Annotated in this window: 47 protein-coding genes and 1 tRNA gene (1 of these 48 running past the window's edge); 32 read left to right on the top strand and 16 right to left on the bottom strand. The window is 43.5% G+C overall.

Annotated elements, in window-relative coordinates:
* The 14 genes from fusA2 to HMPREF0650_RS09710 form a co-directional block, all read left to right on the top strand.
* Positions 1 to 1,743 carry the 3' portion of an elongation factor G2 gene (fusA2, locus tag HMPREF0650_RS09775; protein WP_004350472.1) on the top strand. It extends 420 nt beyond the left edge of the window, so the window shows 1,743 of its 2,163 coding nt (coding positions 421-2,163); the start codon falls outside the window, past its left edge; it ends in the stop codon at positions 1,741 to 1,743.
* A gap of 217 nt (positions 1,744 to 1,960) precedes the next feature.
* A complete protein-coding gene (locus HMPREF0650_RS09770) occupies positions 1,961 to 3,520 on the top strand; it encodes a sensor histidine kinase (protein WP_040563118.1) in 1,560 nt (519 codons plus the stop codon).
* A gap of 27 nt (positions 3,521 to 3,547) precedes the next feature.
* Positions 3,548 to 4,246: a response regulator transcription factor RprY gene (gene rprY, locus HMPREF0650_RS09765; RefSeq protein ID WP_004350468.1), complete on the top strand. Its 699-nt coding sequence runs from the start codon at positions 3,548 to 3,550 to the stop codon at positions 4,244 to 4,246.
* 345 nt (positions 4,247 to 4,591) lie between these two features.
* A complete protein-coding gene (locus tag HMPREF0650_RS09760; protein WP_004350467.1) occupies positions 4,592 to 5,971 on the top strand; it encodes an SLC13 family permease in 1,380 nt (459 codons plus the stop codon).
* A 16-nt stretch (positions 5,972 to 5,987) separates the two neighbouring features.
* A complete protein-coding gene (gene pfkA / locus HMPREF0650_RS09755) occupies positions 5,988 to 6,965 on the top strand; it encodes a 6-phosphofructokinase (RefSeq protein WP_004350466.1) in 978 nt (325 codons plus the stop codon).
* 150 nt (positions 6,966 to 7,115) lie between these two features.
* Entirely contained in the window at positions 7,116 to 8,645 is a 1,530-nt protein-coding gene (gene atpD / locus HMPREF0650_RS09750) for a F0F1 ATP synthase subunit beta (RefSeq protein ID WP_004350465.1), read from the top strand.
* A 21-nt stretch (positions 8,646 to 8,666) separates the two neighbouring features.
* Positions 8,667 to 8,906 carry an ATP synthase F1 subunit epsilon gene (gene atpC / locus HMPREF0650_RS09745; RefSeq protein WP_004350464.1) on the top strand — a complete coding sequence of 80 codons (240 nt, stop codon included), beginning with the start codon at positions 8,667 to 8,669 and terminating at the stop codon, positions 8,904 to 8,906.
* Positions 8,907 to 8,920: 14 nt separating this feature from the next.
* Positions 8,921 to 9,331 (top strand): hypothetical protein, encoded by a 411-nt coding sequence (locus HMPREF0650_RS09740; RefSeq protein WP_040563116.1) that lies wholly within the window; start codon positions 8,921 to 8,923, stop codon positions 9,329 to 9,331.
* Positions 9,328 to 10,410, top strand: coding sequence for a F0F1 ATP synthase subunit A (gene atpB / locus HMPREF0650_RS09735; RefSeq protein ID WP_004350462.1), 1,083 nt, complete (start codon positions 9,328 to 9,330; stop codon positions 10,408 to 10,410). The genes HMPREF0650_RS09740 and atpB overlap by 4 nt, the downstream gene beginning before the upstream one ends.
* Positions 10,411 to 10,453: 43 nt before the next feature.
* A complete protein-coding gene (gene atpE / locus HMPREF0650_RS09730; protein WP_004350460.1) occupies positions 10,454 to 10,696 on the top strand; it encodes an ATP synthase F0 subunit C in 243 nt (80 codons plus the stop codon).
* Positions 10,697 to 10,785: 89 nt separating this feature from the next.
* Positions 10,786 to 11,292, top strand: coding sequence for a F0F1 ATP synthase subunit B (atpF, locus tag HMPREF0650_RS09725; protein WP_004350458.1), 507 nt, complete (start codon positions 10,786 to 10,788; stop codon positions 11,290 to 11,292).
* 6 nt (positions 11,293 to 11,298) lie between these two features.
* Positions 11,299 to 11,835, top strand: coding sequence for a F0F1 ATP synthase subunit delta (locus HMPREF0650_RS09720; RefSeq protein ID WP_004350457.1), 537 nt, complete (start codon positions 11,299 to 11,301; stop codon positions 11,833 to 11,835).
* 19 nt (positions 11,836 to 11,854) lie between these two features.
* Positions 11,855 to 13,444, top strand: a complete 1,590-nt coding sequence (atpA, locus tag HMPREF0650_RS09715) for a F0F1 ATP synthase subunit alpha (RefSeq protein ID WP_004350455.1) — start codon at positions 11,855 to 11,857, stop codon at positions 13,442 to 13,444.
* A 3-nt stretch (positions 13,445 to 13,447) separates the two neighbouring features.
* A complete protein-coding gene (locus HMPREF0650_RS09710) occupies positions 13,448 to 14,422 on the top strand; it encodes a F0F1 ATP synthase subunit gamma (RefSeq protein WP_004350454.1) in 975 nt (324 codons plus the stop codon).
* 206 nt (positions 14,423 to 14,628) lie between these two features.
* On the opposite strand, the gene HMPREF0650_RS09705 is transcribed toward HMPREF0650_RS09710, so the two are convergent.
* The 7 genes from HMPREF0650_RS09705 to HMPREF0650_RS09675 form a co-directional block, all read right to left on the bottom strand.
* Positions 14,629 to 14,719, bottom strand: a tRNA-Ser gene (locus tag HMPREF0650_RS09705).
* A gap of 198 nt (positions 14,720 to 14,917) precedes the next feature.
* Positions 14,918 to 15,346 (bottom strand): hypothetical protein, encoded by a 429-nt coding sequence (locus HMPREF0650_RS09700; RefSeq protein WP_050774868.1) that lies wholly within the window; start codon positions 15,344 to 15,346, stop codon positions 14,918 to 14,920.
* Positions 15,347 to 15,473: 127 nt separating this feature from the next.
* Positions 15,474 to 18,194, bottom strand: a complete 2,721-nt coding sequence (ppdK, locus tag HMPREF0650_RS09695; protein WP_004350450.1) for a pyruvate, phosphate dikinase — start codon at positions 18,192 to 18,194, stop codon at positions 15,474 to 15,476.
* 264 nt (positions 18,195 to 18,458) lie between these two features.
* On the bottom strand, positions 18,459 to 18,941 hold the full coding sequence (locus tag HMPREF0650_RS09690; protein WP_004350448.1) for a low molecular weight protein-tyrosine-phosphatase: 483 nt from the start codon (positions 18,939 to 18,941) through the stop codon (positions 18,459 to 18,461).
* Positions 18,934 to 20,316: a DNA recombination protein RmuC gene (locus tag HMPREF0650_RS09685; protein ID WP_004350445.1), complete on the bottom strand. Its 1,383-nt coding sequence runs from the start codon at positions 20,314 to 20,316 to the stop codon at positions 18,934 to 18,936. The genes HMPREF0650_RS09690 and HMPREF0650_RS09685 overlap by 8 nt, the downstream gene beginning before the upstream one ends.
* A gap of 49 nt (positions 20,317 to 20,365) precedes the next feature.
* Positions 20,366 to 21,664 carry an MATE family efflux transporter gene (locus tag HMPREF0650_RS09680; protein ID WP_004350444.1) on the bottom strand — a complete coding sequence of 433 codons (1,299 nt, stop codon included), beginning with the start codon at positions 21,662 to 21,664 and terminating at the stop codon, positions 20,366 to 20,368.
* A 92-nt stretch (positions 21,665 to 21,756) separates the two neighbouring features.
* Positions 21,757 to 23,964, bottom strand: a complete 2,208-nt coding sequence (locus HMPREF0650_RS09675) for a RelA/SpoT family protein (RefSeq protein WP_004350442.1) — start codon at positions 23,962 to 23,964, stop codon at positions 21,757 to 21,759.
* A 137-nt stretch (positions 23,965 to 24,101) separates the two neighbouring features.
* Between HMPREF0650_RS09675 and HMPREF0650_RS09670 the strand changes: the two genes are divergently transcribed.
* Both HMPREF0650_RS09670 and HMPREF0650_RS09665 read left to right on the top strand, forming a co-directional pair.
* On the top strand, positions 24,102 to 25,619 hold the full coding sequence (locus tag HMPREF0650_RS09670; protein WP_004350441.1) for a DUF4301 family protein: 1,518 nt from the start codon (positions 24,102 to 24,104) through the stop codon (positions 25,617 to 25,619).
* A 349-nt stretch (positions 25,620 to 25,968) separates the two neighbouring features.
* Positions 25,969 to 26,925, top strand: coding sequence for a helix-turn-helix transcriptional regulator (locus tag HMPREF0650_RS09665; protein WP_040563113.1), 957 nt, complete (start codon positions 25,969 to 25,971; stop codon positions 26,923 to 26,925).
* 242 nt (positions 26,926 to 27,167) lie between these two features.
* Here HMPREF0650_RS09665 and HMPREF0650_RS09660 read toward each other — a convergent pair whose 3' ends face one another.
* Genes HMPREF0650_RS09660 through HMPREF0650_RS09645 form a run of 4 tightly spaced genes read right to left on the bottom strand, consistent with a single transcriptional unit; the run spans position 27,168 to position 29,601 of the window.
* Positions 27,168 to 27,998: a phosphatase PAP2 family protein gene (locus HMPREF0650_RS09660; protein WP_004350437.1), complete on the bottom strand. Its 831-nt coding sequence runs from the start codon at positions 27,996 to 27,998 to the stop codon at positions 27,168 to 27,170.
* Complete coding sequence (locus HMPREF0650_RS09655; protein WP_040563143.1) at positions 27,999 to 28,637, bottom strand: CDP-alcohol phosphatidyltransferase family protein; 639 nt, start codon at positions 28,635 to 28,637, stop codon at positions 27,999 to 28,001.
* A 5-nt stretch (positions 28,638 to 28,642) separates the two neighbouring features.
* A complete protein-coding gene (locus HMPREF0650_RS09650; RefSeq protein ID WP_004350431.1) occupies positions 28,643 to 29,143 on the bottom strand; it encodes a GtrA family protein in 501 nt (166 codons plus the stop codon).
* Positions 29,131 to 29,601: a phosphatidylglycerophosphatase A family protein gene (locus tag HMPREF0650_RS09645; RefSeq protein ID WP_004350429.1), complete on the bottom strand. Its 471-nt coding sequence runs from the start codon at positions 29,599 to 29,601 to the stop codon at positions 29,131 to 29,133. The genes HMPREF0650_RS09650 and HMPREF0650_RS09645 overlap by 13 nt, the downstream gene beginning before the upstream one ends.
* 232 nt (positions 29,602 to 29,833) lie before the next feature.
* Here HMPREF0650_RS09645 and HMPREF0650_RS09640 point away from each other — a divergent pair, with 232 nt between their 5' ends.
* From HMPREF0650_RS09640 to HMPREF0650_RS09570, 15 genes are all read left to right on the top strand, one after another.
* Positions 29,834 to 32,341, top strand: coding sequence for a DUF5686 family protein (locus tag HMPREF0650_RS09640; protein ID WP_155813627.1), 2,508 nt, complete (start codon positions 29,834 to 29,836; stop codon positions 32,339 to 32,341).
* Between the two features lie 106 nt (positions 32,342 to 32,447).
* Positions 32,448 to 32,933, top strand: a complete 486-nt coding sequence (locus tag HMPREF0650_RS09635) for a PaaI family thioesterase (protein WP_004350424.1) — start codon at positions 32,448 to 32,450, stop codon at positions 32,931 to 32,933.
* Positions 32,934 to 33,340: 407 nt separating this feature from the next.
* Entirely contained in the window at positions 33,341 to 35,950 is a 2,610-nt protein-coding gene (gene gyrA / locus HMPREF0650_RS09630) for a DNA gyrase subunit A (RefSeq protein ID WP_040563110.1), read from the top strand.
* A gap of 27 nt (positions 35,951 to 35,977) precedes the next feature.
* A complete protein-coding gene (locus HMPREF0650_RS09625) occupies positions 35,978 to 37,204 on the top strand; it encodes a tetratricopeptide repeat protein (RefSeq protein WP_040563108.1) in 1,227 nt (408 codons plus the stop codon).
* 259 nt (positions 37,205 to 37,463) lie between these two features.
* Positions 37,464 to 38,672 (top strand): tetratricopeptide repeat protein, encoded by a 1,209-nt coding sequence (locus HMPREF0650_RS09620; RefSeq protein ID WP_004350413.1) that lies wholly within the window; start codon positions 37,464 to 37,466, stop codon positions 38,670 to 38,672.
* Positions 38,673 to 38,674: 2 nt separating this feature from the next.
* A complete protein-coding gene (locus HMPREF0650_RS09615) occupies positions 38,675 to 39,994 on the top strand; it encodes a DEAD/DEAH box helicase (protein WP_004350412.1) in 1,320 nt (439 codons plus the stop codon).
* Positions 39,995 to 40,107: 113 nt separating this feature from the next.
* Positions 40,108 to 41,175 carry a 3-phosphoserine/phosphohydroxythreonine transaminase gene (gene serC, locus HMPREF0650_RS09610; RefSeq protein WP_004350411.1) on the top strand — a complete coding sequence of 356 codons (1,068 nt, stop codon included), beginning with the start codon at positions 40,108 to 40,110 and terminating at the stop codon, positions 41,173 to 41,175.
* A gap of 181 nt (positions 41,176 to 41,356) precedes the next feature.
* Entirely contained in the window at positions 41,357 to 42,274 is a 918-nt protein-coding gene (locus HMPREF0650_RS09605) for an NAD(P)-dependent oxidoreductase (protein WP_004350410.1), read from the top strand.
* Positions 42,275 to 42,279: 5 nt separating this feature from the next.
* A complete protein-coding gene (locus HMPREF0650_RS09600) occupies positions 42,280 to 43,527 on the top strand; it encodes a DUF1015 domain-containing protein (RefSeq protein ID WP_004350409.1) in 1,248 nt (415 codons plus the stop codon).
* A complete protein-coding gene (locus HMPREF0650_RS09595; RefSeq protein ID WP_004350407.1) occupies positions 43,524 to 44,114 on the top strand; it encodes an IMPACT family protein in 591 nt (196 codons plus the stop codon). Before HMPREF0650_RS09600 ends, HMPREF0650_RS09595 begins: the two co-directional genes overlap by 4 nt.
* A gap of 544 nt (positions 44,115 to 44,658) precedes the next feature.
* Positions 44,659 to 45,618, top strand: a complete 960-nt coding sequence (gene ftsY, locus HMPREF0650_RS09590) for a signal recognition particle-docking protein FtsY (RefSeq protein ID WP_004350399.1) — start codon at positions 44,659 to 44,661, stop codon at positions 45,616 to 45,618.
* Positions 45,619 to 45,634: 16 nt separating this feature from the next.
* Positions 45,635 to 46,933, top strand: a complete 1,299-nt coding sequence (gene rimO, locus HMPREF0650_RS09585) for a 30S ribosomal protein S12 methylthiotransferase RimO (RefSeq protein WP_004350397.1) — start codon at positions 45,635 to 45,637, stop codon at positions 46,931 to 46,933.
* A gap of 18 nt (positions 46,934 to 46,951) precedes the next feature.
* Entirely contained in the window at positions 46,952 to 47,239 is a 288-nt protein-coding gene (locus HMPREF0650_RS09580) for an HU family DNA-binding protein (protein WP_004350395.1), read from the top strand.
* Positions 47,236 to 48,612, top strand: a complete 1,377-nt coding sequence (locus HMPREF0650_RS09575) for an HU family DNA-binding protein (protein WP_004350393.1) — start codon at positions 47,236 to 47,238, stop codon at positions 48,610 to 48,612. Before HMPREF0650_RS09580 ends, HMPREF0650_RS09575 begins: the two co-directional genes overlap by 4 nt.
* A 22-nt stretch (positions 48,613 to 48,634) precedes the next feature.
* Positions 48,635 to 49,738, top strand: a complete 1,104-nt coding sequence (locus HMPREF0650_RS09570) for a glycoside hydrolase family 43 protein (protein WP_004350391.1) — start codon at positions 48,635 to 48,637, stop codon at positions 49,736 to 49,738.
* Positions 49,739 to 49,947: 209 nt separating this feature from the next.
* Here the strand turns inward: HMPREF0650_RS09570 and HMPREF0650_RS09565 are convergent, their stop codons facing one another.
* The 5 genes from HMPREF0650_RS09565 to HMPREF0650_RS09545 all read right to left on the bottom strand — a co-directional run bounded on the left by HMPREF0650_RS09565 (position 49,948) and on the right by HMPREF0650_RS09545 (position 55,803).
* On the bottom strand, positions 49,948 to 51,906 hold the full coding sequence (locus HMPREF0650_RS09565; RefSeq protein ID WP_004350389.1) for a YgiQ family radical SAM protein: 1,959 nt from the start codon (positions 51,904 to 51,906) through the stop codon (positions 49,948 to 49,950).
* Positions 51,907 to 51,924: 18 nt separating this feature from the next.
* Positions 51,925 to 52,260 carry a DUF8442 family protein gene (locus HMPREF0650_RS09560; protein WP_004350388.1) on the bottom strand — a complete coding sequence of 112 codons (336 nt, stop codon included), beginning with the start codon at positions 52,258 to 52,260 and terminating at the stop codon, positions 51,925 to 51,927.
* 96 nt (positions 52,261 to 52,356) lie between these two features.
* Entirely contained in the window at positions 52,357 to 54,957 is a 2,601-nt protein-coding gene (locus tag HMPREF0650_RS09555; RefSeq protein ID WP_004350387.1) for a golvesin C-terminal-like domain-containing protein, read from the bottom strand.
* Entirely contained in the window at positions 54,954 to 55,514 is a 561-nt protein-coding gene (locus HMPREF0650_RS09550; protein WP_004350384.1) for a 1-acyl-sn-glycerol-3-phosphate acyltransferase, read from the bottom strand. The genes HMPREF0650_RS09555 and HMPREF0650_RS09550 overlap by 4 nt, the downstream gene beginning before the upstream one ends.
* A 16-nt stretch (positions 55,515 to 55,530) precedes the next feature.
* Positions 55,531 to 55,803: a hypothetical protein gene (locus tag HMPREF0650_RS09545; protein ID WP_004350383.1), complete on the bottom strand. Its 273-nt coding sequence runs from the start codon at positions 55,801 to 55,803 to the stop codon at positions 55,531 to 55,533.
* A 199-nt stretch (positions 55,804 to 56,002) separates the two neighbouring features.
* Between HMPREF0650_RS09545 and HMPREF0650_RS09540 the strand changes: the two genes are divergently transcribed.
* On the top strand, positions 56,003 to 57,643 hold the full coding sequence (locus HMPREF0650_RS09540; RefSeq protein ID WP_004350381.1) for a diphosphate--fructose-6-phosphate 1-phosphotransferase: 1,641 nt from the start codon (positions 56,003 to 56,005) through the stop codon (positions 57,641 to 57,643).
* Positions 57,644 to 57,671 lie beyond the last annotated feature (28 nt).

Genomic DNA, 57,671 nt, shown 5'->3' with positions numbered 1-57,671 from the left:
TGTGATTATGATGCTGTCATCAATACCATGAAAGATATTTATGGCTCCAAGTGTGTTCAAATACAATATCCAGTGGAGACAGGAGCCAACTTTAACGAAATCATTGACGTGCTGTTGATGAAGAAGTATTCCTGGAAGGCTGAAGGTGGAATGCCTATTATTGAGGATATTCCAGAAAACCAGATGGAAAAAGCCATGGAACTGCATAGACAACTTGTAGAAGCAGCAGCAGAGAATGATGATAGTTTGATGGAGAAATTTTTCGAAGAAGAGAAACTTAGTGAGGATGAATTGCGTGAAGGAATCCGCAAGGGGCTTGTCACGCGCAGTATCTTCCCTGTATTCTGTGTTTGCGCTGGTGAGGATAAAGGTGTACGAAGACTGATGGAGTTCTTGGGAAATGTTGTTCCTTTTGTGAGTGAAATGCCGAAAATCCACAATACACGCGGTGAGGAAGTGGCTCCAGATGCACAAGGTCCAACGTCACTTTACTTCTTCAAGACCGGAATGGAACCACATATTGGCGAGGTATCTTATTTCAAGGTCATGAGTGGTAGCGTGAAATCAGGCGATGATTTGACCAATGTAGACCGCGGATCGAAAGAACGTATTGGCCAATTGTATGCTTGTGCGGGTGCCAACCGTATAGCAGTAGACCAGCTGAACGCAGGCGATATAGGATGCACGGTTAAGTTGAAGGATGTTAAAACGGGTAATACGTTGAATGGAAAGGATTGTGAGTGGCGTTTCGACTTCATCAAATATCCTAATTCAAAGTACAGTCGTGCCATTAAAGCTGTTAATTCTGCTGATACAGAAAAGGTGATGGCTGCCTTGCTGAAGATGCGTCAAGAAGATCCGACATGGGTGGTTGAACAATCCAAAGAATTGCGCCAGACCATTGTTCACGGACAAGGTGAGTTCCACTTGCGTACCTTGAAATGGCGTTTGGAGAACAATGAGAAGTTGCCTGTGACCTTTGTGGAAGCCAAAATACCTTACCGCGAAACCATTACCAAGCAAGCCAGAGCCGACTATCGACATAAGAAACAATCGGGAGGTGCAGGCCAGTTTGGTGAGGTTCACCTGATTGTGGAACCTTATGCCGAAGGCATGCCTGACCCAACGGTTTACAAGTTTAACGGTCAGGAGTTCAAGATGAACATCAAGAGTAAGGAGGAAATCGACTTAGAGTGGGGTGGTAAGTTGGTATTTATCAACTCCGTGGTTGGTGGCGCCATCGACTTGCGTTTCATGCCCGCTATCCTGAAAGGTGTAATGGACTGCATTGAGCATGGACCATTGACCGGAAGTTATGCGCGTGATGTTCGGGTTGTGGTGTACGATGGCAAGATGCACCCGGTAGATTCCAATGAATTGTCGTTCACCTTGGCTGCGCGTCACGCCTTCTCACAGGCGTTTAAGGCTGCCGGTCCCAAGATTCTTGAACCAATTTATGATTTGGAAGTGTATGTTCCTGCTGACTATATGGGCGATGTGATGAGCGATTTGCAAGGCCGTCGTGCATTGATTATGGGAATGGATAGCGAGGCAGGATACCAAAAACTGTCTGCCAAGATACCATTGAAAGAATTGTCCAGCTACTCCATCTCGTTGAGTTCGCTGACTGGCGGACGTGCGTCGTTCACGACCAAGTTCTCAAGTTACGAGTTAGTACCAAACGATTTGCAAGCGAAGCTCATAGAAGAGCATGAGGCTGAACTCGCAAATGAGGAAGAGTAAACCGTTTGTTTACAAGTCAAAGGGTGTGATGTGGTTCGCCATGTCACACCTTTTCTGTTTGAAGAGTTCACAAGCTTAATACTCATTCTTGATAATTCTGTTTTATAATCTAATATATATAATTATAATTATACAATTCGTTAATTATCGATAATAATAGAGAAATATTTAACAGCTTATTGTTAAGCAATTAAGAAAATTATTATCTTTGTGTTGTATGAAGAAGAGAACAATTTGGGTCATCTCAACAATCATGGGGCTTTCGTTCCTGGTGTTGCTTTTCCTGCAGTTGAAATACTTTCAGGAAATGGCCGACATGAAGAAGGAACAGTTTGACGAATCGGTCAACAGAGCCTTGAATCAGGCATCACGCAACTTGGAATATAACGAGACGTGGCGCTACCTACAGAAGGATGTGAACGAGACAGAACGGAGAGCTTTTATACAAGACTCGATTGGAACTCGTTCAGGAAAGCCCGACGGTACGTTGCAACAGTCCCACCAGTTCTCGGTGACGGGCAAGGATGGAACCATGTATTCGGCCTTTGAGTTAAAGACCATCACGGTGAAACCCTCACAGATGCCCAAGGGAATGATTCTGCAAAACGATAAAAACTCTCTGTCAGAAGCTTCAAAGTCGTTGCAGGAGATTGTCAAGAACCGGTACATCTACCAGAAAGCGTTGCTCGACGAGGTGGTTTATTCCATCTTGTATTCAGCTTCAGACAAGCCACTGAAAGAGCGAGTCAACTTCAAATTGTTGGATCAAGACCTCAAGTCGGAACTGATGAACAATGGAATCAACATCCCATATCACTTTCGTGTGACGACACAGGATGGGCGCGAGGTGTACAGATGTTCTGACTATTCAGAGAAAGGGGAGGAATATACTTATTCACAGGTGTTGTTCCGTAATGACCCCGCATCGAAAATGGGAGTGGTGAAGGTGCACTTCCCCGATATGAACAGCTACATCTTTTCTTCAGTAAGGTTCATGATGCCAGCTATTGTTTTCACCTTCATCCTGCTGGTGACGTTTATTTTCACCATTGTTGTGGTGTTCAGGCAGAAACGGTATACCGAGATTAAGAACGACTTCATCAACAACATGACGCACGAATTGAAGACACCAATCGCCAGTATCTCGTTGGCTGCGCAGATGTTGAATGACAAGAGCCTGACCAAGAGCGAGTCTATGATTAACCATCTTGGTGGGGTGATACAAGAAGAGACCAAGCGTCTGCGGTTTTTGGTGGAGAAGGTGTTGCAGATGTCCATGTTCGATCGTAAGAAAACCGTGTTCAAGAAGAAGGAATTGGACCTCAACGAGATGGTTGAGAGCATTGCCCATTCGTTCTCATTGCGTGTTGAACATACCGGAGGAAGGATATATACGGACATAGGTGCCGTTGACTCTACCATTTACGTTGATGAAGTACACTTCCAAAACGCCATTTTCAACCTGATGGACAATGCCGTGAAGTACGGAAAACCTGATCAGCCGCTGGACATCTACATGTCTACTTGGAACGATGATCAGCATTTGTATCTGTCAATTCGCGACACGGGACTGGGCATCAAGAAAGAAAATTTGAAGAAAGTTTTCGAGAAATTCTACCGCGTCCATACTGGGAATGTGCACGATGTGAAAGGATTTGGGCTGGGATTGGCTTATGTCAAGCAAATTGTGGAACTACACGATGGTGAGATAGCCGTTGACAGTGAATACAGAAAGGGGACTAAGTTTACAATCAAACTCCCCGTCATTAAAGATTAATAATTATTCATTAATAAATACAAGACTATGGAAGAGAAAATAAAAATTCTATTGTGTGAAGATGATGAGAATTTAGGAATGCTGCTTCGCGAGTATTTACAGGCTAAGGGTTATACCGCAACATTATGCCCAGATGGTGAGGTTGGCTATAGAGAGTTCTTGAAGGACAAGTTTGATATCTGCGTCCTGGACGTGATGATGCCTAAGAAAGACGGGTTCACCCTGGCTCAGGAAATACGCCAAGCCAACGCAGACATGCCCATCATCTTCCTCACAGCAAAAGTTTTGAAGGAAGATATCCTCGAGGGATTCAAGATTGGAGCCGATGATTACATCACCAAACCATTCTCTATGGAGGAACTTGTGTTGCGTGTGGAGGCCATCTTGCGCCGTGTACGAGGTAAGAAAAACAAGGAAGCCACAGTTTACAAAATCGGCAAGTTTGTGTTCGATACGCAGAAGCAGTTGCTCACCATCGGTGACAAGCAAACCAAGTTGACAACCAAGGAGAACGAGTTGCTGTCTTTGCTCTGCTCACATGCGAACGAAATACTGCAGCGCGACTTTGCTTTGAAGACTATCTGGATAGACGACAACTATTTCAACGCCCGTTCCATGGACGTTTACATCACCAAGTTGCGCAAGCACTTGAAGGATGACGACCAGATTGAAATCATCAATATCCACGGCAAGGGCTATAAGCTCATCACACCGGAGGAAGATTAAGATCGTTTACAAGCAAAGCGAAAATCTTATTGGAAAATAATCAAAGGCACAGGGTTTATGTCCTGTGCCTTTTTCAATGAATACAGGTATCTGTAAGTAGTTGATAAACAGTAGGTCATAAAGCTCATCTAAAAGCATTGGTTTTGGGGCCCAAAGTCAATGAGTTTGCCCGTTAAAGTCAATGCAATTGCCCATTAAAGTCAATGAGTTTGCCAAGCATGTTCCATGTGAAGATTCAAAATCGAAGTACAAGGCTGTTTTGAGGTTTTAATGGAAAAATCACACAATTGTTTTGTTTAATTCATATTATATTTAGTATCTTTGCGGTGATTAAGTCACTTTATCATGACACCCATCATTGTCAGTATTTTAGCAGTCTGCCTTCTCTTGATAGCCACAGAAAGCAAGACGAACGTCAATAAAGCTGCTGTTGCCATATTTGCAGGAACAGTAGGATGGGTTTTGTATGTCGGTTACGGTACTGATTTTGTGATGAGCCGACACGCTACCGACTATGTTAGCTTCTTGGACGGAGCAGAATCTACAGGAATACTCGTCAAAGAGTTTATTGCCCGCCACGTGTTTCTTAAGCATGTGGGTCATGCCTCCGAGATAGTTCTCTTCTTGTTGGCTACGATGACCATTGTGGAGATTTTGAACAATAATGGCTGTTTCGATTTTATCAGCCAACTGTTGAAGACGCGCAGTAGCAAGAAAATATTATGGCGGCTGGCCATTGTGACGTTTATCATCTCGGCCAATCTCGACAACCTCACTACTACGGTCATGATGCTCACCATCATGCACAAGATTATTCCAAACAGGCGATATCGCATGATTTATGGTTCGGCCATCGTCTTGGCAGCCAATTGTGGGGGAGCACTAACGGTCATCGGCGATCCCATGGGATTGGTTTTGTGGAGTCAAGGAGCCGTTACGCCAACCAACTATTCGCTGTCGCTACTCATCCCATGCCTCATTGCATGGGCACTGCCAACTTATTGGGTGGGGCGGATGTTGCCCGAGCGGATGCAGACCGAGTGGATTGTGATGCCCTATCGTGGCGATGATACCAATCTCAACGTGCGACAACGATTGTTGATGCTGTTCATCGGCATTGGTGGGTTGTGGTTCATCCCGTCGTTTAGTAATATCACCCGGTTGAGTCCATTCCTCGGAGCGCTCTGTGTGCTATCCGTTCTTTGGGTGGTGAACGAATTGTTCAACCATCGACTGATGAATGAAGAACAGATGATACAGCGCCGCACACCACGCGTGCTGCAATACGGAGTGCTACAAATGATGCTCTTTGTGATGGGCATCATGCTGGCTGTCGGTGTTTTACAGGAAACAGGATTCTTGCAGCGGTTTACACTTTTGTTGGACCAGGGAGTGCAGAATGTGTGGATGTTGGGTGCAGTGAGCGCACTGGTGAGCACCATCTTAGACAACTTTGCTACAGGCATGGGTATGCTGTCGCTTCATGCAGTGCAAGATGTTCACACCACAGCTTCCCTGTCAGCATTCGCACAAGACGGAGAATATTGGAAAATAGTGGGATACACATCAGCCGTAGCTGGTAACATCTTGGCCATTGGCTCGATGAGTGGGTTAGCCTTGATCAAGGCTGAACGCATCCGTGTGGTCTGGTATTTGCGAAATATTGGGTGGAAAGCATTGGTGGGCACCATGTTGGGCTATCTGGCTCTATATATCTTTGTATGAAACATTTTTTTGAAGTATGAATAATATAACAACAATAGGAGTTTTGACCTCTGGTGGAGATGCTCCAGGAATGAATGCAGCCATTCGTGCAGTAACGCGCGCGGGCATCTGTAATGGCTTTAAGATTAAAGGTATCTACAAAGGATTTGATGGCCTGATTAACGACGAAATCAAGGATTTTACGACCGAAAACGTGAGTGGTATCATCATGTCGGGCGGCACAATCTTGAAAACAGCACGATCTTTAGAGTTTATGACACCTGAAGGACGCAAGAAAGCTTATGAAAATGTTAAGAAACATGAAATAGGCGCATTGATTGTGATTGGTGGAAATGGTTCGTTGAGGGGTGCTATGGAGTTCGGCAAGGAATACGACGTACGTTGTATTGGCCTGCCCGGTACGATCGACAACGACTTGTATGGTACGGATTCCACCATCGGATATGACACAACCTTGAACACGATTGTCGAATGTGTTGACCGAATCAGGGACACGGCACAAAGTCATGAGCGCATCTTCTTTGTAGAGGTGATGGGGCGTGATGCTGGTTTTTTGGCGCAAAACAGTGCCATCGCATCGGGTGCCGAAGCTGCCATTATACCCGAAGATAGAACAGACGTGGACCAATTGGGACACTTCATGGAGCGGGGTATACGTAAATCAAAACGCTCGTGCATCGTCATCGTGAGCGAAAGTCCCAAGTGTGGTGCGTTGTATTACGCTGATCGTGTAAGGAAAGAGTTTCCTGGATACGATGTTCGCGTCACCATTTTAGGACATCTTCAGCGTGGAGGCCGCCCCTCCGCACATGACAGAATCTTGGCAAGTCGAACAGGTGTGTCGGCTGTTGAGGCTATCATACAAGGACAACGCAACATCATGATAGGTGTAAAAAACAACGAGATAGATTACATCCCGCTGGTAGAAGCCATCAGAAGTGATAAACCCTTTGACCGAAAACTCATCAAGGTGCTTGACGAACTGAGCATTTAGTGAAAGTTTTCAAAGGTAATATATGTTAATAAAGCAATTGGTTTTGTTAATATGTGGCAAAGCCAACGAGCTATACAAAGTATTTTCGTATATTTGCAGGACTTAAGTTTAAGATTAATTTAGAAAAATATTGATATAAAATATAAAATCATGTCACAGATAACCGGACGTATTTCTCAGATTATTGGGCCAGTCATTGATGTTTATTTTGACACCAAAGGGCAAGATTCAGATCAAGTGCTCCCAAAAATCTATGATGCTCTAAGCATCAAACGCCAAGACGGAACGGAGCTAATCATCGAGACCCAACAACACATAGGTGAAGACACGGTTCGTTGTGTAGCCATGGATAATACCGATGGATTGCAACGTGGAATGGAAGTAATCCCTACGGGAAGTCCCATCACCATGCCCTCTGGAGAACAGATTAAGGGTAGAATGATGAATGTAGTAGGCCAGGCGATTGACGGAATGGAAGCGTTGACCAAGGATAATTCATATCCTATCCATAGAGAACCTCCAAAGTTTGAGGACTTGTCCACGCACAAAGAAATGCTGGCAACTGGCATCAAGGTGATTGACTTGCTGGAACCTTATATGAAAGGTGGAAAAATTGGATTGTTCGGTGGTGCCGGTGTAGGAAAGACGGTGTTGATTATGGAACTAATCAACAACATCGCCAAAGGTCACAACGGCTATTCGGTCTTCGCTGGCGTAGGAGAACGTACGCGTGAAGGCAACGACTTGATTCGAGACATGATAGAATCGGGCGTGATTAAATATGGTGATAAATTCCGCAAAGCCATGGATGAAGGCAAATGGGATTTGTCATTGGTCGATCCAGAGGCATTGAAACAATCACAGGCTACACTCGTGTATGGACAAATGAACGAGCCACCTGGGGCCCGTGCATCGGTTGCTTTGTCGGGTTTGACCGTTGCCGAGCAGTTTCGTGACAAGGGCGTTGCTGGTCAGGGTGAACATGCAGATATCATGTTCTTTGTTGACAACATCTTCCGATTCACGCAGGCAGGTTCTGAAGTATCTGCTTTGCTGGGTCGTATGCCATCGGCTGTGGGTTATCAACCTACCCTGGCCTCTGAAATGGGCGTGATGCAAGAGCGCATTACATCAACCAAGAGGGGATCTATCACATCCGTTCAGGCTGTTTATGTGCCGGCAGATGACTTGACAGACCCTGCTCCTGCTACGACATTCACACACTTGGATGCTACGACAGAGTTGAGCCGTAAGATTACAGAGCTGGGTATTTATCCGGCTGTAGACCCCTTAGGATCTACCTCGCGTATCCTTGATCCATTGATTGTTGGCAAAGAGCATTATGAGTGTGCGCAAAGAGTAAAACAAATTTTGCAACGCTATCAGGAATTACAAGACATCATTGCCATTCTTGGAATGGACGAGTTGTCTGATGAAGATAAACAAATTGTGAACCGTGCACGTCGCGTACAGCGCTTCTTGTCGCAGCCATTTACGGTGGCTGAACAGTTTACTGGTGTGAAAGGTGTGATGGTTTCCATAGAAGACACCATCAAAGGATTCAATATGATTCTTGATGGTGAGGTTGATGACCTGCCTGAACAGGCCTTCCTGAACGTGGGTACCATTGAGGATGCCATTGAGAAAGGTAAGAAACTGCTTGCGGCAGCACAGGGATAATCACAAAACAGGAAGAGATATATGTTGCATCTAAGAATAGTTTCTCCTGAAAAGGTGGTGTTTGATGGCGAGGTTGAAAGCGTACTGGTGCCTGGAACATTAGGAAGCTTTGAGATCTTAACAGACCATGCTCCCATTATTTCTTCTCTGGAAGAAGGAGTGGTGGAATATAAAACACATCAGCAAAAGCAGAAAATCGATATTCTGGGTGGCTTTGTTCAGGTGAAGCAGAACGACGTTTCACTTTGTGTAGAAGTATAATAGACGGCAAGTTTATGATCGATTCTGTGGTTAAACAATATAAGAAAGTTGGTTTATGGATCATTGCAGGATTCATGCTAGTCTTCTTATTGGCGATTCAAATCACTTCCAACACAGCCATGCTGACAGGACTGGTGGTTTGTGTGCTATATTTTTTAACCTCAACCTGGGTCTACGCTGCTTTGTGGAAGAAAACAGCTAAGACATCTCCAACGAAGCTAACAGGCTTCTACTTGGTAGCCATGGCTGTGAAGTTTTTTGTTGGAATACTGGTTGTCCTGGCGTATTGCCTCATCGTTCGAACAAGAACACAAGTCATTGCATTCGCTGCTATGTTCTCAATTTACTATTTAGCGATGATTATTTACGACGCAACATATTTTTCCCGAGTAGAGAAGAAGAATCAAATAAGCATTAAGAAATGAAATATATCAAACATATCTTCTGTCTATTGACCCTGTTTCTGGTTCTTTCTCCAGCGATGGCTGCTGACCAGGAAAAGGAAAATATTGACTTGGAGGAGATTTTGATGGGCCATATTAAAGACTCCTACGAGTGGCACATAACTGACTTTATGGGCAAGCCAATCGTGTTACATCTGCCGATTATCGTTAAAAGCTCGACAGGATGGCATGTCTTTTGCAGTAATGAATTTGCCCATGAACCCAATGAACAAGGTAACAGGCCAGGTCCTTATGGTTTGTATATTGCAAATAACGAAGTACACGAGAATAAGATTTGCGAGATGGTGAATGGAGAAGAGGTTCGGCCTTTCGACATATCAATCACCAAGACCGTTGTCATTCTGTTTATCAATGCCATTATCTTACTTCTGTGTATTCTCATCCCTTCTCGCTGGTGTCGCAATCATAAGCCGAGTGACCCTGCTCCTGGAGGATTCGTGGGGATGGTGCACATGTTTGTCATGTCTGTATATGATGATGTAATTAAACCGACACTGGGTAAGGAAGCTGATAAGTATGCTCCATATCTGTTGACCTGTTTTTTCTTCATCCTCATCTCTAACTTCATGGGTGTCATACCTTTTCCACCAGGAGGAGGTAACCTTACGGGGAACATCACCTGTACTTTCTTCTTGGCTCTATGCACCTTCTTGGTAACGAACTTAACAGGAACGAAGGCATATTGGAAAGAAATCTTCTGGCCGGACGTCCCTTTGTGGATGAAGGCACCGATTCCTTTGATGCCTTTTATCGAGTTCTTTGGAATCCTCACAAAGCCTCTGGCCTTGATGATTCGATTGTTTGCCAACATGATGGCTGGCCATGCCATTGCTATATCGTTTGCCTGCATCATCTTTATCATGTTTGCCATCAACCCAGTATCAGGTACTTTGATGACTGTTGTCAGCGTCCTGATGAGCATCTTCATGATGTTGCTGGAACTGTTGGTATGCTATATCCAAGCATTAGTGTTTACCATGTTGAGCGCAGTCTTTATCTCACTCGCTCATGTTAAGGAACATAGTGCCTCTATAGAATAGAAATTGAAATATATTAAAATAATAACTTAAAATTAAAACGACTATGTTATCATTATTATTAGCAGCAGATGCTGTTGCAAAAGTAGGTGCCGCAATTGGCGGTGGTATATCTGTAATTGGCGCAGGTATCGGTATCGGACGTATTGGTGGTAATGCTATGGATGCCATGGCACGTCAGCCAGAGAAGATTGGTGACTTGCGTTCTTCCATGATTATTGCAGCCGCGTTGATTGAAGGTGCAGCATTCCTTTCGATTATCATTGCTCTGCTTTCATTGTTTGTATAGAAGTTGAAATAGCAGATGGTATTTGTCTTGCCATCTGTCGATGTAGAAAATACACTTTCAACTGATTAACAAGAAATTAATAATAGCTTATGTCATTAATAACTCCTGATTTTGGATTGTTTTTCTGGATGGCCATCGTCTTTATCATTGTATTGGCCATCTTATGGAAATGGGGCTTTCCATCAATTGTCAATATGGTGAATAGCCGTAAGGAATTCATTGACGACAGCTTGAGAAAGGCTCATGAGGCCAATGAAAGGCTAGCAAACATACAGAAAGAAGGGGAAACCATGCTCCAAAATGCGAGAGAAAAGCAGGCGCAAATTTTGAAGGATGCGGCGGATACTCGCGATGCGATTGTTGTGAAAGCTCAGGAGAAAGCTACAAATGAAGGTTCTAGATTGCTCAATGAAGCAAAAGCTGAAATAGAAGCAGAAAAGCAGAATGCCATTCGAGACATTCGCACACAGGTAGCTGAGATTTCCGTTCAGGTAGCAGAAAAGATTGTTCGCGAGAAACTTTCTTCGAATGAGAGTCAAATGGAGTTAATCAACAAACTGCTGAATGACATTTCTGTTGGTAAAAATAACGAGTAAAAGGATATGGCTATAGGTGTAATATCAGTCAGATATGCGAGGGCGCTTTTAAAATGTGCGATGGCGCAGAACCTGGAAGACAAGGTTTATCAGGAGATGATAACTCTTGCTGATCAGTATAATCGTGTACCTGAACTGCGTTCTACAATTGACAATCCGATGCTTGAAAAGAACAAAAAGCAAGCACTTTTGCAAGTTGCTTGTGGGAAGAATCTGTCTGAATTGACAGAGAAATTTATCCAGCTGGTTCTACAAGAAGGCAGAGAGAATGTCATCCAGATGATGGCCACATCTTATATTACGCTCTATCGAAAACAGAAAAACATCATCAGTGGCCGATTGATTACTGCAACAACAGTCACGCCTGAGGTGGAGCAGAAAATGAAACAGATGGTTCAAAACAAGTCTCAGGCTACGGTTGAGTTCCAAACAGAAGTCAACCCAGACATCATTGGAGGCTTTGTCCTTGAGTATGATTCTTACCGTATGGATGCCAGCGTTCAAACAAAACTGAACAATATCCTGAAAGAGCTTAAGAAATAAATTAAAAAGAAAAAATAAAATGTCAGACAAAATAAAACCAAGCGAAGTGTCAGACGTACTACTTCAACAACTAAGTGGTGTCAGCTCGGACAATCAGTTTGAAGAAACTGGTACCGTACTTAACGTGGGGGATGGTGTGGCTCGCGTGTACGGTTTGCAGAATGCCGAAGCTAACGAGTTGCTCGAGTTTGAGAATGGTGTGATGGCAATTGTGATGAACCTGGAGGAAGATAACGTTGGTTGTATTCTTTTGGGGTCATCATCCGCCATCAAAGAGGGGATGGTTGTGAAACGTACCCATCGCATCGCATCCATTCGGGTGAATGACAACATGCTTGGACGTGTCATCAACCCTCTTGGTGAGGCTATTGACGGATTGGGCGAGCTCGATTTGACAGAATCGTTTGAAATGCCGCTGGATCGTAAAGCTCCGGGAGTGATTTACAGACAACCCGTGAAAGAACCGCTGCAGACAGGATTGAAATCTGTAGACTCGATGATTCCAATTGGTAGAGGACAGCGTGAGTTGATTATTGGTGACCGTCAAACAGGTAAAACAGCCATTGCGGTTGACACCATTATCAACCAGAAGAGCTTTTATGATGCCGGTAAACCCGTATACTGTATTTACGTGGCAATCGGCCAAAAAGCATCCACTGTTGCAAACCTTGTTCAGACATTAAAAGAACGTGGCGCTTTACCTTACTCCATCATCGTTTCTGCTACAGCTGCTGACCCAGCTGCCATGCAATACTATGCGCCGTTTGCAGGCGCTGCCATCGGTGAGTATTTCCGCGATCGAGGAGAGTCTGCTCTGGTTGTATACGATGATTTGTCTAAACAAGCCGTTGCTTACCGCGAGATTTCTCTGATTCTCCGCCGTCCTTCTGGACGTGAAGCTTATCCTGGCGACGTTTTTTATCTACACTCTAGATTGTTGGAACGGGCTGCTCGTATCAATGACCAGCAAGAGGTAGCCGAGCAGATGAACGACTTGCCCGAGTGTCTGAAGGGTCATGTTAAAGGTGGTGGTTCATTGACAGCCTTGCCAATTATTGAAACCCAGGCAGGCGATGTGTCAGCCTATATTCCCACCAATGTTATCTCTATTACAGACGGACAGATTTATCTTGAGTCCAATCTCTTCAATCAAGGTTTCCGACCTGCTGTCAACGTGGGTATCTCCGTGTCACGTGTCGGTGGTAGTGCGCAGATCAAGAGTATGAAAAAAGTTGCCGGAACTTTGAAAATTGATCAAGCCCAGTATCGGGAGCTTGAAGCATTCTCCAAGTTCTCAAGTGATATGGATTCGGTAACTGCCATGACACTTGACCGAGGAAGAAAGAACAATCAGTTGTTGATACAACCACAATATAGTCCTGTTCCTGTGGGCGAGCAAGTTGCCATTCTATATTGTGGTGTTCATGGTTTGTTGCAAGATGTGCCAATTGATGAAGTTCGAGCATGCCAAGATACCTTTTTGGAAGCCATGCGCACCAAACATGCTGATGTACTGAAGGTTCTTGAGTCAGGCCAATTAACGGACGAAGCCATCCAGACCATCGAGCAAACTATGAGCGAAGTGACAGCTTCTTATAAAGTTTCATAGCCTATGCCGTCACTCAAAGAGATAAAGACACGAATTGCCAGTGTCAAGAATACCCGAAAAATCACCAGTGCGATGAAGATGGTTGCATCCAGCAAACTTCATCATGCACAGGTCAGAGTAGAGAATATGCTCCCATACGAAAATATGTTGGAGCATATTCTTAAGTCATTTCTTATTTCTACACCAGATGCTGACACGCCATTTGATGCCATACGCCCTAACTTGACACGCGTGGCATTGGTGGTTTTTTCTTCAAACAGCAGTCTATGCGGTAGTTTTAACATTAATGTGTTGAAAATGATGCAACAGGCTATTGAAGATTACCATCGTCTCGGAATTGATAAAGATAACATTATTATTTATCCTATTGGCCGAAAAGTTGCAGAACGTGTTGTAAAGATGGGGTATAAAACAGCTGGGAATTTCATTGAATTGGCTGATAAGCCTAATGCACAGACCTGCCAAAAGATTGCTCATGAAATTGCACAGAAGTTTCTTAACGGTGAGTATGACAAGGTGGAGATGATTTATCATCACTTTAAAAGTGTAGGTTCGCAGATTCTGACTCGTAAAACCTTCTTACCCATTGATTTGTCAACGGAGATTGGATGGGGAAATGATCGTGATTTGAAATCTTCTTACACCACGGCAAGAGCACAGGAGTACCTGAGAAGAAAGAACCTAAAGGTAGAACGAAAAGAGATAGATGCCCAGCCCTTGAACAACGACTTTATTGTAGAACCTGATATCAAGACTGTATTGGGCACCCTGATACCCAATCAATTACACCTCATGTTCTATACGGCATTGCTAGATAGTAACGCAAGTGAGCATGCCGCTCGAATGGTTGCTATGCAGACAGCTACCGACAATGCAGATGACTTGCTTCGTTCACTCAATTTACAGTATAACAAGGGTAGACAGCAAGCCATTACAAACGAGTTGCTGGATATTGTTGGCGGTACTATTAATAACTAGACATTTTATGTAATTGAACAAAATAGTTCGAGATGACACGATGATGTTATCTCGAACTTTTTTTGTTCCTTTTTTTTTGTGTCAAAAGCATAACCAAATAGATGACTGCCTAAAGTCAATGCTTTAACCGCCCAAAGTCAATGCTTTAAAAGCTCAAACTCATTGACTTTGATATTCAAAATCAATGAGTTTGAAGTCTCTTTCGTTGGCGGAAGATGAGGGATTCAAACCCCCGATACCCAAAAAGGGTATACCGGATTTCGAGTCCAGCGCATTCGGTCACTCTGCCAATCTTCCTATTTGAGTGTGCAAATGTAATAATAATTTGGCAATACCCAAAATTTTTTAACCATTTAATATGCTCTGAGCATCTAGTATAGCTTGTATGTGCCCCAACTGGAATTGTTAAGATGAAGCCATGTGTTTATTCAACAGTTATATCGTAGCTTTGCACCACGCTTTCATTGAACACAAAAAATAGATCAAATGCATTAATTAGAATGGACCGTATGTCAATTCAGCATTCCATACACCTTGTCTTTTGGCTGTCGAGATGGTAAACAAGTGCCCTATGCCTTTTGGTGATAAACCGCCTTTATAGAAATATGAGCCATCTTCATAATCTTCTGATAGAGGATGTTTTTTACCCAGCTCTTTAGACAAAGCTTCTACTTTTTTATCGGCACCTATTTTATTTTTGGCTCTCATGAAAAAGCGTGCTTCATTTAATTTATCATTCTTGAACTTGAAGATGACTAAGTCAAATTTAAAATTATGATAGGTCATATTCTTGAATTCAATAGCTTGTTGGTCAATGGTTGTAGGTTCACCAAACTCGGCCTTAATATCCTTCAATGCCTGTTGATATTTTGTACCGATACCAACGGTAGCAACTTTTGCACCATTGTCAGCTTGTGTATTCATGAAAAAGAAACAACTAAGGATGAGAATAAATAATCTTGATAACATGTCGATTTTAAGTTAAGGCCAGGTAGTTTGTGTAGATACACGCAACTACCTGACCTATTGCTGTTGATAAATGTGAATAGTCCTATTCCTCGACTGCTGCCTGCGCCGCGGCTAAGCGGGCGATAGGAACTCTGAATGGTGAACAGCTGACGTAGTCAAGGCCTACTTTATGGCAGAATTTCACCGAAGTTGGTTCACCACCATGCTCACCACAAATGCCACATGTAAGATTCTTACGAGTGGAACGACCTTTTTCTACGGCCATTTTAATAAGCTGTCCTACGCCGTCTTGGTCTAATACTTGGAACGGGTCAACCTTCAATATTTTCTGCTCCAAATAAACAGGCAAGAAACCTGCGATATCATCACGGCTATACCCATACGTCATTTGAGTAAGGTCGTTCGTTCCAAAGCTAAAGTACTCAGCGCGTTCAGCAATCAAGTCGGCTGTAAGAGCAGCTCGAGGGATTTCAATCATCGTTCCTACATGGAAAGGTATTTCAATTCCCTCTTCTTCAAACAGTTGTTTTGCCGTGTCTCTAATTACTTTTTCTTGCACATCAAACTCCTTCACGATACCAATAAGTGGCACCATAATCTCGGGACGTGGGTCGTATCCTTCTTTCTTCAATTGAATGGCGGCACCCAAGATAGCTTTTGTCTGCATGGCAGTGATTTCTGGATAGGTGTTGCCCAGACGGCATCCACGATGGCCCAACATGGGGTTAGCCTCGCTTAAGCTGTTCACGCGTTTTTGGATTTGCTGCACACTGACGCCCATATCCTTGGCCATGACTTCTTGTCCAGCCAAATCATGAGGTACAAATTCGTGTAGTGGAGGATCTAACAATCGGATGTTAACGGGATATCCGTCCATTGCTTTCAATATGCCATAGAAGTCTTGTTTCTGATAGGGTAGGAGCTTCTCGAGTGCATTCTCACGGCCGTCTTGGGTGTCAGCCAAGATCATCTCTCTCATGGCCTTGATTTTTTCATTCTCAAAGAACATGTGTTCTGTGCGACAGAGTCCAATACCAACCGCACCAAAATTACGTGCAACTTCAGAGTCATGCGGCGTGTCTGCATTGGTACGTACCACCAGCTTTGTATATTTGTCGCAAAGTTTCATAAGCTCTGCAAAGTCACCGGTAACTTCAGCCGGGCGTGTTTCAACCTCACCTTGGTATATTTCGCCTGTTGAGCCATTGATAGATATATAGTCGCCCTCATGAAGAACGATGCCGTCTATCTCTACCGTACGATCTTTATAATTCACATTGATGGCTCCTGCGCCCGAAACACAGCATTTTCCCATTCCTCTGGCAACAACGGCAGCATGTGATGTCATACCACCTCGAGCCGTCAGAATGCCTTCTGCAGCAGACATGCCTGCCAAGTCTTCAGGAGATGTTTCCATACGTACCATGACAACTTGATGTCCAGCCTCGTGCCATTTAACAGCATCGTCTGCAAAAAATACAATTTGTCCGCTTGCAGCACCTGGTGAAGCTGGTAATCCTCTGGTGAGTACTTTGGCTGTACCGAGTGCAAGTTTATCAAATACAGGGTGTAATAGTTCATCCAACTTATTGGGTTCGCAGCGTTTAAGTGCTGTCTTTTCGTCAATTTCTCCTTCATGCAGCAAATCCATGGCAATCTTAACCATAGCGGTACCTGTACGTTTTCCATTTCTGGTTTGTAAAAACCACAACTTGCCTTCTTGTACAGTGAACTCCATGTCCTGCATGTCATGGTAATGCTTTTCCAACTTGTGTTGAATGTTGAACAGCTGTTCATAGATTTCCGGCATGGTTTCTTCCATGGAAGGATAATTGGACTTGCGTATTTCTTCGCTAATATTCTGCTGCTTGGCCCATTTTATACTTCCTTCCTTGGTGATTTGTTGTGGCGTTCTGATGCCCGCAACGACGTCCTCACCTTGCGCATTGACCAAATATTCTCCATTGAAACGGTTCCTACCAGTTGCTGCATCACGAGAGAAGCATACGCCAGTGGCAGAGGTGTTACCCATGTTGCCAAACACCATGGCCATGACAGAAACGGCTGTACCCCATTCGGCGGGTATGCCTTCCATCTTGCGGTACAAGATAGCTCTCTCGTTCATCCAGCTGTCAAACACCGAACAAATGGCTCCCCAGAGTTGGTCCATGGGATCGGTAGGGAAGTCTTTTCCTGTTTGTTTCTTGATGGCTTCCTTAAAACGTACAACCAATGTCTTAAGGTCATCAACGTTCATTTCATTGTCAAGCTTCACTCCACGTTTGGCCTTGACATCCATGATGATTGCTTCAAATGGATCAATATCTTCTTTGTTCGATGGTTTCATTCCGAGAACTACGTCGCCGTACATTTGTACAAAACGGCGGTAGCTGTCATAAGCAAAACGTTCATTTCCGGTTTTCTTCACCAAACCTTCCACAACATTGTCATTCAATCCCAGATTCAAGATGGTATCCATCATGCCAGGCATTGAGGCGCGTGCGCCAGAGCGAACTGATAGCAACAACGGATTGGAAGAATCACCGAACTTTGAGTTCATCAAAGTTTCGATGTGCTTGACTGCACGTTCAACGTCACCTTTTAAAAGTTCAACAACCTCATCTCTTCCTTTGTCAAAATATTCATTACAAACATCTGTCGTAATGGTAAAACCAGGAGGAACTGGAACACCTATCAAATTCATTTCCGCAAGGTTAGCGCCCTTGCCACCAAGCAGATTTCTCATATCTGCTTTACCTTCGGCTTTTCCATTGCCGAAAGTATAAACTCTTTTTACATCCATACCGAAAAGTATTCTCTTAATTTATTTATTTTATGCTTTTGCAAAAATAACAATATTTTATAATCTTGCAAAATATTTATACAGAAAAGTGCAATGTATACATTGCATTTATTAGGATTAAAAATATAGGAACTCGTGTACTCATGCCGCCTCATAGAATATTGAGGCCATTGATGGTATGCCAAAAGATTATAAATATGCGATTCCTCGAATCTGTTCTTCAGTCAATTAAACTATATTCGCATGGTATTACAGATGGGCAGCTTATTTCCTATTTAATTGACTAAATAACTCTTTGCAGGCGATTTCTATCAAGTCAAGCGCATATTTAAAATCTTCATCTCCTCCATAATATGGATCTGGTACCACATCAACATTCTGCTTGTCTTTTAGGTAACTTGCCAGCATTTCTACCTTCTGAGCATCTTCTTTGGTAGCTGCCATAGCGGTAATCATGCGTTTGTTTTCGTGATCCATGACATAGATATGATCAAAATTCGCAAAATCATCCGCATTGAACTGGCGAGCACGGCTGTCAAACCGATATCCTCTTTGTGCACCATGTTTTCTCATTCTATGGTCGGGTAGTTGCCCGATGTGCCAATCTCCAATGCCTGCTGAGTCGATGACGAATTCATCTTCCATGCCAGCAGCCTTGACAATGGATTTCATCACGCCCTCTGCTGCCGGACTTCTGCAAATGTTTCCTAAACACACGAATAACAATCTCTTTTTCATCTTATTCATCTTCGTTTTCTTCTGTAATGTCCAACACATCAGGTTGGGTCATAGGAATCGGTTGATTTGCACTTTCTTTTACGCCTAATTCTTTCAGTTCGTTGGCCTTCTGCACGATACTCTGTCTCCCTGTATAAGCCTTGTTGTAAGTCTCCCCATAGTCTTTATGAAGCATGTCAATGTCTTTGCCAATCTTGTCAAATCGTTTAATGAATTCACCTACGCGTTTCAATAATTCTTCAGCCAAGGCGAAAACCTTCTTTTGGTTTTCTGTTTGTGCGTATTGTCTCCAAGCTATCTGAATCATACGCAATATGGCCATTAAGTTTTGTTGACTGGTGATGAACACCTGTTTGTCAAAAGCCTCGCCCCATATCTTGGGATCCGTGTCTAAAGCCAACTGCAAAGCCCCTTCGTTTGGTACGAACATGATGACGAAATCAATGGCTTTTCGTGGCGAATGCACATATTTGCTATAGTCTTTCTTGGCGAGATTGGTAGCCTGTGTTCGAATACTGCTTACCAAGTCGGCTGCAAACTTTTTCTTGAGAGCTTCTTCTTCGGTGTTTACATATTGATAATAGGCATCAATAGACATTTTGGAATCAATGATGACATCTTCATTGTTTGGGTAATGTAGAATGACATCAGGGATCATCCGCCTTCCTGTGTCATCATTTTTAATCGCATTTCCCTTTTCATCTGTTAATGTGTGCTGGATGTCATAATCGATACCGACTTTGTAACCTTGACTTTCCAGAATGTCTGTCAGTATGCGTTCACCCCAATTACCTTGTGCCTTGTTTCCTCCTCTAATTACATTAGTCAGTCGGGTTGCAGTGGATTCAATCTTCTGTGTTTGCAAACTCATCTCTCTGAGTTGTTGTGATAGCGAGGCTGTATTCTTAGATGTTTCTGTATTTGTGTGCTGAATGGCTTGCTGCAATTGCTCGATGTTCATCTTAAGTGGCTTTGTCAGATGTTCCATCGACTCGTTGTTGGTTGTCTTCAGCCTTTCCGAAGTCTGTTCTAAGATGCGTGTTGCCAAATTTGAGAATTGCTCTTGAACGGTCTTCAACTGTTGCTCAAATTGCTCGCGGCGCATTTCTGTCTCTTTCGAATGCGATGCTTGTTCGGATTCCAACTGCGTGGTTACTCGTTCCAGCTCGAGTTTGATGGTTATCAACTGTTGTTGTTGTTCTGCTTGCTCACACTGAAGTCGGTCACGTTCTGCTTGTAGCTGAGTGCCAAGTTCTTGTTCGTGCGCCAATTGTTGATTCGACAAAATGTTGCTGGTCTCCAGCTTTTTCAGCTTTCCGTTTAACAAGAAAAAGACAACGATTGCTCCAACGACGAGGCCTATGGCTAAGTATATGAATTCCATATTGCAAAGATAATTGATTTGGCATGCATCTCAAAGTGTTCACGGCATTTTATTTTTGCACCCAATTGAGATGCATTCTTCGATACAAAAACCATTGTATGCCACCTCTCAAGCCTAAATACACGATGAAAGCCAACCACAGAGCGTGATTTCCCAAGTAGGTTTGCAGGGCGAGGTACAACGCAAAGAAGACAAGAGCTGATACCACAGAAGATACCAGCATGCCCCTTGTGGCCGTAAGACCAATAAAAATACCGTCATAGACAAAGGCCGATACGCTGACAATAGGAATCATCACAGCCCACCAGAAATATGCTTCGGCAGATTGTACGACAACAGCTTCGTTGGTCAACAGCATCAGAAAGCCATTGCCTCCAACCGCATAGACCAGCGTGAACACCACAGCCATGATGGCTCCCCATGCGAACAAGCTGTTGTAGACCCTGTCAAAGGCCAACTTATTCGCTGCACTATAATACTTTCCACTAAGGGCTTCTCCGGCGTAAGCAAATCCATCCATGACGTAAGAGAAGAGGGTGAACAAAGTCATCAGGAGCGTATTGACAGACAGGATGATGGCTCCTTGCCTCGATCCGGCTGAAATGAAAAAGAAATTAACACCAACCAAGAATAGCGTTCGTATGAAAATGTCGCGGTTGACGGCAAAGAATCGAACCATCGTGCTACGCTTGAACAAGTCATCTTTCCAATTATATTCAGCCAACCTGCCATAATACCGCTTCCAACAGTACAAGGCAAGTAGAAAACCAGTCCACTGTGCCGTCAATGTTCCTAACGCTACACCTTGAATTTTCATGCCAAATCCAAATACAAAGGTCACGCTTGCAACGATATTCACGATGTTTTGAAAGATGGATACCAACATGGGGATTCGCGTATTTTGCATGCCGATAAACCATCCTGTCAATCCGTATAGCCCCAACATGGCTGGTGCGCCCCAAATGCAAAAGGAAAAATAAATCGCTGCCTGTTCCGCTATTTGTTCAGTGGGTTGCATGATGGACAGTGCCATCCAACGAATTGGAAGTTGGAAGACGATGAAAATCGCAGCAATCGCCGTACTGATAGTCAGCGAACGAACCAACAATCTCATGGCTTCGGTCAAATCACGTCTTCCTAATGCTTGAGATGTCATGCCGCTGGTACCCATTCGCAAGAAACCAAAGAGCCAATACAGCACATTGAAAATCATGGTGCCAATGGCGATGGCTCCAATATAAATCACATCACCCATGTGTCCCACAATGGTCAGGTCGATGATACCTAATAGGGGAACGGTGATGTTTGAGATGATGGATGGCAACGCCAACTTAAATACTTGCTTCATAATTGCTGCCTAAGACAATGCGAATATACTGATTTTTATCATTATACTTAGCTGGTATCTGGATGAAAAGAGAGAGCAAAAAGATTCTTTATTTACAGTCGGGTCACTTGTTTTACTCCTTTCACCGTTTGTAATTTCTTGATCAAAGCATCCAGCTTCGTCACATCATCCAATTGAACAGAAAGATTACCACTGAACAATCCGTCGTTTGAATCGATATTGATGGAACGCATCACAATTCTCTCTTCTTTAGATAGAATACTGGTAATGTTGTTCACTATTCCGATATCGTCATTCCCTATGATGCGCAGTACGATGGTATACAATGCCCCATTTTGTCCGCTCCATCTGGCTTTGACCATTCGATACCCAAATCTTTTCCGCATTTCCGGTGCGTTAGGACAGTCTTTCCTATGTATTTTGATGCCGCCACTGACCGTTACAAACCCAAAGACGTCGTCACCGTAGATAGGATGACAGCATTGAGCCAACGTGTAATCGATGCCCTTCAGGTTCTTGTCGATGACCAACACGTCAGATTGGCTGGTCATTTGTCCGTCAGGATGCTCCAAACTGAACTCATCAGCACGTTGAACAGCCTTCAGAGTGTTGACGTTTAATTCTTTGTCGCGCAGTTCTACATACCTGTCAATAATGTTGTTAGGATCAAGTTTCTCATCAGCTATTTGCTTGTAAAAGTCAGATATCTCCTTGTATCCCAACTTCTTCACCAGGTGATTCATGATGGTTTCGTCCAGTTCCACCTTCTTGTTCTTGAACCTCCGCTCCAGTAATTCCTTGGCATAAAGCCCATCTTTCACCTGAGTTTCTTTCAACGCCAGGCGTATTTTGGCTTTCGCTTTGCTGGTCTTGACGATTTTCAGCCAACTCTGGTTTGGTTTTTGGTTGCTTTGCGTCAATATCTCAACCGTGTCACCCGATTTCAATTGTTCTCTGATAGGAACGTTCTTATTGTTGATGCGCGCGCCAACACATTTGCTACCTACGGCAGAGTGGATGTAATAGGCAAAGTCCAAGACCGTAGCCCCGCTAGGGAACTTCTTGATTTCACCTTTTGGTGTGAACACATATACCTCGTCTTCGTATAGATCCAGTTTGAACTGATCCATTACTTGCAAGTCGTCACCTGCTTCCAAGGCTGTTCTTATGCTGGCCAGCCATTCGTCGATGTTGCCCTGACTCTTGATGCCTTTATATCGCCAATGCGCAGCCAAACCCCGCTCTGCAATCTCGTCCATTCGTTCAGTACGTATCTGTACCTCAACCCATTTGTTCTCTGGTCCTAAAACGGTGATGTGCAAACTCTCATATCCATTGGATTTTGGAACCGAAAGCCAGTCGCGCAATCGCTTTGGGTTGGGCTGATACATGTCCGTGATGATGGAGTAGACCTGCCAACATTGCATCTTTTCTTTCTCCAAAGGCGCATCCAAGATAATACGTATGGCAAAAAGATCATAGATACCTTCGAAGTTACATTTCTGCTTCTTCATCTTTTGCCAGATAGAATGGATGCTCTTGGTGCGTCCCTTCATCTGAAATTTCAAGCCCGCATCTTCCAACTTCTGCTGAATAGGATTGATGAAGCTCGCTATATAACTGTCACGAGCCTTTTTCGTCGCATTGAGCTTATCCTTAATCATGTAATAAGCATCATGCTCAAGGTATTTCAAACTCAGGTCTTCCAGCTCGCTCTTCAGTTGATAAAGCCCCAATTTATGGGCTAAGGGAGCATACAAATAGCTTGCCTCCTCACTCACCTGTCGCTTTGCCTCCACGTTTTCAGCATCTCTGATATGGCGCATCAAGTTCACGCGGTCAGCAATCATAATCAAGATGACACGCATATCCTCAGCAAAGGTGAGCAGCAGATTCCTGAAATTCTCACTTTCAACCACAGGGTTCTTGCTATACAGTGCATTAATTCTTACCAGGCCATGAATGATATGTGCTACTACCTCACCATATTTCGCGCTAACGTCATCGATGTCCAAGTAACCGTTGACCACACTTTGGTACAGCAAGATAGCAACCACGCCATCCCTTTTCAGGCCAATTTCGTTGACGGCAATTTCTGCTGTCTGCATCGAGTTTAACACAGGGTTCAACCCAAAGGCATCTCTTGTGATGAGGCCATTCTCCAGAGATGTCTTCAAATGCGATTTGATGTTTGCTTCATCGTTTTCCTGAAAAGAATCGCCAATGGCTTCTTTGATGCGCTTGAATATGGCTATATATTCAGATTTTTCCGACGCAAGGAATTCAAACTTTGTATCCATCTATTTGCCTTAAAGTATACATGCAAAGATAATGTTTTTATTGTAAACTAATGTGTATTTCATGAAAAGTAACTATCTTTGTATCAAATACGCAAACTTATACTTATATCCTTTCGCTAATTTATAAAGAACTCAATATGACACAACAAGATCTTCAACAAATTTCTCAAAAAGGTATTACAGAAGAACAAATCAATCAACAGTTGGAAGACATTAAAAACGGCTTCCCATTTCTTCCAATCAAGGCGGCAGCCAGTGTTGAGTATGGTATTGTTTTGCTGGACGAAGTAATGAAAAAGCATTACGTAGAGTTGTGGAATCAGTACAAACAGGGCGACCATCGCATCGTAAAGTTTGTACCTGCTTCGGGTGCAGCCAGCCGTATGTTCAAAAATCTCTATGCGTTTTTGCATGCCGACTATACGGTTCCAACGACAGATTTCGAAAAAGAGTTCTTCACTAACCTCAAGAAATTTGCTTTTTACGAAGAACTCACAGAAGTATGCGAGCAAAACGAAGGGGTAAAAGCTGCTAAGCTTATCGCCCAAGGTCAATATAAAACGGTGGTGGAGAACCTTTTGGAGCCGAAAGGACTCAACTATGGCAACCTGCCCAAGGGTCTGTTGTTGTTCCATGAATATGACGATGCGCCACGTACACCCATGGAAGAACATTTGGTAGAAGCTGCTTTGTATGCCAGCTGCCATGGCGATTCTTACATTCATTTCACGGTGTCACACCAGCATTTGGAGCTGTTCAAGCAGCGGGTTGAAAAGGTTGTGGATAGATTCACCAAGCGATACAAGGTACAATTCCATGTGTCGTTCTCCGAACAAAAGCCCAGCACCGACACCATCGCAGCGAACATGGATAATACGCCATTCAGAAATAATGACGGAACCCTGCTTTTTAGGCCGGGAGGTCATGGTGCCTTAATCGAAAACCTCAATGACATTGATGCTGATGTCGTTTTCATTAAAAACATCGACAATGTGGTTCCAGATCGCTTGAAGACCGATACCGTTACCTACAAACAAGTGATTGGTGGGGTGTTGATTGAGCTACAAGAAAAGTGTTTCAAATACTTGCGCCTGTTGGAAAGCGGTAAATTCTCACATGAGGAGTTGGAGGAAATCATACGATTTGTACAACGTGACCTGATGTGCCGCAATGAGAAATTGAAACACATGGAAGATGAGGTGCTCTTCCCGTATCTTCGTGGAAAGCTTAACCGCCCCTTGCGTGTGTGTGGGATGGTTAGAAATATTGGTGAACCCGGTGGAGGTCCTTTCATTATTTATAGCAAAGACGGCGCTACCAGTCCGCAAATCCTTGAGTCCAGTCAGATAGACAAGAACAATGAGGAATATGTTAAAATGTTCAATGAGGGAACCCATTTCAATCCGGTAGACCTGGTTTGCGCTTTGAAAGATTATCAGGGAAAGCCATTCAACTTGCCCGATTTCGTAGACAAGGAAACTGGTTTCATCTCTACTAAAAGTAAAGATGGTAAAGAGTTGAAAGCATTAGAGTTACCTGGATTGTGGAATGGAGCCATGAGCAATTGGAATACGGTATTCGTAGAGGTTCCATTGTCCACATTCAACCCCGTCAAAACCGTGAATGATTTGTTGAGAGAGCAACATCAACCCTAATCTTTCACGCTGCCGGCTGATTTTAAAATAATGATTGCACCCATGGAAAGGTGTACGCTAAACCTTGAGTATGTCAAGACTTAGCGCACACCTTTTGCTTTGAATGCGTCGAACAAATGTTGCTTCATATAACTGTTTCTTGCGTCCGTTGGTGTTAAATTCTTCTTGCTGCTACATTTTGATGAAGGAGATTGGTGACAGAATGGCTCATTATATTTAGGTATGAAACAACCCTGAAATAGGTACTTCTTTCTTGCATTCATCAATCAAATACCTAAATATTATGATTGTGCCATTCGTAAATAATTTATATTTTTGCAAACTGATACATAATCATGAGGGTAATACAATGAAAGTTCATAAGATGTATGAGGCTGATGATAAGCTCATTTCTATCATCGCAGACAATTATAGCATATTGCAAAGTCTTGGGTCGTTTGGCATTAGCCTTGGTTTTGGTGATAAAACCGTTCGTGAGGTTTGTGAAGATGAACATGTGGACACCTATACTTTTTTGGCCATCGTCAACCTCACCATTAATGGGTATCGTGACACCGAGGATGTAGAGCGATTGTGTATACCTACCTTGATCAAATACCTAAGTGCCAGCCACGCTTATTATCTTGATTTTCAACTGCCTTTTATCCGAAAAGAATTGGAGAGTGCACTCGATGAAAATGATAATCTGGCACGGCTCATCATCAAGATTTACGATGAATATGCGCACACCATTCGAAACCACATGCGCTATGAAGAGAAGAACGTGTTTCCTTACGTTAATGATTTGCTGAACAACAAGGCCAACGAGAGCTATGATATCGAAACTTATTCAAAACATCATGGTCAGACAGACCTTAAACTGAAAGAACTCAAGAATATCATTATCAAGTATTTACCTTCTGATGGTTTGAGAAACAATCAGCTCACGGCCACCCTCTACGACCTCTACAATTGTGAACAATGGCTCTCGCAGCACGCATTGGTAGAGGACGAAATCTTCACACCGGCCATCCGTCATTTGGAGCGGCAGTTAAGGAAAAATGACGTGTCGGTAAAGATTTCATCCATGATCAATCAAACACCGCAAAACCAAGAGGCGTTAAGCGATAGGGAGAAAGAAGTGGTTATCAGTTTGGTACAGGGTATGACGAACAAAGAGATTGCCGAACATCTGTGCATTTCTATCAACACAGTCATCACGCACCGACGCAACATAGCCAGAAAACTGCAAATTCATTCGCCGGCGGGCCTTACTATTTATGCTATTGTCACCAACCTTGTTGACATCAGCAGCGTGAACTTATAAGAGGATTGTGGGACGTATCGCTCCGGCAGAGTTGCAGGATGTTGTTGTGGAAAACAATTCCTACCGACGACAGAAATAAGGTAGGAATAGATATCATCGTATTACTCTAATTATCAAGGAATTGAGGCGCTTAACCAAACTCAATGACTTTGGTGTCTAAACGCATGGAGATTGGCAGGCAAAGTCAACGTGTTTGGACGCCAAACTCAATGACTTTGTTTTCAGACCAGTAAGTCTCTATTTTACGATATGCGACGAATGTAGCCATTAAAGGTATTTCTGATGGAGGGAACCTTGAGCAGCAGGCATTCGAAAACCACGACAGCTACAACGCAAGTAGCGATTCCCAATACAACGTCGATGAGGTAGTGATGACTGGTGTACACGGCTGTCCACCAGATGCCCATGCAGATGATGGCAAATAAGGCAATGACCGCTTTTCGCTGTCGGCTTATCACGGCATAAATAGTTGTTACAAGCATGTAGGCCGCATGCAGTGATGGAATGGCGGCAAACACGTTGGCGTTTTTGCCATAGAGCGACTGGAACACGGGAATGCCGATGAGTTCATCGAACCTGCCCAGTCCGGCAACGTTTCCACTGGTGTGCAGCAGGGGTTCGAATCCATATTGCATGACATACCAGGGTGGGGCAGCGGGATGGATGTAGTAGCCTGCAAATCCCACGAGATTGACGAAAAGGAATGCCGTTGAAAAGTGAAGATAATGCTTGCGGTCGCCCTTAAGATAAAGGTACAGACTGAACGCTATGGGTACAGGAACCCAGCAGAGGTAGAAAAAGCCAGCCAAAAGGTCGGCTACCGTGCAGTGGTGTTGTGCGAAAAACTCATTAGGCGTGAGCGTTCCGACTGCTGTCGTGATGCCGAAAAGCTGTTTCTCAGCCTCATAGAGGTCACGAATGTCTATCGGGTTGACCATGTAATTGGGGTAAAGCCGCATCACGTCATAGGTACAACCAAACAAGGCCCAGGGGGTTAAGGCCAAAGCCAATTTGCGTGTGGGCTTGTAGGCTGCCAACACGATGTATAACAAGATGATGTAAATACTGAACACTTATCGGTCTTTCAATTGTTTGTAACAATGCGCCACGCGCCAAAAAGCAGTGATGTTGGCCAAAACAGCGATGAGCGTCATGCCCCCGATGAGCCACCACAGGTTGCTGGTCATGCCGGTGATGATGGCGGCCAAGGCCGTCACTACGACACGCTCCGGACGTTGCATCAGTCCCACCTTGCACTCAATGCCCAGACCTTCGGCTCGGGCCCGCACATAACTCACCATGATGGAACCTACCAGGGCCAGGAATGTAATGACACCTGCCCAGATTCCTGAAGCGGTCATCAAGTAAAGCGTGATGCCGAAGAGCGAGAAGAGTTCGCTGTAGCGGTCTAAAGTGCTATCCCAGAATGCGCCAAAAGTAGTGGACATGTTGCCCAAACGCGCCAATTGGCCATCCATCATGTCAAACAAACCGGAGAAAAGGAGAATGGCTCCTCCCCAGCCAAGCCATGAAAATCCCATGGATATCGGCGTGAGTTGACTGGCATGGATGAAGAGGAATGCGGCGACGACGTTGCCGACAAAACCGATGGTTGTCACCATGTTGGGCGTGATTCCCATCTTAATCATTCCCTTGATGATGGGATTGATGAGGGTATAAATGAGTTTTTGTAAATAGTCTCTATATTTCATCATGTTCAATTTTCTATGTCAGGTAGGATAAACGCCTCGGAGGATGTAGATTCCGGCAATTCTATCGTTGTTTTTTTCTTGTTGATTATTTTCTTCAGAGGTCGGCTTAGCTTTGCGTTAAACACAAACAGTCGTTGCATTTGGTAGTTCCACAATACGGCAACGGCGATGGCGACAGCCGCTTTCACGATGATGAAACTTACACCTGTCGCTTCTGTTAGAGAAAGGGTGCCAAAGGTGTTGAGCAAAATGCTTCCCGCCCACACTATCATATACCGTGCTGCTACGTGACGCTTATTGATAGAGTCGGGATGGAACACCCATTTGTAATTGATGATGCAGTTGGTGATTCCTCCCATGAGGGCGCCTATGAATGTGGAATAGCCGTACCATAATTCAGCAAATTGCGCCAAGATGATGGTGACGGCAAAGTCGACGAATGATGCTATCCAAGCCGATATCTGCGCTTTGCCGAAGGTGATGACTGCATTTTTTATATAGCCCATTGTGTGAAAAGGATGATAATGAGACTATAAACGCCAGCCAACAGGTCGTCTGCCATCACCCAGAAACCACCGTGACGACGGTCCAACGTTCTAATACCCAATGGCTTCATGATGTCAAAGAATCTGAAGAGAACGAAGGATGCTACTATGTACCAGCCATTTTGTACAGGTACAGCCAGCAGCGGCATCCACATACCAATCATCTCGTCAATGACCACTCGCTTGGGATCTTCACCCCAAAATGGTTCCAACTCGTTGGCAGCCCAGGTGCCGAAAGCAGTAAATAAAACGATGAGGGCAAATGTGATGAAAAATAAGGTGGTGGGACTGAATGTGACCGCCATTGCCAGCCACAGGATTGTGGCCAGAAAAGCACCTGCAGTTCCTGGCCCCCATGGCCAGAATCCGCTTCCGAAACCGGTGCCAATAATAACTGCTAACAGCGGCGGACGCTCCATAAGTAGGTGCAAAATTAATAGAAAAAATATTAATATCCAAAGAGTTTTCTTTAAAATTCTAAGATTATGTATATCTTTGCATGATAGAGAGAAATCGCCCCTGACCGTCTATAGGGGCTGACCTACCTCAGGGTTTAAATGAAATTACAATATTGACAAGATGTCACTTGCACCGGCAGGTGACCCTATATATAATAAGGTGAAGAGATTTTTTAGTTTTCTGTTTATAGTCATGACTTTTGTCTGTGTAGCTCATGCGCAGATTACGGGTGTGATAGTAGATGAGGATGGGTATGCCATTCCATACGCTAGCGTGATGTATAAAGGCCATCATGTTGCTGTTGTCAGCGACATAGAAGGTAAATTCAGCATTGCCCGGCATGAGGGATGGGTGATGACAATCAGTTCAGTGGGCTTTAAGCAGCAGTCTGTCAAGGTTGATGCCAGCACAGGGTCGCATCTGAACATCGTTTTGAAGGAAGATGCAAAACGCCTAAACGAGGTGGTGGTAAAGAGTAAGCGTGGTCGCTATTCACGCAAAAACAATCCTGCCGTGGAACTGATGCGGCGGGTGATTGCAGCCAAGAAGAAAAATCATCTGGATAATCATCCTTACTACCAGTATAACAAGTATCAAAAGCTTACGTTGTCTTTGAGTGACATCAAGCCAGAGGATTTGGAAAGTGGCAGACTGAGTAAGTCGCAGTGGATGTTGGACCAGATTGAAACCAGCAGCTATAACAACAAATTAGTGCTTCCCGTTTCTGTAGACGAAACGGTAACGCAGCACATCTACCGCAAAGAGCCGAAGTCGGAGAAAAATATCATCAAAGGGCATCAAAGTCAGGGTGTCAATAAGATTTTGCAAACAGGTGAAGCCTTGAACGTGATCATGAAAGATGTTTTTACGAACGTTGATATCTACGACGACTATGTTCGGCTGCTTCAGTATCCTTTCGTGAGTCCTATCGGGCGTACGGCCATCTCTTTTTATCGCTATTACATCGAAGACACGGTTTATGTAAATCGTGACTTGTGCTATCATCTACAGTTTATTCCCAATAACCAGCAAGACTTTGGCTTCCGCGGAGAGCTGTATGTTCTGGCCGATTCGACATTGCATGTGAAGAAATGTAAGTTGACCATACCGAAGAAAAGTGATGTCAATTTTGTCGAAGACCTGCACGTAGACCAAGAATACACCAAGCTCGATAACGGTGAGTGGGTGCTGACCAAGGATGACATGTGGGCTGAATTGTCACTAACGAGTTTTCTTTCCAAAGTACTGGTTGTGCGTAATACCCGCATGAGCGACTATGCTTTTGACGAATTGCCCAACAAGATATTCAAGGGTAGGGCCAAAGTGCGGCATGAAGCCGATGCCATGGTTCGGGATGAGGATTTCTGGAATCAATATCGTGCGGTTGAATTGACGAAGGGTGAATCGTCTATGGATGCTTTCGTGCATCGTATGGAACAATCGAAGAACTTCAAATGGTTGTTGGTGGGCATCAAAGCACTTGTTGAAAATTATGTGGAGACAGGCAGCAGCCAACGCAAGAGCAAGTTCGACTTCGGCCCTATCAACACGCTTGTATCGAGCAACTTTGTGGATGGTTTGCGCTTCCGGATCAGCGGTAGAACGATGGCTGCACTCAATCCGCATCTGTTCTGGAATGGCTATGTGGCATACGGAACACGGTCGCAGAAAACCTATTACGGTTCAGAGGTGACCTATGCCTTGAACAAAAAGAAGAACTCGCCGTTTGAGTTTCCACAACGTAATCTGGTCTTTGAGACCGCTTATGACGTGATGTCGCCAGCCGATAAGTTTTTGATACACAATAAAGACAATGCCTTTATGGCCATTAAGACGCAGAAGGTAGAACAGATGTATTTCTACAACCGGCAGAAATTATCGTTTATTTATGAAACAGATTGGGGATTCAGTGTCAACACGTCTGTCAAAGCCGAGAGCAATGAGGTGGCGGGTGACTTGCACTTCATGCGCATGAGCGATCGTCAAGAGATTTTCAAGATAAGAACCACGGAGTTACAATTTGGCTTGCGCTATTGTCCTGGACAGACATTCTTGAACACTAAACAGAAAAGAGTGCCCATTAACTTGGATAGTCCTGAGTTCAAAGTAAGCCATACCATGGGATTGAAAAACTTCCTGGGTGGACAATATACGATGAATTTTACGGAAGTTGGGGTTTACAAGCGGCAATGGCTGGGCAGTTGGGGTTATCTGAATGGATATGTCAACCTGGGCGCACAGTGGGACAAGGTGCCGTTCCCTTTGTTGATTATGCCACCGGTGAACCTTTCCTATTTTGAACACCCCGAGACATTCTCCATGATGCGCAACATGGAATTTCTGACAGACAGATATGCGTTCTGGTCTTTGTCATGGGACATAAATGGTAAACTGCTGAATCGTATTCCTCTCATCAAACGACTGAAGTGGCGTGAATATATAGCTTTTAAGGGCATGTTTGGCACTCTGACAGACAAGAATAATCCCTTTTTGCAGCGCAATCAGGCCGATGACATCCTGTTTGCTTTCCCAGAAGGGGCGTACGTCATGGACAAGAAAGTGCCCTATATGGAGATTGTGGCAGGTGTTCACAACATTTTCAAATTCTTTGGTGTAGACTTTGTTCATCGTATCAATTACAATGGACATCCCAATACTAAAAAGAACGGAGTGAGGTTCAGCGTTATGATGACCTTCTAAGTGGATGCAATGTCACGCTATTGCATTAGAATGAGTGCCCGCAGATGAGGCACTCATTAATTGATAACCATGAGATAACTAATAAGAAGAGATAGAATATTGTAACATGAGAAAAATAAAGAATCCCTGGATAGGAGTGGAGAAGTACAACTGCTATGGTTGTTGCCCAGACAATGAGATGGGGTTGAAGATGGAGTTTTATGAGGATGGCGACGACATCATCTCCTTTTGGAATCCACAAACACATGGCCAAGGGTGGGTAGGAACCATCCATGGGGGCATTCTTAGTACGCTCATCGATGAGATAGCGGGGTGGGTGGTCATCCGAAAACTACAATCCACCGGCATGACCAGCAAGTTGGAAGTGCGCTATAAACAGCCGGTTGCCACGACAGAACCACAATTGACCATACGTGCCCACATACGAGAGCGTCGGCGCAACCTGGTGTTCATCGATGCAACCATCGAGAATGGGCAGGGCGAACTATGTGTTGAAGGGTCGGCTGTTTATTCTGTATTCGATGAAAAACGAGCCAAAGAAATGGGCTTCCGTGGTTGTGAATTGGAAGACGAACAACTGCTCTCCATGTAACTTGTAAGTCATAACCAGAACAGTTTATCCTTATAAATCTAAAAAGAAGTATTATATATAGAAATCTTTGATTGTTCGCTATTACCTTCTTCTTTAACAGACCAGTAGGCTTGTTGATGTCACAAAGAAAAGCCAGGATTGAAAAACAGCCAGCATCGTTGCTGGCAGGGAATTCACAGTAGGTTGCTTCTCGATTGGTTTGAAGACGATGGCTATCACTCCACTTTCACCAATATACTCAATATAGCTTAATTTTGCGTTTTTTATCGTTTAAAGCCTTTCTTATTCGGAAAAAAGTTGTACTTTAGCATGTTGAAATAAATAGGCAAAACGTCACAGAGCGAAATTAAATGCGCTTATAGACGATTTTAGACGGAATTTAACATTATATTTATACTAACGATTGAATGGACGAAAATCAGACAATTGATCATGACAGGATCATGAAGATTAACATTGAGGAAGAAATGAAGTCGTCATACATCGATTATTCGATGTCTGTGATTGTGGCTCGTGCCCTTCCTGATGTACGAGATGGTTTCAAACCTGTGCACCGTCGTATCTTATACGGTATGCTGGGTATTAGCAATACGAGTGATAAGCCTTATAAGAAATGTGCTCGTGTAGTAGGTGAGGTACTTGGTAAGTACCATCCTCATGGCGACAGTTCTGTGTATGGTGCCTTGGTACGTTTGGCACAAGATTGGAACATGCGCTACACGCTTGTAGACGGGCAAGGTAACTTTGGTAGTGTTGACGGTGACTCTGCCGCTGCCATGCGTTATACCGAATGTAGATTGTCAAAGATGGGTGAGCATGTCATGGATGACCTGGATAAGGATACCGTGGACATGGCCAACAACTTTGATGACACTTTGCAGGAGCCAACGGTCATGCCGACCAGAATACCAAACCTGCTTGTAAACGGTGGAAATGGTATTGCTGTGGGTATGGCTACAAACATGCCAACTCATAATCTTCGTGAAGTGATTGAAGGTTGTTGCGCATATATTGACAACCCTGAAATTGAGCTGGACGAACTGATGAAACACATCCAGGCTCCTGACTTCCCGACAGGGGCTTATATCTATGGATTGCAGGGCGTGAAAGATGCCTACGAAACCGGTCGTGGACGTATTATCATCAGAGCAAAAGCTGAAATTGAAAGTGATGAGAGCCATGATAAGATTGTTGTCACAGAGATTCCATACGGCGTTAACAAACAACAACTCATCGAATATATAGCTGCTCTTGTGAAAGAGGGTAAGCTGGACGGTATCTCAAACGTTAATGATGAGTCGGGTCGGCAGGGAATGCGTATTGTTATTGACATCAAGCGGGATGCCAATGCCAATGTCATTTTAAACAAATTGTTTAAGATGACGGCTTTGCAAAGTTCGTTCTCGGTTAACAACATCGCCCTGGTGAAAGGTCGTCCACGCTTGTTGAGCTTGAAAGAATGTGTGAAGTACTTTGTGGAGCATCGTCATGATGTAACCATCCGCAGGACCAAGTTTGAGCTAAAGAAAGCACAAGAACGCGCCCATATCTTGGAAGGCTTGATTATTGCATGCGACAACATTGACGAAGTGGTTCACATCATCCGTGGAAGTAAAACACCTTCGGAAGCTCAAACCAATTTGGAAAAGCGGTTTGACCTGGACAATCTGCAGAGTAAAGCCATTGTTGACATGCGCCTGTCTCAGTTGACAGGACTTCGCATGGATCAGTTGCATGCTGAATATGATGAGTTGGAAAAACTCATCGCTTATCTGGAAAACATTCTTTCTGATCCCGAACTTTGCAAGAAGGTGATGAAAGATGAGCTGAACGAGGTGAAGGAGAAATACGGTGATGACCGCCGCACAAAGATTATTCCTGATGAACATGAGTTCAATGCAGAGGATTTCTATCCAAATGATCCTGTTGTTATTACCGTAAGTCATCTTGGATATATCAAGCGAACGCCATTGTCAGACTTCCGCGAACAAGCCAGGGGTGGTGTTGGATCTAAGGGTGCCACACATCGTGATCAAGACTTCACGGAGTTTATCTATCCCGCTACCATGCACCAAACCATGTTGTTCTTCACCAAGAAGGGACGTTGCTATTGGCTCAAGTGCTATAACATACCAGAGGGAGCCAAGGATTCTAAGGGTCGTGCTATCCAGAATTTGCTCAATATCGACAGTGACGATGCCATCAATGCAATTTTACGTTTGCGTGGCTTGAATGATGAAGAGTTCATCAATTCTCACTATGTCGTTTTTGCAACCAAGAACGGTACCGTGAAGAAAACAAGCCTTGAGGCTTATTCTCGTCCACGAACCAATGGTGTCATCGCCATCAACATTGCAGAAGGTGACGAAGTGGTTGATGTGAGATTGACCAATGGTGAAAACGAACTCATCATGGCTAACCGTAATGGTAGGGCAGTGCGTTTCGATGAAAACACCGTTCGTACCATGGGACGCACCGCAACAGGTGTGCGCGGTATGCGACTGGATGATGGTGACGACGCTGTAGTTGGCATGATTGTTGTGAATGATCCTGTAAACGAGACGGTCATGGTTGTCAGTGAAAACGGTTATGGCAAGCGTTCTTTGGTAGAGGATTACAGAAAGACCAATCGTGGCGGTAAAGGTGTCAAGACACTGAGTATTACTGATAAGACAGGACGTCTGGTTGCGATTAAGAACGTAACCGATGACAACGACCTGATGATTATCAATAAGAGTGGTATCACCATTAGATTGGCTGTTTCAGAATGTCGTGTGATGGGCCGTGCTACACAAGGTGTACGATTGATTAATCTGTCAAAGAAGAATGATGTCATCGCCAGTGTTTGCAAGACCATGAGCTCAGAACTGGAAGCATCCTTGGAAGAGGATAATAAAGAGGAATTGGATCAGCCCGATAGAGAGGGCGAGGATACCATGAACTCTGGGACAGACAAGTCAACTGCTGAAGAGGCTCCATTGGTAGATTTTGATGACGAGTTGGAGCCTAACGAATAAAAATAAACCTTTAAAAATAACGAAATTATGAAAAAATTAATGTTGATGGCTTTGATGGCACTGGGTGCCTCAACGTCTTTTGCCGGTGACAGTGACGCGTTAAAGGCTATCCTGTCTGCAAAAACATTTGTTGAAGCAGAGAATTTGGTCAAGTCAAATTTGTCACAATTAGCAAACAATGAAGAAAAAGCAAAAGCTTATAATAAGCTAGTCGACCTTGCTATGCAAAAAGTGAATAAGGAGCAGGCTATCATTGAGAAGAATATGCTTAGTCAACAGCTCAAGCAGGGTGAACAGCAACAGTATGATACGGTGGGATATTATGATGCACTTTACCATGCCATAAATGCTGGTATTGAAGCAGACAAATACGATATGATGCCCAATGCGAAAGGTAAGGTAAAACCTAAGTTTCACAAGGACAATCAAAATCGTTTGTACAACTTACGCCCACAGTTGATTAATGCAGGACAGGACGCGGGTACAAAGAACGATCAGCAAGGAGCTTTGAAAAACTTTGGTTTGTATGTATCTTCGTCTCAAGCCAATTTGTTTAAGGATGTTGCTAACAAACCTGCTTATGATCAATATCTTGGAGAGGTGGCGCGTGTAGCAGCTGTCTATGCTTTTCAGGATAAGAAGGTTGATTTGGCGAATCAATATGCAGATGTAGCCTTGCAGGATACAGCAAAAGATGTGCATAAGGAGGCATTGAACTTGAAGTCGTATCTCATTACACAAGGGCTCACATCTAAATCAGACTCGTTGAAAGCTATTGAAAGTTTGAAAGAATTGTATGTGAATGAGAAGGGTAATGAGCAAGTGTTCAGCGCATTAAGTGCCATGTATAACAGCATGGACAACAAAGAAGAGTTGAACAAATTGGTTGCTTCTAAACTGCAAGAAGATCCTAATAATTTCAGTGCTTTGGCCATGAAAGCTCAAATTGCAATGAATGCTGGTCAGTGGGATGAAGCTATTGAAGGCTATAAGAAAGCGGTATCTGTGAACGACAAGGACCCACTGGTATACACCTATCTTGGGTTCTGTATTAATTCAAAGGCGCAGGCTTTGAATAATGCTGCTGAGCAAAAGAAACTTTATACAGAATCAGTTGGCTATCTGGAAAAAGCTCGTGACCTTGATCCAGATAAGAGTCGTGCAAACTGGAGCTATCCTCTTTATCAATGCTATTATTCGCTCTATGGTGCTGAAGACAGTAGAACGAAGGAAATGGAGAATTTGAATAAATGATAATACTATTAATAATCTTAACGTGGAGGATGTATCGTGAGGTATATCCTCCACGTTTTTATATGATAGCAAAACTTTATTTATCCCTTTGCAAATAATGTTAAGTTTATTGTAATAAATGTAGAGGATATTAACTTTTTCCGTATATTTGCAGAAGAAAGAGTTCAATATTCAGAAATTATTCATCACCTTTGCTGAATACATCATCTCACTAGAGAGATTCTTAAAAGCACTGATTAATTTATAATAGTTGATTAACATGAAAAGATTGATACATATTTTCCTTCTACTTATCATCGTTGTTTGTTCAGTACAAGCACAGAGAAAAGAAATATCCCAGGCTAAACAATGGATTAAACATGGTAATAATCTGGATAAAGCAGAGAATTCCATGAGTAATTTGTTGAAAGACTCCACGAACAGAAATAATAAGAAAATATGGATAACACTGTTCGAAGCTGTTAAAAAGCAATATGAACAGGGAAATGAAAAGCTGTATTTAAAGCAAAAGTACGATACGGCTAAGTTATTTTCATTGGGAAAGAGAATGTTTGATGTTTTGCAAGCGTTTGACTCTGTTGATGCGACTCCCAACAAAAATGGAGTCATCAAAATAGAATACAGAGATGAACATGCCCAGTTCTTAAATCAAATCAGACCCAATCTTTTCAATGGTGGAGCCTATTTCATGCTGAAGCATAAGTATCAAGAAGCTTATGATATGTATGACGCATACATTAATTGCGCATATCATCCTTTATTCAAAAAGTATGATTACATGAAACGTGACAAGTTGATACCCGAGGCTTCCTATTGGGCGGCCTACAATGCATACAAGCTCAAGAACCACCAAGCAACCTTGAAACACACTCCACTGGCATTGAAGGATACAACTCACTACGTTTACATGCTACAATATTTGGCGCAAACGTATAAGGAAATGAACGATACTACCTTGTACTTAAAGACATTGGAAGAAGGATTCTCATCACATCCTGACTTTCCGTTCTTCTTCCCACGGCTGGTAGACTATTATGTGCAGAATCATAGCTTCGATCAAGCACTACACGTCATTAACCAAGCACTATCGGTCGACAGCACCAATCAGATTTATCGCTTTGCAAAAAGTACCGTTTTGCTGAATACGGGACAATATGACGAATGTATAGAAATATGTGATGGATTGATTGCAGAGAACGATAGCATGATGGAACCTTATTTGAATGCGGGGCTGGCCTATTTTAATCAGGCCGTCATTTTGGACAAAGAAACACAGGTGTCTAAACAACATAGACAAATGATTCTGAATGATTATCGCAAGGCTTTGCCCTATCTCGAACGATACCGACAACTGGCTCCTAACATGAAAGATCGTTGGAGCCTTCCGCTCTATACTATTTACCTAAATCTGAATATGGGTAAAGAGTTTGATGAGATTGATAAAATAATAAACGCAAAGAAGGGGTGACCATGAGTGTCAACATGAATTTAAACAAGCTGGGAATAGATGAATTAAGCCCCATGCAGCAAGAGGCATCTTGGCTCATACTGAGTGAGCAGGCTGATGTTGTCATCTTGTCTCCTACGGGATCGGGTAAAACATTGGCTTATTTACTGCCGTTGATACAAAAAATAGAGGTATCACGCGATGCGTTGCAAGCGGTGGTCATCGTACCAAACAGAGAGTTGGCTCTCCAATCATCAAGTATCTTGAAAGCTTTGTCTACGCCCGTACGTTCTTACGCTTGTTATGGTGGTCGGCCAGCTATGGATGAGCACAAACAGTTGAAACAGATTCAACCCCAAATCATATTTGCCACACCAGGCCGACTCAACGATCATCTTAGCAAAGGAAACATTGTCACAGATAACACACAATATGTCGTGATAGACGAGTTCGACAAATGTCTTGAAATGGGATTCCAGGATGAAATGAAGGAGGTGTTGACACAACTGCATGCAATCAAGCAACGAATTCTCCTATCGGCAACAGATGCCGACTCCATCCCTGAATTTGTCAATGTAAACCGTCTACAGCGTTTGGATTATTTGGATGAAGTTAATGCCACAAAGCAGATTCAAATCTTTGCTGTATCCAGTCCTGACAAAGATAAATTGGAGACCTTATCCAAGTTGTTGCTCACTTTTGACAATCAAAGTAGTATCGTCTTTGTCAATTACCGAGATAGTGCCGAGCGAATTCATAAATACTTGCAGGAACATAGATTTTCATCTACGGTCTTCCATGGTGGTCTTGACCAAAAACAGCGTGAAGATTCACTCTATCAATTTTCTAATGGTTCCGTCAATGTCTTAGTCAGTACCGACTTGGCTTCTCGTGGACTTGACATTCCCGATGTAAGTAATATCGTTCATTATCATTTGTCTGAACATGAAGATGGCTACATACACCGAATAGGAAGAACGGCCCGATGGGACAAAAAAGGAAAAAGCTTTCTCATCATTGGACCAACAGAGAGCATTCCAGAGTTTATCTCTTCTGACATCACGAACTTTGACTTTCCAGAACAAATTCCATCAGTTCCCATGGAACCAAAAATGGCTACATTGTACATCGGAAAAGGAAAGAAAAATAAAATCAGTAAGATGGATGTCGTGGGATTCTTGTGTAAGAAATGCGGTTTGAAATCAACAGAAATCGGACGTATCGATGTTAAAGACTATTATGTATACGTGGCCGTGGTTCGAAATAAGTTGCAACAAGTTCTCCAGCTGTCCAAAGGTGAAAAAATCAAGGGAATAAAGACTTTGGTAGAGCCAGTTTTATAAAAAAAGAGGCTTTGCGCAAAAAAAATGCATTAATATTTTTTTCTTTCAGACTAATGTCGTAAATTAGCCCCCAAATAAGACAAACATTTATTTCTACTAACTAATCAATTAATATGAAAAAGTACAATTTTAATGCAGGTCCATCAATCCTCCCTCGTGAGGTGATTGAAAACACAGCGAAACAAATTCTTGATTTTAATGGTAGTGGACTCTCTCTGATGGAGATTAGCCACCGTGCAAAAGACTTTCAGCCTGTTGTTGACGAGGCTGTAGCTTTGATTAAAGAGTTGTTGCAGATACCAGAAGGCTATGCAGTTATCTTCTTAGGTGGTGGTGCATCTTTGCAGTTCCACATGGTTCCTAACAACTTCTTTGTGAAGAAGGCTGCCTACCTGAACACAGGTACATGGGCTAAGAAAGCTTTGAAAGAAGCAAAGTTCTTCGGAGAAGTAGTAGAAGTAGCTTCTTCTGCAGACAAGAACTATTCTTATCTTCCTAAAGGATGGAGCGTACCTGAAGATTGTGATTATTTCCACATTACTTCTAACAACACCATCTACGGTACAGAGATTCGCAAAGACTTGGATGTAAAGATGCCACTCATTGCAGATATGTCATCAGATATATTTAGTCGTCCAATTGATGTTGCTAAATATGCATGTATCTACGGTGGAGCACAGAAGAACTTGGCTATGGCCGGTGTTACATTCGTTATTGTTAAGGAAGACATGCTGGGCAAGACCGGACGTGAAATACCAACGATGTTGGATTATCGCACACACATCGAGAAAGGTTCTATGTTTAACACTCCTCCTGTTGTTCCTATCTATTCAGCTCTTGAAACCTTACGTTGGATTAAAAAGAACGGCGGTGTAGAAGCTATGGATAAGTTGGCTCACGAAAGAGCAGACTTGTTGTATGCTGAAATCGACAGAAACAAACTGTTCAAGGGTACTGTTGCTGAAGAGGATCGCTCATTGATGAACATCTGCTTTATCATGAATGATGAATACAAGGATCTTGAAAAACCATTCTTCGAGTTCGCTACCGAACGTGGTATGGTTGGTATCAAGGGACACCGTTCTGTTGGAGGTTTCCGTGCAAGTTGCTACAACGCTATGAGTGTTGATGGTGTGAAAGAGCTGATCGCTTGCATGAAGGAATTCGAAGACAAACATTAATCAATTACAAACTACACACTAGTTATGATTTACGAATAGGCTAAAATAAGGAAATTAGGCGAGCTTAATAATTCAGTTTGCCTGATTCAACCTTATTTTAGCCTGTTTGTTTATCAATTCATGCGTAATCACCTCTTGATGTGATTGCGTAGTTAATTAACCCATTCAATATTCTAAACAAATGAAAGTACTTATTGCTACAGAAAAACCTTTTAATGGAAAGGCTGTTGAGGCTATTAAAAAAGAGTTGGAGAGCCAGAATCATTGTGTTGAACTGTTAGAGAAATACACTTCTACCGACGAACTCAAAGAAGCTGTTAAAGATGCAGAGGCGATGATTGTTCGTTCTGATAAAATAACAAAAGAAATCCTTGATGCTGCTCCAAAACTTAAAGTTGTTGTTCGTGCAGGCGCTGGTTACGATTCTATTGACACCGCCTATGCCAAAGAAAAAGGTATTGTGGTAGAAAATACGCCAGGTCAGAACTCTAATGCAGTAGCCGAATTGGTATTTGGCTTGTTGATTTATATGTCTCGTAGCTGCTTCTCTGGAAAATCAGGTTGTGAGCTGAAAGGTAAGAAGCTAGGTATCTTGGCTTTTGGTAACATTGGACGTCATGTAGCTCGTATCGCCAATGGTTTTGGTATGGAGGTATATGGCTTCAGCCGTTCACATGCAGAGAATCCTAAAAAAGAAGATGGCGTTCAGTTCGTAGCTACCAAAGAAGAACTTTTCAAGCAGTGCGATATTGTCAGTGTACACCTTCCTTCCAATGAACACACAAAACAAAGTGTTGGTTATGATGTTGTTAACTTGATGAAGAAGGGTGGCATCTTGGTGAATACTGCTCGCAAGGAAGTTATCAACGAACCAGAATTGTTGCGTTTAATGGGTGAACGTGAAGATCTTAAATTTGTGACAGACATCAAGCCAGACGCTGATGCTGAATTTGCAAAGTTCGAGGGTCGTTACTTCACTACTCCTAAGAAGATGGGCGCACAGACTGCAGAAGCCAACGCAAATGCCGGAATTGCTGCCGCACAGCAAATCAATGCTTATTTCAAAGACGGTTGCACAAAATTCCAAGTTAATAAGTAATCGCCATGGCAACAATCAAACCATTTAAAGGTGTTCGACCTCCAAAAGATTTAGTCGAAGAGGTTGAGTCACGTCCATATGATGTCTTAGATTCTGATGAGGCGAGAGAAGAAGCTGGAGATAATGAGAAGAGTTTGTATCACATTATAAAACCAGAAATCGATTTCGAGCCAGGAACATCTGAATATGACCCACGCGTCTATGAGCAAGCTGCCAAGAACTTTAAGAAGTTTCAAGAGAAAGGTTGGCTCAAGCAAGACGAACACGAAAACTACTATATCTATGCCCAAACCATGAATGGTAAAACACAGTATGGATTGGTAGTAGGTGCTTATTGCCAAGATTATCTCAATGGGGTTATTAAGAAGCATGAATTGACTCGAAGAGATAAAGAAGAAGACAGAATGAAGCATGTACGGGTATGTGATGCCAACATAGAACCTGTTTTCTTTGCTTATCCCGACAATCAAACGCTTACGTCATTGATTGAGCGGTATGCTTCAGAAAAGCCTGAATACGACTTCATTGCTCCTATTGACGGTTTCAAACATCAGTTCTGGGTAATCTCTGATGCAAAGGATATAGAAACCATTACCGCTGAATTTAAGAAGATGCCAGCCTTGTATATTGCTGACGGTCACCATCGTTCTGCAGCTGCTGCATTGGTTGGGGTTGAAAAATCAAAAGCCAATCCTAATCATACAGGTCATGAAGAATACAACTATTTCATGGCTGTATGCTTCCCAGCATCTCAGTTAACCATTTTAGATTATAACAGAGTGGTGAAGGATTTGAACGGAATGTCATCAGAAGAGTTCTTAAAAGCTTTGAAGAAAAACTTTGATGTAACAGAGGAAGGTACGAAGAGTTACAAGCCACAGCAGTTGCATGAATTCTCTTTATACCTCGACGGAAAGTGGTATAGCTTGAAAGCTAAACAAGGAACCTACGATGACAACGATCCAATTGGTGTGTTGGACGTAGATATTTCTTCTCGATTGATACTTGATGAACTGCTCGGAATCAAGGATTTACGTTCAGACAAGCGTATTGATTTCGTTGGTGGTTTGCGTGGCTTGGAAGAGCTTGAACGTCGAGTAGACAGTGGAGAAATGAAGATGGCACTGGCTCTTTATCCAGTTTCCATGCAACAAATCATGGACATCGCTGATTCTGGCAAGATTATGCCGCCAAAAGCTACTTGGTTTGAACCCAAGCTACGTAGCGGATTGGTGATTCACAAGCTGTCATGATATTAGACGAATACAAGACAATATCACAAAAAGTAGGCGAGGGATTTTACTCTGAGAAGAGGAGTAAATTCCTCGCCTTTGCGCATCATGTAACGTCTGAAGACGAAATAAAATCAATCTTGCAGGCGTACAAGAAAAAATATTATGACGCCCGACACTGTTGCTACGCGTATATGCTGGGGGCTGAACGTGTTAACTTCAGGGCGAATGATGACGGAGAGCCGTCGAGTACCGCAGGAAAACCGATACTGGGACAAATCAATTCCTTCGAGTTAACCGACATCTTAATAGTTGTAATCCGCTATTTTGGTGGTACCAAGTTGGGTACCAGTGGACTCATTGTCGCTTACCGCTCAGCTGCCGCAGCAGCCATTGAGGCATCACAGATTGAGGTAAAACTGGTAGAAGAAACCATCACCTACACATTTGCCTATCCTATGATGAATCAGGTGATGAGAATTGTGAAAGAGCTGCAGCCTCGAATCGTTTCACAAACTTTTGACAACACCTGTAGTATCACGCTGGCCATTCGTCAATCTGAGGCCGAACGTTTGAAAAATGCACTTCACAAGTTGTCGTTTGAATGATAAACACGCCCATCGACAACTATGATAAATCCGGTGGCTCATATCCTGCCAACTTTGGTTGTCACATTCCTATTTTTTTTCAAAAATAGCCTATCCATTTACACATTCATGTAACACAGATGCAAACTCATTGACTTTGGTGGGCAAAGTCATTGAGTTTTCGCCCTTATTCGCATTTTATTGGCTGGTAAAGTCAATGAGTTTGTAATGCGTTGACTGATTGGTTGTTTGATGATATGTCTTCGTGATGTTCGTAGAGCCGAAAAGGCTGGCTACACGGCATTGAAAACTTGTTCTTATAACCAATTGGAAGAGCTGTTGCAATGACGTGCGTTACAATTATGAAGGAATTGGTTGAAAATCTATTTGATAAACAGAAAGAGTCAAAAAAATGTGCTATCTTTGCATAAGTTGGGCGTCGCCTCACCAAAACATGTAAACTTGCTTTGCATTCGGTTTGCGCCTTCTTTGCAAATGCTGAAGTAGGTAATTTTAGAATAATTATACTCCATTCAGGAGTGACTCAATAACAACAAGGTAATATATGGGTATTTTTGGTCTGTTCAATAAGAAGAAAAAAGAAACGCTGGATCAGGGTCTGGAAAAGACCAAGCAGAGTGTATTCTCAAAGTTGTCACGTGCGGTTGCCGGTAAGTCTAAGGTTGATGACGAGGTGCTGGACAACTTGGAAGAGGTGCTCGTCACATCGGATGTCGGTGTTGGCACAACGCTGAAAATCATTGAGCGTATCGAGCAAAGGGTGGCACGCGACAAGTATGTGTCAACTGCTGAACTCAATTCCATCTTGCGCGATGAGATTGCGGCCTTATTGGCTGAAAACAACACTGAGGATCACGAGAATTGGGACTTACCTGCCGACCATCAGCCGTATGTTATCTTGGTCGTTGGTGTCAATGGGGTTGGCAAAACCACAACCATCGGCAAACTGGCTTATCAGTTTAAGGCATCGGGTAAAAAGGTATTCCTGGGAGCTGCCGACACCTATCGCGCAGCTGCCGTAGACCAAATCAAGATTTGGGGCGAAAGGGTAGGCGTGCCTGTGGTGAGTCAACAGATGGGGGCCGACCCGGCTTCGGTGGCGTTTGATACGCTGCAAAGTGCAAAGGCTAATGGGGCCGACGTGGTGTTAATCGATACAGCTGGGCGCTTGCACAACAAAGTGGGTTTGATGAACGAATTGAAGAAAATCAAAGATGTGATGAAAAAAGTGCTGCCTCAAGCTCCTGATGAGGTGTTGCTCGTCTTGGATGGCAGCACGGGACAAAACGCTTTTGAGCAAGCAAAGCAGTTCTCTGCCGTCACTCAGATTACCTCGCTGGCCATCACAAAATTGGATGGAACGGCCAAGGGGGGCGTGGTCATCGGTATCAGTGACCAACTGAAGGTGCCTGTGAAATATATCGGACTGGGTGAACAGATGGATGATTTGCAGTTGTTCAACAGACGAGAGTTTGTAGACAGTTTGTTCCAGCACGAATCATAACAGAAAATCTATAATTTTGAAGAAGAATCAGATAGATATCATTACGATGGGCTGCTCAAAGAATCTCGTTGACAGCGAGACGCTGATGAAGCAGTTTGAAGCGAATGGGTACGACTGCACGCACGACAGCGAACAACCTGATGGTGAGATTGCAGTAATCAATACATGCGGATTTATTGAAACAGCTAAAGAGGAGAGTATCAATACGATACTTCAATTTGTTGAAGCGAAGAAAGAAGGTCGTTTGAACAAACTTTTTGTCATGGGTTGCCTCAGTGAACGCTATAAGAATGAGCTTGAAAATGAGATTCCTGAGGTGGACAAATTCTATGGCAAGTTCAATTACAAGCAGCTGTTGGCTGATTTGGGAAAGGCTGAAATCAAGGCTTGCAGCGGTCAGCGACATCTCACGACACCCGCTCATTATGCATACATCAAAATAGCGGAGGGCTGTGATCGCCACTGCGCCTATTGTGCCATTCCAATCATTACTGGCAAGCATGTCAGCCGACCGAAAGACGAAATTCTACAAGAGGTTCGTAACTTGGTGGCTGATGGGATGAAAGAGTTTCAAATCATCGCCCAAGAGTTGACTTATTATGGGGTGGACCTTGATGGAAAACGACATATCGCTGACTTGATTAGTGAGATGGCTGACATAGAAGGTGTTGAGTGGATACGCTTGCATTATGCTTATCCGAACCAGTTTCCACTTGAGCTTTTGGACGTGATGAACGAGAAACAAAACGTCTGCAAGTATCTTGATATCGCGCTGCAGCATATCTCCGACTCGGTACTTGAGCGCATGCACAGGCATGTGAACAAGCAGGAAACCATGGATTTGATTTGCACCATTCGGGAAAAGGTGCCGGGCATTCATCTGCGCACCACGCTGATGGTTGGGTTTCCTGGCGAAACAGAGGAAGATTTTCAGCAGTTGCTCGACTTTGTTCGATGGGCACGATTTGAACGCATGGGTGCTTTCATGTATTCGGAAGAGGAGGGAACCTACGGTGCCAATCACTATGCAGACGACATACCTGAAGATGTTAAGCAGCGAAGATTGGATGAGTTGATGGCGGTTCAGCAGGAAATTAGTGCTGAGATAGAGGCAGCAAAGATAGGCTCAACCATGAAAGTAATCATAGACAGGAAGGAAAATGACTATTTTATCGGGCGCTCGGAATTTTGTTCCCCAGAGGTTGATCCCGAAATATTAATACAAGGTGGACAGAAGGCCGTGCAGATTGGTTCTTTTTATCAAGTGAAGATCACTGATGCCGAAGAGTTTGATTTGTACGGCGAGATTGTCTAAACATATACAGCAAGTTCCATGAATAACAAAGAGTTTATTGCAGAATTGTCACGACGTGCAGGCTATACGCAAGAACAGACGCAAAACTATGTTCGTACGCTCGTGGAAGAAATGACAAACATTCTTGGAGAGGGCGAATCGATTGCTATCCCTTCATTCGGTACTTTTGAAGTGAAAAAGCGGATGGAACGCATCCTGACGAATCCTTCAACAGGCAAGAAGATGTTGGTTCCTCCCAAATTGGTTCTTAGTTTCAGACCCATGCCTTCTGTCAAGGAACAGTTGAAGAAAGGAGGCGACTCATGATAAAGATCACAGATTTGGCGAGTGTGTTGGAAGAACAGCACCAGCTATCGAAAAGTGAGGCCGAATTTTTCATCCCTTTACTCGTAGACGTTTTAACAACGGGGCTTAAAGCCGATAAACAAGTTAAGATTAAAGGACTTGGAACGTTCAAGGTGACATCCGTGAATGCCCGTGAGAGCGTGGATGTGAACACGGGTGAACGCATCATCATTGAGGGGAGAGAGAAGATTTCTTTCACGCCCGAACCAATCTTAAGAGATAAAGTAAACAGTCCGTTTGAGCAGTTTGAGACGGTTACGGTGAGCGATGATGCCGATTTTTCGGAGATAGATGAACGTTATCAGCAGCTTGAGGAACAAGAAAATGCCGACAGCAGTGCACCTGTGGAGACCGTTTTGCCTGCGGAAGAAAAACAGGTTGAAGTTGAACCGCAGGACAATCTTCAAGAAAAACCATCACCTGAACCATTACCAGAACTATCATCTACTGTGAATGAGGAGGTGTTGAATGACAGCGACGCAGAGCCTCGTTCTGGCAATCTCATTGAAGATGGCGTGCGTGAGCAAGAGGTAATAGAGATTCCCCCCATTGAAGAGGCTCCTGTGGTTGATGACCAACCAATCCAGGAAGAAAGAAATGTCACAGAAACAACTGACAATATATCGCAATCATCCATGAAGGAAAACGAAGAAAAAGAATCACTTGAGTTAGCCGAACTGAATGAGTTGAATGAAAAAAATCAACAGTTGCGTGCCAATTTGGCTCGAACACAGCGAAATCAAAAGCTACTGATTGGTGCCGTATGTGCTTTGCTGTTAGTGGCATGTCTTGGCGTTTATTATATCGGTAAGCAGTTTGCGGCTCGTGATAACCGAATAGAGCATTTGATGACAGAGCTGCATGCTGTTAAACAAGCTGCACAAGTGAAGGAAAACGTGGCTGGTGTTCAAGGCGAATCGGCTTCTGAAAATGCAGCGGTAGACAGTGAGGGACAGGAAAATACGTCTGCTGCCGATCGGAGTGAACAGTCAACAGAGCAATCTCACAATGGTGTTCAAAATGAGAAACAAGAGAAGGATGCAGCTGCAAAGGTGGCATCTGAGAGCGCCAAGCGTGACCAGTCTCATCAGAACAGCCAAACAATGGCCTCAAAATATGATTCGGATCCGAGAGTTAGAACCGGAGCTTATGTCATAACGGGTGTGGCACAAACCGTCACGGTGCGTAAAGGACAGACCTTGACTTCTATCAGTAAAACTTACTTAGGGCCTGGCATGGAGTGCTACATGGAGGCTGTGAATGAGACGCAAGAAGTGAAGGAGGGTGACAAAGTTAAAATCCCAGCATTGAAATTAAAGAAGAAATCTAAATAATTTATCTTAATCATTACTGTTTATGAAGAAACAATCAGGCGTAATCATCGCATTACTTTGTGTGTTGTCTGTTTTTATCGGATGTTCAAAACAGCATACCAACATTATTAAAAATCCTTTGCCTCTGAATTTTGGCGACCCATTCTTGTTACATGCAAGCGATGGAAAATATTATATGTATGGCACTTCTCTGGCGAATGGCTTCGAAGCTTTCGTCTCTGAAGATTTGAAAACTTGGGATTCGTGTGGTCAAATTTATACGGGTGGGACAGCCGAACAGTGGAACAAAGACTGCTTCTGGGCGCCTGAAGTGTATGAACGAAACGGGAAATACTATCTGTTTTACTGTGCTAATGCCAAGGAAAATCCAACGAATGAATTGGAGATTTTCAAGATAGGCGTCGCTGTATCTGATTCACCCACAGGTCCTTTTCGGGATTTGATAAACCGTCCTATCTTTAATCCTCCATACCCAATCATCGATGCCAATGTTTATTTTGATGATGAAAACAACAAGTGCTACCTGTATTATTCGCGTTGTTGCTACAAACATCCTGTAGAAAGCGAGATTGCTGACAAGGCCAAAAAAGAGGGAAAGTTTGATGAGGTAGAAGAAAGTTGGGTGTATGGAGTTGAATTAAAGCCTGATTTCACGGGTGTGATTGGCGAACCAAAGTTGCTGTTGGCTCCTCCTACCAAGCTTGATGACCAACAATCGGAATGGGAGAGTAGGTCGGTAACGTCTGGAGAAGTAAATCGACGTTGGACGGAAGGGTCGTATATCTTCAAGCATGACGGCTTGTATTATATGATGTATTCTGCCAATTCGTTTGAAGGAGCACACTATGCGGTTGGGTATGCGACAGCTAAAAATCCTTTGGGACCGTTCAAGAAGGCGGAGAACAATCCTGTTTTGCAAGAAAATGTGTCAAAGGGTGGTACCGTGATGGGTACGGGTCACAACATGCTCATCACCATGCCGGATGGCAAGATGTACACCGTATATCATGCACGCATGCAAGCAGACCCGTCAAAGCGTGTCGTCTTCATGGATCAAGTGACCATCCAAGATGGCAAATTGAAGGTGAATGGCCCTACAACGAGTGAACAGGAAATAGCTTATTGATGATGAGCTATTTCCCATATCTTGGGATGAAAAGCCCGCACTTATCTGGTTTGTGAGAGTCGTGCGTGAATAAGAAATGTGAAGGAAAGTTTGTTTTAGGACTGTCATACGTTGCTATCGTTTCACCAAACAAACTTTCTTTCGCCGTTTTATGTACCTTCATGTCGCCTTCAGTGATAGACGTTATTTCGTTTGTAGGGTACTTCTTTTTAATTTCGGCGTTTGTTTTTCTCCCTTTTTCGCTTGTTCGAAAAGTTTGGATTGTATGAAGCGGGGCGTTTGCGGCTTGTTCTTTGCGAGCTTGCTTCATCTTTTCGGGACGATGTTTTTGGGGGCTTAGGTGCATGAGAAAAAAGCTGCTCAATCAGTTCTGGCCTCCCTATCTTTCTCAACTCTCTTTCAATGCTCTTTCTTTCCTCTGGTTTGTACCAAAAGAAGAATTGTCGTTGGGCAAGTTTTTCATTTGGTGTTTTGGCACAGTAAACTGGTTCCAGCGTGTAAGGATCGTATCCTGTGTACCATGTTTCTGTGCTGACAGTCATGGGAGTAGGGGTGAAATCTTGCACCTGTTCAAGCTGAAAATTTAGTTTTTTGGTGATGATGGCGAGGTTTGCCATATCTTGTGCTTGGCAACCGGGATGACTGCTAATGAAATAGGGGATGAGTTGTTGCTTTAAATTTTCTTCTTTGTTGATTTTGTCAAAGATGACTTTAAATTGTTCGAACAACTTGAAAGAAGGCTTGCGCATCAAGTTCAATACTGCATCTGACGTGTGTTCGGGTGCTACTTTCAAGCGACCACTCACATGGTTCTTAATCAGTTCTTTGGTATATTCTTGTGCAGCGGCGTTCGTCGCTTCATCCTTGCTTTTGTGCAACAGCAAGTCATACCGAACACCACTGCTGACAAAACTCTTTTTTATGCCGGGAATAGCATCGACGGATCGATAAATATCCAGGAGTTTACTGTGGTCTGTGTTGAGATTGGGGCAGATTTTGGGGTGAATGCAGGATGGGCGTCTGCAGTGTTCACAAGCCAGATGATTCTTTCCTGCCATGCCATACATGTTAGCTGACGGCCCTCCAAGATCTGAAAGATAACCCTTGAAGTCTGGCATGTCAATCACCTGTTTTACCTCTCTCAGGATGCTTTCTTTCGATCGGCAAGTGACAAACTTCCCTTGATGAGCCGATATCGTGCAGAAAGCGCAACCGCCAAAACAGCCTTGGTGTATGTTTACCGAGAACTTTATCATCTCGTAGGCAGGAATACGTTTACCCTTATATTTGAGATGTGGCACTCGCGTATAGGGCAAGTCATAATATGCATCAATCTCTTGAGTTGATAAAGTTGGAAAAGGAGGATTGACTACCACATATTTGTTGTCCACAGCCTGAATCAATCTTTGTGCGTGTATCTTGTTTGACTCCTCTTCTATATGCCTGAAATTATCGGCTTGCAGTCGTTTTTCTTTCAAGCATTCCTTGTGGCTATGTAGGATAATATCGTCTTCTTTGATGCCACCATCAATCTCTTCTTTTTGAGCAAGATACACAGTTTGAGGGATATCGTGAATCTCTTGGATGGGTTCACCGGCTGCAATCCTTTGACATAAGCATAAAACAGACTTCGCTCCCATGCCGTACAGAATCATGTCGGCACCCGAATCGCATAGAATACATTTGCGAAGCGCGTCTTGCCAATAGTCATAGTGCGTAAGACGTCTCATGGAAGCCTCGATGCCACCCAATACAATGGGGGTGTCTGGGTATAGTTGACGGAGAATCTTAGAATAAACAATGGTTGGATATTCAGGACGACAATCGTGTCTTCCGTCAGGACTATAGGCATCTTCCTTGCGCAATCTCTTGTTGGCAGTGTACTTGTTTACCATCGAATCCATGCAACCTGGTGAGATACCGAAGAATAATCTCGGCTTACCCAGCTTCTTGAAGTCGCGATAGTCGCCATGCCAATCAGGCTGAGGAACGATGGCAACCTTGTATCCCGCAGCTTCAAGTGAACGCCCTATGACGGCAACTCCAAAGGATGGATGGTCAACATAGGCATCTCCTGAAAACAAGATGACATCCAGTTCTTCCCAACCTCTTAACTTGCATTCCTTCTTAGTGGTTGGAAGAAAATCAGTAAGTTGATAATCTTTCAAATGAGTGTTGTCTTTATTTTAGTCCTCACGACTCGTGATACATTCTTTATCCTCGGTCTTTTGGTTTGCCCAGTCTATATACAGTTTCACCAATTGGTTGAGGCCAAATGCCTTCATGTTGGCGTGGTAGATAACGTCAAGGCAAAGATCCAGTAGGGCTTTGTCATGATTTGCATCTGATTCTAACAAGGATCTGACATTCAGTTTTAGCTTGTTCAGTATATCTTCATCAATGATGCCCGTGCTATCAACCAGGTTTTCGAATAAAGCATATTTCTGAATACAGGTCAGATGTTCGTCCGAAACTTCGATACATCTCGTGCCAGATGGATTGGATTGGATTTTATATTTCATATCTTCTGCTATTATATAAGTGGTTGTTTATGTCAATCAAACTGCAATTCTCATGCCATTGTTGTGCTTCCATAAGCTGCTGGGCGAGCCTGTCCGTTATTCTAGCAAATAGTTTAATATTCCCCGCATCAGCAGTTCTTTATTCTTTTGATCGATGATGCATTCAAAAGGGAAACCCATGGTGAAGCATCTATAATGGTTGTCCTTGTACGCAACTGCGGCACTGGTACCATTAGCATATTGCATGACACACATAGCACTTGGATTGGGAGAAAGAACTTCGGGCCATTGCGCGGCATAATGCTCTTCATTAGGCGTTTGGTAGAACGTCATGTTCATGCCCAGGCCATGTACAGCATTAGAGGAAACAATACTATCGCTGGGCGTATAGGATAGTTTCAGAACGTTGTTGAGAAACGATCTTTCGGTTTCAAAGGTCATATCCGAGCCAATATACGAGCCGCTAACCATGATTGCTCCGCCATGATTGGCATAGTCTGTCAACAGAGTTTGCATCTGAGGGGTGAACGATTTATAGTATTTTACTGTGTACGGTTCATATTTTTCCAATCCTAATATCAGGTCAATACAGGGATATTTGTTCAGTTTTACTTGACCCGACCATACTGCTTGGCTGGATGAACTCGCCACATTGTACTTTTTAGAACTAGCAATAGCGGCCGTATGGTCTACTACATAATCGAACGTGTTGCCTGCAAAGAATTGTCCCGCCAATTCATTGCCTCCATATCCCAAACCTGTTTCTGTCAAACTGCCCATGCGTGATTTGTCAAAAGCTGCTTGATATCCTGCCCATCCCGCAGTCTTTCCGTACGCAACTCCAATATCCGCATGGAGGTCAAAGCCTTGTTGAAGCTCATCATCAATCACCTTGGGCGCCGAAAGACGATTGAATCCGTTGACAACCAGTACCGTTTGAGTGGCTAAAGGTGAATAGTAAGCCGACAAAGTTTCTGTGGGAAAACTCTCACCACCTTTGTTACAGGCCGTAATCTTAAAGTTGTATTGCACATCAGGTTCAAGTTCAATGGAATAAGATGTTTTGCTGATATTCTTTCCATTGTCAAATCCACTCGTTCCTGTCGCCATGTATACATTATACGATGATGGTGTAGCAGTTTCTTCTTTGGGGTCGGTTTGTGCCGACCAAGACAGTTTTACCTTGTTCTTGGATGTAAACTCGATGTGGAAATCTTGTGGTGCCAAAGGTTGAACAACATACGATTTTCCGTGCTGCCGGTTGATATATCTTAATATGGTCTTATAGATAGAACGGGCAAAGCTGAACTTAAAGTTGGGATCTTGACCGAGAATCATGTCTGGAAAGTTTTGATGAGACATGGTTTCCAGTATCGCTGAGGGGATTTCCGGCACACGCGTTTCCGAATAGTTTCTGTCCCAGAGGTATCTCTTGGGCCAGGATCTTTGGTCGGTACTCAGGTCTCTGACTGCATTTTGCAGTAAATCATTGGCGAAGTCCTTTGAGGTCATTCTCGAAATCCCCGCATTCAAGCGTCCATCATTGAAGTTTGTTGTGCAAATAGCCAAAGAGCCAATGAGCGATTTTCCATCGGCACTATATCCTGCATCACTGTGAACAGCCAATGCCAACTCAAGGGGAACCCTTAGTCCTGGCAGTGATGGTGCGAATACACTTCCACCTGCGAGCCAATTTGTCATTTTGGATCGGGCGTTGATGTCATCGGAATAGTCGTCTTGACCGCCCTTCCCTCCGTAGACACTGTAGGGTGCGCCAGCCCATTGTGCATAATATCGCGAACCTTCAAGCGTCCGTGGCAGGCCGCTTATGCTTCCTCCGCGTTGAATGTTACCCATTCCACCACCGAATCTAACAGCATCTGTCGTCACGAAGCGTCTCTTTTTTTTCGAGCGATTTGTCACCACTACTCGGTTAAACTGATTACTCCCAGCGTCAAAATCGAAGGTCCCAAGGTAAACCCAAGTACCACCTCCCATCTGTTGGTTGACCCTAAAAGTGGTTTCCTGCCCCTTGTGATAGACGATGTATTCGGCATCATCCACACTTTTGTCTACTGTTTGATAACTCACATATACGGCATATCTTCCGGCTTGAGGCAGATTCGGCTGATAAGATACCAAACTTGGATGCTTGCTTTTGGTTGAGCGAGCCATCCTCGCACTACCTTGCTGAAAGGGATTGTCGCCGTCGTTGTAGATGGTTTTTGTCCTTGCAAAGCCTTTTGTATTAGCTCGTTCCCAATTTCTGTTAACGTTTATCTCAAGATAGGATGTCCCTTTATTTGGGTCATCGTTATCAATGATGACCTCATGTTTTTGCCAATCTCTCTCTCGTGGTGTAAATACACAGGCTCCGGCATGCTCGAGCATGGGAATAAGGTAGGGGATGACAATGGTCTGAGTGAACAAATCTTCGGTGGTTCCAAATAGGTTTGGCCGCTGCCATTTCCACTTAAATTTATTCTGATCGTAATAGTAGCCATGGCTTGCCCATACAGAAATATGCCTATTCTCCAGTCCTTTACTAATCTTGTTGGTCTTCGATGTGTTCGTTACCCACGGCTTATCCTGATGGTCAATATCACCCCATGCCCGTGTGAAGCTACTGTTGTACTGAGCTGATAGGTGGAGTGACAGGCACACGCAGTACAGAAATAAAACTGTGCGTAACCTCATTGGGCAATTTCTCCTATCGAAAATTTCTCGGGATGTTTGCCTTGCATACCTTTAAAATATAGTTTCACCTCTTTCATCTCCTCGTCTACATTTCCTGTGGGAACAATCTTTTTCGTACATTGTATAGTCTTACGTTGATAGTCAAGACCATACAGGAGGATGGGTATGTTTGCTTTCAGGGCAATGTAATAGAATCCCATCTTCCAATCTGAGTTAAGAGACCGTGTTCCCTCGGGTGTGATACAAAGTTGAAAAGTTTTCTTCTTTTGAGCAAAGGCTGCAAGGTTGTCCGTCATGCTCGTATGTTTTGAACGCCAAACAGGTATTCCCCCCATAGCTTTCAAAAGGGGTTTGAGAGGGCCTACAAACCACTCTTTCTTCATCAGAAAGTTTGATTTCATGCCCTCTGCGTGCATGTAAAGCAATCCAATGATGAAATCCCAGTTGCTGGTGTGTGGGGCAAGACAGATAATGTATTTGTTGGGATGGTCAACAGTTACAACTTTTGTCCATCCCATGCAACTATATAATAGCCATCTACACAAACGATTTAGCATATACGCTTCGGTTTTTTTAATAAATATTCGATATCTGATCTACAATTTCAGACACGTCTGAGTTGAATTTTGCAATCAAATCCTTGTAATATTCCTTTTGCTTCATTCCTGGTTCGGGATGAGATACGCGCTTAATATATTGACTCTGCAACGTCAAGATCGACGTCAGCAGCGCATCAATATTCTCCTTTTCGGGTTTTTCACTATACAGCGAGGCGGCTACGCATTCTGCTAAAAGGTCACTACAAACATAATGAATTATTCGTTTTAAATCTCTTTTGTTTGCCATATGAATTGTCTCTTTATAGTTTGTACGAAATTGTATGATAGTTCAAAGGTAGAAAAAATATCTGTATATGCAACACATTGACTGGAAAAAAACTTGTTTTCTTAATTGTTTGTTTTTCTATCTCAAAGAAAAAGGGTAAATTTGCAAAACCTAAGAGCAATGAAAATTTATCATTTATTATATTAGTAAAATTGCAAAGATGAAAACAAGTGCATTACAAAAAGAAAGAGCTTCTTATCAGCCAAAACTGCCAAAAGCTCTTCAAGGTGCTGTGAAAATCAAGGAAGGAGCACCAACTGAAAGTGTTGATGATCAGGATGAAATCAAAAAATTGTTCCCACATACTTACGGAATGCCTCTCGTAGAGTTTGTTCCTGGTGATAAATGTGAACACAAGTTGATGAATGTAGGCGTCATCCTCAGTGGAGGTCAGGCACCTGGTGGACATAATGTGATCAGTGGCTTGTTCGATGCCGTTAAGAAATTGAACGAAGAAAACCACTTGTATGGTTTCTTGATGGGGCCTGGTGGTTTGGTGGATCACAATTATATCGAGATTACTGCTGGTTTCTTGGAGAAATATCGCAATACAGGAGGTTTTGATATGATTGGTTCCGGACGTACCAAGCTGGAGAAAGAAGACCAGTTTGAAAAGGGTTTGGAAGTGATTCGCGAGCTGGATATCAAAGCACTTGTTATCATTGGTGGTGACGATTCAAACACCAACGCCTGCGTTTTGGCCGAATATTACGCTGCCAAGCAGTATGGCGTGCAGGTCATCGGTTGTCCAAAGACCATCGACGGCGACTTGAAGAACGAGCAAATTGAAACTTCATTTGGTTTTGATACGGCAACAAAAACCTATTCAGAACTCATTGGAAACATTGAGCGTGACTGCAATTCGGCTCGCAAATACTGGCATTTCATCAAGCTGATGGGCCGTTCGGCCTCTCACATTGCACTGGAGTGTGCATTGCAGACACAGCCAAACATTTGTCTTGTGTCAGAAGAAATACAGGCAAAAGACAAGACGCTGAATGAAATTGTTGAGAACATTGCTTCTGTTGTGGCCTACCGTGCCAAAGAAGGAAACAACTTTGGTGTGGTCCTCATTCCCGAAGGCTTGATAGAATTCATCCCTGCCATCGGTCGCTTGATCGCCGAATTGAACGATCTGCTGGCCGCTCATGGTGCCGATTATAAGGATTTGGACAAGGACGCACAGCGTGAATACATCCTGGCTCACCTCTCTGATGCCAACCGCTCTACCTTCGAAACGTTGCCGGAAGATGTGGCTCGTCAGCTGAGTTTGGATCGCGACCCGCACGGAAATGTTCAGGTTTCCTTAATTGAAACCGAGAAGTTGCTGTCCAACATGGTTTCCGCTAAGCTCAATGAATGGAAGAAGCAAGGCAAATATCAAGGTAAGTTCTCACCTCTTCACCATTTCTTTGGTTACGAAGGTCGCTGTGCAGCACCGTCTAATTTTGATGCCGACTATTGCTATGCGCTTGGAACCAGTGCTGCTCAGCTCATCGCAAACGGTAAGACAGGATACATGGCCATTGTCAAGAATACCACCGACTGCACCGACAACTGGAAAGCAGGTGGTGTACCTATCACCATGATGATGAACATGGAGCGTCGTACAGGTGAAATGAAACCGGTAATCCGCAAGGCGTTGGTAGAGTTGGAAGGCAAGCCTTTCAAGACTTTCGCTGCCAACCGTGACGAATGGGCTAACCATACATGCTATGTTTACCCAGGGCCTATCCAGTATTGGGGCCCCAGTGAGGTTTGTGACCAGACCACACGAACCTTGGCATTGGAGCAGGAATAATCTTACTGACATTTAAAACTACCATAAA

Source organism: Hoylesella buccalis ATCC 35310 (assembly GCF_000177075.1).
Taxonomy (GTDB): domain Bacteria; phylum Bacteroidota; class Bacteroidia; order Bacteroidales; family Bacteroidaceae; genus Prevotella; species Prevotella buccalis.
The sequence above is the reverse complement of the archived record's forward strand: the minus strand, read 5'-3'. Positions and strand labels throughout refer to the sequence as shown.

Bases quoted from the DNA above. Each gene is read 5' to 3' on its own strand.
- HMPREF0650_RS09770 (WP_040563118.1), top strand. From the start codon at position 1,961: ATGAAGAAGAGAACAATTTGGGTCATCTCAACAATCATGGGGCTTTCG.
- rprY (WP_004350468.1), top strand. From the start codon at position 3,548: ATGGAAGAGAAAATAAAAATTCTATTGTGTGAAGATGATGAGAATTTA.
- HMPREF0650_RS09760 (WP_004350467.1), top strand. From the start codon at position 4,592: ATGACACCCATCATTGTCAGTATTTTAGCAGTCTGCCTTCTCTTGATA.
- pfkA (WP_004350466.1), top strand. From the start codon at position 5,988: ATGAATAATATAACAACAATAGGAGTTTTGACCTCTGGTGGAGATGCT.
- atpD (WP_004350465.1), top strand. From the start codon at position 7,116: ATGTCACAGATAACCGGACGTATTTCTCAGATTATTGGGCCAGTCATT.
- atpC (WP_004350464.1), top strand. From the start codon at position 8,667: ATGTTGCATCTAAGAATAGTTTCTCCTGAAAAGGTGGTGTTTGATGGC.
- HMPREF0650_RS09740 (WP_040563116.1), top strand. From the start codon at position 8,921: ATGATCGATTCTGTGGTTAAACAATATAAGAAAGTTGGTTTATGGATC.
- atpB (WP_004350462.1), top strand. From the start codon at position 9,328: ATGAAATATATCAAACATATCTTCTGTCTATTGACCCTGTTTCTGGTT.
- atpE (WP_004350460.1), top strand. From the start codon at position 10,454: ATGTTATCATTATTATTAGCAGCAGATGCTGTTGCAAAAGTAGGTGCC.
- atpF (WP_004350458.1), top strand. From the start codon at position 10,786: ATGTCATTAATAACTCCTGATTTTGGATTGTTTTTCTGGATGGCCATC.
- HMPREF0650_RS09720 (WP_004350457.1), top strand. From the start codon at position 11,299: ATGGCTATAGGTGTAATATCAGTCAGATATGCGAGGGCGCTTTTAAAA.
- atpA (WP_004350455.1), top strand. From the start codon at position 11,855: ATGTCAGACAAAATAAAACCAAGCGAAGTGTCAGACGTACTACTTCAA.
- HMPREF0650_RS09710 (WP_004350454.1), top strand. From the start codon at position 13,448: ATGCCGTCACTCAAAGAGATAAAGACACGAATTGCCAGTGTCAAGAAT.
- HMPREF0650_RS09700 (WP_050774868.1), bottom strand. From the start codon at position 15,346: ATGAATACACAAGCTGACAATGGTGCAAAAGTTGCTACCGTTGGTATC.
- ppdK (WP_004350450.1), bottom strand. From the start codon at position 18,194: ATGGATGTAAAAAGAGTTTATACTTTCGGCAATGGAAAAGCCGAAGGT.
- HMPREF0650_RS09690 (WP_004350448.1), bottom strand. From the start codon at position 18,941: ATGAATAAGATGAAAAAGAGATTGTTATTCGTGTGTTTAGGAAACATT.
- HMPREF0650_RS09685 (WP_004350445.1), bottom strand. From the start codon at position 20,316: ATGGAATTCATATACTTAGCCATAGGCCTCGTCGTTGGAGCAATCGTT.
- HMPREF0650_RS09680 (WP_004350444.1), bottom strand. From the start codon at position 21,664: ATGAAGCAAGTATTTAAGTTGGCGTTGCCATCCATCATCTCAAACATC.
- HMPREF0650_RS09675 (WP_004350442.1), bottom strand. From the start codon at position 23,964: ATGGATACAAAGTTTGAATTCCTTGCGTCGGAAAAATCTGAATATATA.
- HMPREF0650_RS09670 (WP_004350441.1), top strand. From the start codon at position 24,102: ATGACACAACAAGATCTTCAACAAATTTCTCAAAAAGGTATTACAGAA.
- HMPREF0650_RS09665 (WP_040563113.1), top strand. From the start codon at position 25,969: ATGAAAGTTCATAAGATGTATGAGGCTGATGATAAGCTCATTTCTATC.
- HMPREF0650_RS09655 (WP_040563143.1), bottom strand. From the start codon at position 28,637: ATGAAATATAGAGACTATTTACAAAAACTCATTTATACCCTCATCAAT.
- HMPREF0650_RS09650 (WP_004350431.1), bottom strand. From the start codon at position 29,143: ATGGGCTATATAAAAAATGCAGTCATCACCTTCGGCAAAGCGCAGATA.
- HMPREF0650_RS09645 (WP_004350429.1), bottom strand. From the start codon at position 29,601: ATGGAGCGTCCGCCGCTGTTAGCAGTTATTATTGGCACCGGTTTCGGA.
- HMPREF0650_RS09640 (WP_155813627.1), top strand. From the start codon at position 29,834: ATGACTTTTGTCTGTGTAGCTCATGCGCAGATTACGGGTGTGATAGTA.
- HMPREF0650_RS09635 (WP_004350424.1), top strand. From the start codon at position 32,448: ATGAGAAAAATAAAGAATCCCTGGATAGGAGTGGAGAAGTACAACTGC.
- gyrA (WP_040563110.1), top strand. From the start codon at position 33,341: ATGGACGAAAATCAGACAATTGATCATGACAGGATCATGAAGATTAAC.
- HMPREF0650_RS09625 (WP_040563108.1), top strand. From the start codon at position 35,978: ATGAAAAAATTAATGTTGATGGCTTTGATGGCACTGGGTGCCTCAACG.
- HMPREF0650_RS09620 (WP_004350413.1), top strand. From the start codon at position 37,464: ATGAAAAGATTGATACATATTTTCCTTCTACTTATCATCGTTGTTTGT.
- HMPREF0650_RS09615 (WP_004350412.1), top strand. From the start codon at position 38,675: ATGAGTGTCAACATGAATTTAAACAAGCTGGGAATAGATGAATTAAGC.
- serC (WP_004350411.1), top strand. From the start codon at position 40,108: ATGAAAAAGTACAATTTTAATGCAGGTCCATCAATCCTCCCTCGTGAG.
- HMPREF0650_RS09605 (WP_004350410.1), top strand. From the start codon at position 41,357: ATGAAAGTACTTATTGCTACAGAAAAACCTTTTAATGGAAAGGCTGTT.
- HMPREF0650_RS09600 (WP_004350409.1), top strand. From the start codon at position 42,280: ATGGCAACAATCAAACCATTTAAAGGTGTTCGACCTCCAAAAGATTTA.
- HMPREF0650_RS09595 (WP_004350407.1), top strand. From the start codon at position 43,524: ATGATATTAGACGAATACAAGACAATATCACAAAAAGTAGGCGAGGGA.
- ftsY (WP_004350399.1), top strand. From the start codon at position 44,659: ATGGGTATTTTTGGTCTGTTCAATAAGAAGAAAAAAGAAACGCTGGAT.
- HMPREF0650_RS09580 (WP_004350395.1), top strand. From the start codon at position 46,952: ATGAATAACAAAGAGTTTATTGCAGAATTGTCACGACGTGCAGGCTAT.
- HMPREF0650_RS09575 (WP_004350393.1), top strand. From the start codon at position 47,236: ATGATAAAGATCACAGATTTGGCGAGTGTGTTGGAAGAACAGCACCAG.
- HMPREF0650_RS09570 (WP_004350391.1), top strand. From the start codon at position 48,635: ATGAAGAAACAATCAGGCGTAATCATCGCATTACTTTGTGTGTTGTCT.
- HMPREF0650_RS09560 (WP_004350388.1), bottom strand. From the start codon at position 52,260: ATGAAATATAAAATCCAATCCAATCCATCTGGCACGAGATGTATCGAA.
- HMPREF0650_RS09555 (WP_004350387.1), bottom strand. From the start codon at position 54,957: ATGAGGTTACGCACAGTTTTATTTCTGTACTGCGTGTGCCTGTCACTC.
- HMPREF0650_RS09550 (WP_004350384.1), bottom strand. From the start codon at position 55,514: ATGCTAAATCGTTTGTGTAGATGGCTATTATATAGTTGCATGGGATGG.
- HMPREF0650_RS09545 (WP_004350383.1), bottom strand. From the start codon at position 55,803: ATGGCAAACAAAAGAGATTTAAAACGAATAATTCATTATGTTTGTAGT.
- HMPREF0650_RS09540 (WP_004350381.1), top strand. From the start codon at position 56,003: ATGAAAACAAGTGCATTACAAAAAGAAAGAGCTTCTTATCAGCCAAAA.